Source organism: Collimonas rhizosphaerae (assembly GCF_038896935.1).
In the GTDB taxonomy this organism is placed as follows: domain Bacteria; phylum Pseudomonadota; class Gammaproteobacteria; order Burkholderiales; family Burkholderiaceae_D; genus Collimonas; species Collimonas rhizosphaerae.
Genome location: NZ_JBANDC010000019.1, coordinates 1 through 57,671, shown reverse-complemented (window position 1 = coordinate 57,671; position 57,671 = coordinate 1). Strand labels below are relative to the sequence as shown.

The window sequence follows — 57,671 nt, the reverse complement described above, 5'->3', positions numbered from 1 at the left end:
CAGTGCTCGATGAAGAAGAAACAAGCTTAATCAGCTCATCGTGCTTGCTAGCCAAACGTTTCTCAACCGCTTTCTGTTGCTGAACCAGTAGAAGCCCTGTGTGCATAGCGCTTCCTTCCGGCCAGCACTCAGGACGATCCGTGCATTCGACTTCGGCGGACGCAATAGGCGACATGAATACCGGCACAAGAACCCATACGCCGAAAAAAATGCGCAAAAAACGCGTGAGCACAGGTAGCTTTTCAAGAATTTTTTTCATCCGTTGGCTTCTCTTGATTTGATGTGGAACAAATGTCCGTTTCTGGCCATTTGCAACCTGAACCGGCACGGCCATCTGCCAGGTAGCGCCAAATCGGTATAACAGGAACGATTGAATCAGTCTTCAATATCGTTGTACCAAATCCCTGGGGCGCCAACAAAAGCGACACCCCCATAAAAAGATATCGTCCCGCTTGACGGAAAAACAGACGAAGAAACCCGCAAGTCTTTGATCGAAATCAACACCAGGCCTTTCTATATCGCCTAAGATCAGGCGAAATTTTATCTCTTTGTCAAAGGCTTGCCAAATGATCCCCGTCCGCTTACCAGATCCGGTATCGCCGTCGGCTCCCATGCCACATCGTAAAGTAATCCGTTCATGGCTGCTGCCGGTCGCACAGCGCAGCACCGGCCGTGCGCTGGCGTTAGTCTTGCTCGACTTGATCCTGTTCTCGCTGGCGATTGCCGCCACCGTCTGGCTGCACAATGCCGTAGCCAAATTATTGCTGGGCATGGCCGCCGGCTTTATCATTGGCCGCCTGTTCATTCTCGGCCACGATGCCTGCCATCAAAGCTTCACGCCGCACCGGCGCCTCAATCGCTGGCTCGGCCGCCTGGTTTTCCTGCCGTCGCTGACGCCATATAGCCTGTGGGATGCCGGCCATAACGTGGTGCATCACGGCTACACCAACCTGAAAGGTTTCGACTTTGTCTGGCATCCGCTATCGCTGGAGGAATTCCGCGCCCTGCCGCGTTGGCGCCAATGGCTGGAACGCATCTATCGCAGCGGGTGGGGACCTTGGTTGTACTACCTGGTTGAAATGTGGTGGCAACGCATGTATTTTCCCAGCCGGAAGAAAATGCCCACCCGGCGCTCGGTCTTCGTCTGGGATGGCGTGCTGGTTACGGTCGCAGCACTGTCCTGGATTGCTGCGCTTGCCGCTGCCGCGCTCGCTACCGGACAATCGGTGTGGTTGATCTTGCTGGCTGGCTTTGTGACGCCGTTCCTGTTCTGGAACGCGATGATCGGTTTTGTGGTGTATGTCCACCATACCCATACCGGCGTCGCCTGGTACGAGCAGAAAACCGTGTGGGCGGCAGCACAGCCATTTGTCTCCACCACGGTCCACCTCACCTTTCGCTACCGCATCGGTGCTTTATTGCATCACATCATGGAGCACACTGCCCATCATGTCGACATGAGCATCCCGCTCTATCGCCTGCAAAAAGCACAGCAGATTCTGGAAACCATGCTGCCGTCGCGCATAGTGATTCAGAAATTTTCCTGGCGCTGGTACTTTGATACGGCACGCCGTTGCAAACTCTACGATTTTCAGCGCCGCTGCTGGACCGATTTTTCCGGCATACCCACCAGCGCGCCGGCGCAGGTCATCTGACCTTAGGCCGTCAGCCGATGTCTGGCGGTCAAATAGCGTGCTGCGGCGAGCCGCAATGCCCTATCTTCTACCAGACATGCTGCGTCTCGACAGCATCATCGGCCGCCGGCTTCATGACGGGCGGATGTAATTCCATGCAAGCGCCTAAATGGTTTTCGAATAACGCAATGGGCTTTGCGCCAAGGCCAGATAGCGATCAAACACCATGCAGATATTACGGATCAGCAAACGCCCTCTCATGGTCACAGTGATCCATTCGTCATCCAGCTTGAGCAAGCCGTCTGCCGCCAGCAATTCCAATTGCGTCAATTCAGTGGAAAAGTATTCAGAGAACTTGATCGGATAGGCGATCTCGATCGATGCAAGCGATAACTCGAAATTGCACATCAGGCGTTGAATGATCAGCCGTCGCAGCAAGTCATCCATGCTCAGCTTGGCGCCGCGCACAATCGGCAATGCGTGCTGGTCGAGGCGTTGATAATAGGCATCCAAGGTTTTTTCGTTCTGGCTATAGCTGGCTCCGACGGCACTGATGGCAGACACGCCGCATGAGACCAGGTCAGCCTCAGCGTGCGTCGAATAACCTTGAAAATTGCGATGCAGGCGCCCTTGTCGCTGGGCGATCGCTAAATCGTCGTCAGGCTTGGCGAAATGGTCCATGCCGATGTACACGTAACCAGCGTCGGTCAGCCGCTTTATGCAGAGGAACAACATGTCTATCTTGGCTTCCGGCGTCGGCAAGTCGACGTCGGCGATGCGGCGTTGCGGCTTGAATATATGCGGCATGTGCGCATAGCTGAAAACGGCGATCCGGTCCGGCGCCGCTGCGATCACCTTGCTCAGCGTTTGCGCCATCGATATCACATTCTGTTTCGGCAAACCGTAAATCAGATCTATGCTGACTGAGCGAAAGCCGGCATAACGGGCAGCATCAATGATCCTGAGCGTATCTTCCTCAGGCTGGACCCGGTTAACGGCTTTCTGCACCACAGGATCGAAATCTTGCACACCGAGGCTAAGGCGATTAAAGCCCTGGCGCCGCAATGTGACGATGCGTTTCGGCGTAACCGTGCGCGGATCGACCTCTATCGAATATTCCCCCTGCCCGTCCGGTGCAAACTGAAAATTCCGGTGTAGATGCGCAAGCAGATCCGTCATCTGCAAGTCCGTCAGGAAGGTCGGCGTGCCGCCGCCGAAATGCAATTGCTCGACCTGGTTCATGCCTTGAAACAATTCCGCCTGCATCGAGATCTCGCGCTTCAGGTAGGTCAGGTAGAGCGCCGCCTTGCCAAGACTCTTGCTGGCGACCTTATTGCAGGCGCAGTAGTAGCAAATCGTTTCGCAAAACGGAATATGCATATACAACGACAAGGCATGGCGCGCACCCATGTCACGCCTGTTGGCAACTGCTTGCAGATAGTCGTCGGAACCGAAATCTTCTGAAAACCTGTCTGCCGTGGGGTAGGAGGTATAACGAGGTCCAAGCTGGTTCAGCTTGCGCAGCAAGGAGGCATCGAAACTGACTGCATCCATTGAGGGCAAGGATTTTCTGGAAGAAAACATGTACAGCCTCCGGTTATCGGATGTGTCAATACGCGGGACTGACCACATTCATTCAACACAGGGTATCGTGCGGGTCCGGTTCACGCTTTGATATAGATCAATCCTGATTCACCGTGATCTTTCTATCCCCGTATCTATTGCCGCTTTCAATCGATGTGGAATGATATGGTCCACAATCGCGGCCTCTTTAACGATGCCGTCACGATCACAATGAACACAAAGCGGATGTGCATTCAAATAATGAAGCCGCGCCTTCGTCCAAGCGCTGGTATAGCCGCGCTCGTGAACGGTACCATGTCTTTCTGAATCGGCCTTCTGCCTGGCTGTGGAGTGCTTCGTGCAATAGCCAGGCGAATCAATTAGTGCGCCGCAGCCTGGCTGCCGGCATATTAACTTTGGTCTACATGGCATCGGTTCGACTCGATCGCACTACCACCAACGAACGGTCCAAACTAACGTGGCGACTCCCGCAGACGCGACTCCAATGGCCACAATAATGTAGGAGATGCCAATTATCGATGCTAATTTCCCGGCATCTTGCGAATCCAGTTGACCAGTCACATTCATTTTCGAAAACCTCATTTATTTATGCCGCTGAAACGAAAAAGCCCCGAACCAGTGACGGTTCGAGGCTTTGAAATTTGGTGCCAGCAGCGAGGAGCGGTCGCTTTTACGAAAGATCGTGCGGGCTTATCTCCTTACTGATTATCGAAACTATGCTCGCTAATCAACTAAGGACGATTGAATCATAAACAAAAAAGCTCGCCGAGGCGAGCTTAGATCCAACCAATACAGGAGATGATTCCCAAAACCCAATGCTATCTGCAAAGTGGCCTCGACATGTAACGAATCAACTCTTGTATTGGCTGTCACGTTTTGTATGGACGCGACTGGTGACAGAAGAATCATATACTGAGTTTACATACAGTGCAAGCATTTCCTGAATACCTGCAACCAACCCGATGCGGCCGGTTTAAGTCGCCGAGATCCAACATTGAAACGTTGGCCATAGTGCAAGCGAGTAGCCGAAACGGACGATCCACTAAAGCGTTGGATTGAGAAAATAATCTGGCGGCGTGTCACCAGGTTTAAGGCCCATAGCATACATAACTGCCCCGATCGCATCAATGTATGGCCCAGGATTGAATGGCCTGATTGAACACTCCTCAGAACTAAGTGTGTTCATTAAGCCTGTGATGAAAGAAGCATACTCTGTGAATGGCGGCATGCTCGGAACACACCTCATCCCGTGCCATTGCCCGCTCACATACCACCAATATCCCTTGCCCAAAACACAAAGAATAGTACATGGTGGGGAGCTATCGTCGGTATGCTTGAGATACCGCTCCAACTCGTCGCCAACAATATCTGAAGAGAAAGCAAGGAGTATGGCGGAGGGCATGAGCCCGCCGATCACCGTTCCATCCGCGTCAGTTTTTGGATAAGACTTCAACTTGGCGAGCGCACGAAATTTAGTGTTCGCATCTTTGATCTCGGTCGCTGAAAGCGTCGATTTCACCTCAAACACGTATTCTACGCACTCAACAGGGAAAAGCCCAAGTTGACTGCTGAGAAAAACGGGCGCCACAGTCCTTTTATGATAAACGACAATATCCGCCTGATCCGATTTGTTTCCGAGTGAGTCTATGACCTTCCCTGTACCACATCGGAAGCTTTGAGTTAGGAACGGCTCTACGCATTTCTGCGCTGCCAGTTCACGTATCTCTCCCGCCAAACCGTGATGGTCCGCATGACTTGCCAGTTTGTCGGCTTGTGCCTTTGCCGCCGCGATTAGGCCGGTGACGAAATCGAAATATGGTGTTGTCATCGTGTTGTGTGAATGTATTTGCGATACTCAAGCATATTCGAGCTAAGAATCATTTCCAACACCCTCATTTACTATTCGGATTAATCGGGAACGGACGGTTATCGCAGTCCGCGTCGCTTTGCATCAAGGTACGACATATAAGTGAACGGCTCGAATAGCACACGGAACTCAGTAGTGCTTCGCTTTCCGCGCCAGAGTTGAACACTCTCATTCTGCCCAGCAAGGATTAGACAGAGGATTTCAAGTGATTGCTCGTCGATATCGGGACCAAAGTAAACACCGGTAAGCGTTTCAGGTGAATAGCGGAACTGTGTTCCAGCCACTCCGTGAATCGCGCGCCATTCTTTTTCATACTCCCAAGCTTTAGACTTGGTACAGAAGAGTTCTTGGACTGGATGAAAGTCGCTATCCAGTAACGCATTTGAGATGCTGATGCCGGGAAGCATTGAAACATATTTCACTTGATTGATCTTCTTAAACGGCTCAGTTGAGGTGTTAAATTCTAAGCAGAAACCCTTGTAGTGACCACCATAATGGGACCACATTAGGAGGTCGTCATTGGTTTCCGAGAAACACGCGACACCTCTCTGCGCCAGGAATTTGTCAACCATCTCGCTGAACCCTGTACGAGCCGCTCGCATCAAGCTCTCCCGCATGCGAGGTGGATCGAATACCTCTAAATCTTGGCGACTGCGTGCAGGTATGTTAGGCATCTTTAAATATGCCTGGCGAATCGTTTCAATTTCGAAGTCGGTTGGGATCAGAATGTTCGGGGTGAGAGCGCAGTCGTATGGATCGTTGAACTTAAGCGGCGAGCCGAAGTAGATAATCTGCCCTTTGAGATTAAGCAGAGATTGTGTCGAAAACGCCTCGTACTTGTAGAGCGAAGCTGGAGGATTCATCTGCGAGACCTAGCGTTTGTAATTTCTACGTGTGTGACCATAGATAAACTAATCGGAAATGCTAATTGATGAGATCGCCGAACGTCAGCCATGAAAAAAAGATAAAGAATTCCAATAACACCCTATCTTTACAGTCCAAGCTGATATTTCGCCGCTCCCATATTCGGTGCGTACTCTATTCTCAGAGCGTTAAATTCCATCGCAAGATCTGCCTTTAATTGAGATCTATTTTCCACCGCATAGTCTTTTGTATTGGATGAAACAAACACTATTTTTGCATTCAGCCCAGCCGCGCGCAGTGATCGAACAGCATCCAGGTAAGTTTCGATAAAACTACTAGCTTACCCTGCCGAATTAATGGCCGCTCGACCGGCTTCGGCAACACCACGAAAAAAGAAAGCCAACCAGAACGGCACACTTTTTTGATAGGAAGAGTCGTTATGCGTCCACTTGGTGGCTATGCGGCACTCTCGTAATCATCCAGCATCCTGTAGAGTTCAAGCAACTCCACTTCATGCGCAACGTCCCCTTCAATCTCATCTACGCGATTTCGGAGTAGATACCACTCACGTTCCCCTTTGATCTTCCCACGACGGATTATCTGCTCTCGCTTCTGCCGCTCTTTTTCGAAAAAAGCTGGCATATGAGTCTCCACTACTCTATAAAAAATTTTAAGCGCCGTACTTTGGATATCTTCTGGCAGCTTAAAATTAGTAAGGAATTGCGGCGTTTCTCTTAAGCCTTGTTCGCATCCTGCAGCAATCGCTGAACGCTTCACTTGAGGGTCAGCTTTCGCTGTTTGAATGAACGGTATAAAGGAATCAAATAGGTCTATCAATTTTTGATCGCCAAGTACTCTGTACTCCGCTGCGAGCTCTTCGTAGGTATCAACAATTGCATCCAGCTTTGTTTTTGACTTGTTTTTCATATATAGAATACGAACATGGCTTCCAATCTCTGGTGAATAGAGACGATTTAATCTGTTGGATTGCAACGCTTCCACACCAACCAAAATACAAACCCTGTCAAAGCTCCCAAGCCTCCCACAATCGCAACATTTTGAAAGTAGCTATTCCACCATGCCTGTGTAGGAACACCATCTTTGATCATCACTATCCCGTTGCTAATGTAGCCAGCGTTCATTGTGTATCGCGGCATAAGAAAAATACCAGCTGGAATACTCCCGAGGAACAGTCCCAACAGAATAACCGTCCAGCTACGAAATATTTTCAATGTTCGCAACAGCCACACACCCGGCAATCCGAAAAGAAAAATATGTCCCGCTGAGACCAAAAAAGAACCAATAAATACAAGCGAAATTATTGAACCAACCGACTCGTTGCGACCGGCAGTTAACAGTAGAGAGAAAAAAGTATATCCGACCGCAATGATGGGCGGAGTACAAATGGCAACTCCAATTGGCAAACCTATGTTAAGAGACTTTTTCATATTATTGATTTTTTTTTGCGTAAACAAAGCTACCTAATTGGTCAAGGGCGATTTCCCCTCTTGATGCATCATGAGTGAATAAAGTTCTGCAACACGCTCAACGGTAATTCCCGTGCGCTGTTCAATCGCAAGTGGATGATCGGTCGGTTCGAGTTCAACATATGGACGAATACCATCATCGCGCAGGTGAACCATCGTTTTTAGACCTATGGTGTCTGGATAAGGCTTCAGCCATGCATTAAGCCATCCGAAGAACGGCCCGACTTGTGAACGCTTTTCTTCTCCAAAATATTTAAGCCATAGAAGAAAATTGGCTTCACTTAGTGAAACCCACACTCCCCAACTGAAAGACTCGGTTTCACCTTGGACAGGAATTTCAATACATCCACGAACGAAGTACTGCTGTTTGTCGATTACGCAGTCATCGCTTCCCAAATCACAGCGCCTAGCACGCTCCTCTTCTGGGACACCGTAGTAACTAAGCGGAGCATGGGCGCCAAAACTCGGCATACCTTCATGGGTTTCGCCACATGAGTTACATCTAAAAGTAAACGGCATTCTAGTCAAAGCTTTCGAGCGAACAAACGGTGAGTTCCTTCGGTATCACTGGCAGTGATCATGGGTAATGCCTCTCTAGAAACTTACATAATTCACTTGCGAATTATACAATTAAGAAACGATAATGTACGGCAACATTATTAATCTATGGGCGAATCTAGATTTTCGCGAAAACACAATAAGATTCCAGGGAAGAATGTGATCACTGATTCGATGAGTGCCTACAAGCCAAATGATATTTCCAATGGCCCGCAGTTATACAAAACTATTGAAATTGACCCACCATTTTTTGCTGTGTCTCTTTTCAAACTCGCTATCATGTCTATCTTCACGGCGGGTATTTATGAGATCTATTGGTTTTATCGAAACTGGCGGATTATCAAAGTCCGAGAGAAGTCCAATATAGCCCCAGGCGTTAGGTCCGTATTCTCGGTCTTTTTCTGCTATCAATGCTTTTCCCGTATCCACAAATATGGTGCTCAGATCGGAGTGCAGTCAGTTGTGCCTCCCATTGCATGGGCTGCAGGGTGGCTGCTAATTACAATCTCGCCCCAACTTCGAGGGCCGTGGCTGTTGTACTACTTGCTTTCATTTATTTACTTACTCCCAGTGCAGGCACATGTAAATCGGATAAATGCAGCAATGCATCCTCCTCACGCTGAAAATTCCAAATTCAGCCGATCGAATTGGATAGTTATTGCCATCGGTGCGATCATGTGGACACTCATAAGTGTCGGAGTCAATCAACAGAAGTTCTAACTGCTGTATACGTCATAGCTTATTAACGGTGAGTGTGTGTTCAAAATCAATGCGTGGCAGTCCACAACGATAGGACTAAGTGTTAGCTTACTAGCGATGGGCCTCGGCTGCACAAATCAGTATACAGCAACATTGCGCGGATAAACATTATGCGTACAGGTTCACGAGCAGGCTATTGGATTGTAGAGTGGACGGAGGATTGGGACCCATCTCTTAAGGACCTCATTGATCGACTTCCCGAAATAGTTGTAGGACGGTATGTAGCCATCGCATCATGCGATAGCGGACCATATAGGCCGACGGACGCCGATATAAAAACCGGATGGGAAGACCAACACGGAATAACGATTAGCCAGCGGATTTCAAAGGTTTCGCAATTGCCCATGCCAGGCTTTGACGAATGGTACGTGTACGATAATTCTGGAGCCCTTGGCCACTGTCGCTCATTTGTAAATCACTTTGGATTTGCGCCACTCGACGCAAGCAGCGGCTTAGCAAATGCGTTCTGGGCACAAGTAGAAGCATGTCGACCACTGCATGTGCTTGGTGCCGGGACACCGACAATGTTTTTTGTAACGCTCGACGAAACACTATTTAAGAGGGTAACAAATGCTTAGCTTGCCGCTCAACTCTGATGCTTCACACCGTTTACGTTTGCCATTAGAAAGCTTTGGCACATGAATCATCTAGAGTTTAAATCGCCAGACGATGGCTCGCTCCTAATTTTTGACGTGATTTCGCGTTATAAAGAAGAAACAGTTTTTAATGTTGCAGTGAAAACGCCTTGGTTTACGGGTGTGGCGCCGTCGTCAACTTATATGGTCTCGTCTCCCGCAGATTTATTTCGAGAGATGGTCAATGACTGGATGGGGTGGAAACAGAAAAAAACGTGGAGTGACCTGGAAGAGCGCGTTTCATTCGAGGCCACGTCCGATGCCACGGGACATATTAGCCTCAGGATAATTCTCAATGGGGATAACTACGATTCCTGCTTAAAAGTATGCGTGATGTATGAGGCTGGCCAGCTTGCTGCGATGGCGAACGAACTTACTATTTTTTTCGGATAACTACTTCTTCAGTCTAATCATTACTTCAGCTTCCGATTGACCAACTTCACCAATTCATTGCATTGTTCTTTTGGACTGAATGCGCCATGGGCATAAGCGGTCTTGATAGAGAAAGCAAACAGTAAACAGCTTCGTAAAATTATTAGGGGCTTGGTCCTAAAGTTACGATTTCACTTGTCGGATCCTTAGGCGAAAATACATTAACGCAGCCATTGCCAGTTACAACCAACCATTCCCTACATGAGCGATCCCAACCTTGAGTAGCTGTTTCTTCACTCGACCAACCGCCACCAACAACTTCGATTATATGGAAGCCTCTCGGAAAACCGCTTGAGGCCCAGTATCGAGCCAAATCGAGTTCATCGAGATATCTAAATCCCGTGACATTTTCAAAGCAAATTTGAAGACCTGAAACATCGCCAGAAGGCGTCACAGATGTTGCAATTAGTACGGATAAATTCGGCGGATCAAAAATAATTTTGCTGACGTCCGACGGAAAATCGACTCCAGTTTCCGTACCGAAGGGAATCGCCCGAAACGTATTAGATCGATTGTTGATTTGATCCATCTATCGAAGCTCGAACGACGTTTTCAAAGGTAGTGTCACTTTCCGAATATTGTCTTTTAGCGAAATCCGCACCGTCCACTTTCCCAGAGGGTCGTCAGGATCACCAACAAAATCAATAACAGGTAACGCCAGATACATACTGTAGGCACTCCCCTTTATAGGTCCTTTATAACAAACAGTGTTCGTCTGGTTCATGGCTGCAGAACCATCAGGCTTAGCTATGTTGATATCACAAGTTATGTCTGCGCTACTTTCATTACTCAACTGTGGATTTGCAAAGAACGTAAGGACGAAAATGTGTTTTCCGCGTGGGAGGGATTTTGCCTCCTTGAACTCAGGAACCGTCTCCGCTGGCGTATTCCATTTCTCCCGCCAATCCGCATCCGACGTCACAAGCACCGAACCTCCGAATCCACGTTCCGACTGACGCGACTCAGTATTCGGAATAGGATGTCCCTGCCGATCCCTCCAATAGCTGTCTTGTCCCCAGGCTGGGAAAGCAATCAAAGTAAAAAGAATTACGGCGAGAAAATTCTTCATAGACAAATGTTCCGAGGTTAACTGCTTCTGCAGTCTGGTCATTACTTCAGCTTCTGATTGACCAACTTCACCAATTCATTGCATTGTTCTTTTGAACTGAACGCGCGCATTGGAATGACGCATGCCGAATGCGCCGTCACGTATATCGCTACGTGACCAGGCCGACGTACTGCCTTTAGTATCCCATCCCAATAGAAGAACGATTTACTGTACTTCGTTTGATCAACAAGGGATTCATCCTGTATTTCGACTGAATGCTTCGTGCATGTAGATTTATCTTTTTTTGAAAACAAATAGATGCCATTGAAGACTATCTGAATCAGCCACAACGCGACGTAAGACAGGAATGCACCGATGCCTGCAGCCAGAACAGAACTATCCTCCAATCCCGTTCTAAAGACCCAAAAGGACATGAGCAAATAAAGCACCTGTAAGACTATGGAGTGGAATTGATGAAAGACACAGAAGATAAAAATATCTGAGAATTTGTTTTCATACTCTATTTTCATGACGTTTATTTTTTTGATCTAACAAATTCGGGGATAGGTGATTTACGCATGCTGCCACGGATATGTTCTTATAGCAACATTAAAGAACTATCAACGCGGGCGCCTCCGAAATATTGCCATTTAAATCACGCCACGCTTCCTCAGCTCCGTCGCAATTTCTCTTTTTGCCGCTTCGTATAGCTCATCAAGATCAGCGTATCGCCATGTTTTATACCCAACGCCCAAGCGGATATAAATGGCCCTCCGACTGACTTCCCGAAGGCTGTCGATCGCAGCGTTGGTTGGCTTGGGCGAGTTCCGTTGCTGTTCGTTGCGGCACCAGTTGCGCCAGGTGGCCAGCCAATTGGTTTTGCAACCCTTCTGTCCTGGGACGGAAATCCAGTGATCCCCGAATTTGTCGGCTATCCAACGCTCATTTCAGCGCGCCAGAGCAGTTGGTGGGCTTGGCCATATTCACTTTCATGACCTGCGCCACAGCGCGGCAAGTGAACTAATTAATGCAGGAGTTGACCTGTTTACGGTCGGGAGAGTGCTTGGACACAAAGACCCGCGAAGCACGCAGCGCTATAGCCATCTTGCCATCGATACATTGACTGCTGCAGTGGGGAAAATTGGGAAAAAAAATGGGTAATGGTCAATATGTCTCCCACCACCAAAGAAAAAAGCCACCGGTTAGGGTGGCTTTGATTTCTTGCTCATGCTCTGAAACCCGCATGGATATTACGTGTACTGGCGGAGAGGGTGGGATTCGAACCCACGGTACGATTTAACGTACGCTTGATTTCGAGTCAAGTACATTCGACCACTCTGCCACCTCTCCGGTTTCGGTCGACTTGCTGTGTTTAATGCAGCAAAGCGCAAGATTATAGCAGACTCTTTTTGACTATGGAATGACTTTTTATTCAAGCCATTCCACTGCCGGATCCTGCGTTCAAACAACGCAAAATAGCCCTGTCAAATCAATTACTTAGCGCTCAATCTGGTGATGCCGCCCATGTAAGGATGCAGCACCGCCGGGATTTCCACGCTGCCGTCCGCCTGCTGGAAATTCTCCAGTATCGCCACCAGCGTCCGTCCAACCGCCAGGCCGGAACCGTTCAGGGTGTGCACCAGTTCGGTCTTGCCCTGCGCATTGCGGAAACGCGCTTGCATGCGGCGCGCCTGGAATGCCTCGAAGTTGGAGACCGAGGAAATTTCGCGGTAGGTGTTTTGCGCCGGCAGCCATACTTCCAGGTCATAGGTCTTGGCTGAGCCGAAACCGATATCGCCGGTGCACAGGGACACCACGCGATACGGCAGGCCGAGCTTCTTCAGGATGTTTTCTGCATGGCCGACCATTTCCTCCAGCACTTCATAGGATTTTTCCGGATGCACGATCTGCACCATTTCAACCTTGTCGAACTGGTGCTGGCGGATCATGCCGCGCGTGTCGCGGCCATAGCTGCCGGCTTCCGAGCGGAAGCACGGCGAATGCGCAACCATCTTGAGCGGCAACGTGTCGCCGGCGAGGATTTCGTCGCGCACGATATTGGTCAGCGGCACTTCCGCCGTCGGGATCAGGTACAGCGCCGCGGCGTCGGCGGCCTGCTCGCCTTCCTGGCCGCCCTTCTTGACCGCAAACAGGTCTTCTTCAAACTTGGGCAGCTGGCCGGTGCCGCGCAGCGAATCGGCGTTTACGATGTAAGGCGTATAGCACTCGGTGTAGCCGTGCTCGGCGGTTTGCGTATCGAGCATGAACTGGCCCAGCGCGCGGTGCAGGCGGGCGATGCCGCCCTTCATGACGGAAAAGCGCGAGCCGGTGATCTTGGCGGCGACGTCGAAATCCAGGCCGAGCGCGGCGCCGACATCGACGTGGTCGCGTGCTTCGAAATCGAAGCTGCGCGGCGTGCCCACTTTGCGCACCTCGACATTGCCGGCTTCATCGGCGCCGACCGGCACCGATTCGTGCGGCAGGTTCGGGACCGCCAGCAAGAATCCGCTGACCTGTTCCTGCACCTGGTCGAGCCGGGTTGCCGACGCCTTCAACTCATCGCCGATGCCGGCGACTTCAGCCATCACGGCGGAGGCGTCTTCGCCCTTGCCTTTCAGCATGCCGATCTGCTTGGACAGCGAATTGCGCTGGCCCTGCAGCTCTTCGGTACGGGTCTGGATTTGCTTGCGTTCGGCTTCCAAGGCGTTGAAGCTACTGACGTCGAGCTTGAATTTGCGCGTGGCCAGGCGGTCGGCGGCGCTAGCGATGTCTTTGCGAAGAAGTTGGATGTCGATCATGGACTTGGAATAGATAGGGGAAGGAATAAGCTGCCATTGTACCAAGCCCGGCCAGTCCCCGGCCAGCCAATCTAAGCGGCCGGGATTGCAATATGCACAATAAACCCGCAGCCGATACGGGACAATACATTGCACCCTGCCCCTGTACAGCGGCAATACGGCAACTTTACTTGCCGAGGTCGACCTTGCTGAAATCATGCAGCGCGAACGCCGACATCTTGAAGCCGATCACCTGCTTGCGGATCGGCGTATGCGTCAGCGAGTGCGCCAGCGGTATCCATGGCGCTTCCTCATGCACCATCGCCTGTGCCTGCTGATACAGCTTGGCGCGCTCATCCTGCTTCGGCGTCAGCTTGGCTTTCTGGATCAATGCCTCGAAATTCTTATCGCACCAGCGCGCGGTATTGCCGCCGCTGCGCACCGATTCGCAGCCCAGCAAGGTTGCAAGGAAATTGTCGGGATCGCCGTTGTCGCCCGACCAGCCGAACATCATTGCCTGCTGGACGCCTTGCTTGCTGCGCTTCAGGTACTCGGTCCATTCGTAGGTGGCGAGCGTGGCCTTGACGCCGATCTTGGCCCAGTCGGCCTGGATCAGCTCCGCCATGCGCTTGCCGTCCGGATTGTAGGGACGGGTCACCGGCAGGTACCACAGTTCGACCGCGACGCCGTTGGGATAACCGGCCTTGGCCAGCAAAGCCTTGGCCTTGGCCGGATCGTAGGCATAATCCTGGATCTTGTTGTCGTAAGACCAGAGCGTGGGCGGGATCGGATTCTTGGCGACCTGGCCGGCGCCCTGGTACACCGTCTTCAGGATCGTCTGCTTGTCGGTGGCCAGGTTCAGGGCTTGCCGCACCAGCTTGTTGTCGAACGGCTTTTTCTCGACATTGAACGAGATATAACCGACGTTCAAGCCTTCCTTGCTCAGCAGGGTGATGGCCGGATCGGCTTTCATCAGTTCGATGTCGGCCGGCTTGGGAAACGCCATTACCTGGCATTCATTCGCCTTCAACTTGGCGTAACGCACCGAGGCGTCCGGCGTGATCGCAAAAACCAGGTTGTCCAGCTTCGGCCGGCCGTCCCAATAGGCGTCGAACGCCTTGTAGCGGATCACCGCATCCTTTTGATAGGACACGAACTGGAACGGGCCGGTGCCGACCGGCTCGCGGTCGATCACCTCGGGCGTGCCTGCCGCCTTCATCTTGTCGGCATATTCGGCCGACAGGATAGAGGCGAAATCCATGCCGAGGTTGGCGATGAACGGCGCTTCCGGATGCTTCAGCTTGAACACCACGGTGTAGGCGTCGAGCTTGCTGACCTTGTCGACGATCTTGTCCATACCCATGTCGAGGAAATAGCTGAAGCTGGCGCCGGTAGCAAGCTGATGGAATGGATGATTGACATCCGCCATGCGGTTGAACGAAAACAGCACGTCGTCGGCATTGAAATCGCGGCTCGGCTTGAACCTGGCGCTGCTGTGGAACTTGACGCCCTTGCGCAGTTTGAAGGTGTAGGTCAGGCCGTCCTCCGACACCGTCCAGGATTCCGCCAGCGCCGGGACGATCTTGGTGGTGCCCAGTTCAAACGCCACCAGGCGGTTGTACAAAGGCACCGAGGAAGCATCGAAAGTGGTGCCGGTAGTAAACAGCTGCGGATTGAATCCCTCCGGGCTGCCTTCCGAGCAAAACACCAGCGTCTTGGCCGCGAACGCGATATTGGCCGTGCCGCACAGCAGCGCGGCCGCGCCGATTGCCGCCGCCAGTTTCAGCTTCTTGCCCCACTGCGCGCCCTGCTTCCTTGCCTTTAGCATGCCATTCCCTGTCAATGAATTTCTTCCACCCGGTGGCATGCCACCATGCTGCCGCCAAACTCGCGCAAGGCCGGCACTTCCTGCCGGCAGCGTTCGACCGCATACGGGCAGCGGTTGTTGAAACTGCAGCCCGGCGGCGGCGCCAGCGGCGACGGCAGTTCGCCCGGCAGCATCATCTTTTGCTGGCGCTGGGCCGGATCGATGCGCGGGGTGCTGGCCAGCAGCGCCCGGGTATAGGGATGCAGCGGCCGGCTGAACACCTGCTGCTTGCTGCCGTGCTCCACGGTTTTACCGAGGTACATCACCAGCACATCGTCGGCGATATGCTCGACCACCGACAGGTTATGCGAGATGAACAGGTAGGCAACGCCGCTGGCCTGCTGCAGGTCCATCAGCAGGTTCAGCACCTGCGCCTGGATCGAGACGTCGAGCGCGGATACCGGCTCGTCGGCGACGATCACCTTCGGATCCAGCATCAGCGCGCGCGCAATCGCCACCCGTTGCCGCTGGCCGCCGGAAAACATGTGCGGATAGCGGCTGTAGTGTTCCGGCCGCAGGCCGACCTTGGCCATCATGGCGCGCGCCTTGTCGGCGCGCTCGGCGGCGTTCAGGCCGGTATTGATGATCAGCGGCTCTTCCAGCATCTGCCCGACTTTCTTGCGCGGGTTCAGGCTGGCGTAGGGATTCTGGAACACCATCTGCACCAGCGGCCGCACCCGTTTCAGGGTAGCGCGGTCGGCATCGGCGATGTTGGCGCCGTCCATCCACAGCTCGCCGCCGGTAGGCGGTTCGATCATGGTGATCTGGCGCGCCAGGGTCGACTTGCCGCAGCCGGACTCGCCCACCACCGCCAGCGTCTTGCCCGGCTGCAGGCTGAACGACACGCCGTCCAGCGCGCGCGCCGTCGCTTTCGGTTTAAACAAGCCTTGCGATACGCTGTAGTGCTTGACCAGGTTTTTTGCTTCCAGCAGGGTGACCGGGTTGGCGATCACATTCATATTGGCGTTCATCATCATGCGGCCCCACTGCTCAGCGTCAAATCGGGTGTCTTGCGGGATATTTCCGACCAGCCGTTAGTCAGCCGGCCACCTGCATCCAGCGGAAAATGGCAGCGCACCTGTTCATGCGGCGCGCCCGCCAGCTCGGGCCGGACCTGGCTGCAGCGGTCTTGCGCATAGGCGCAGCGCGGGCTCAACAGGCAGCCGGCAGGCCGGTCGTACTGGCCGGGCACCACGCCGGGAATGGTTTGCAAGCGTGCGCGGCCGATATTGTGTTCCGGCAGCGCCGCCAGCAGCGCCTGGGTGTAGGGATGCTTCGGCGCATTGAAGATATCCGGCACGCGGCCGGTTTCCACTACCTGCCCGGCGTACATCACCACCACCCGCTGCGCGGTCTGGGCCACCACGCTCAGGTCATGGGTGATCAGCATCAGGGCCATGCCGCGGTCGCGCTGCAGCTGCAGCAGCAATTCCAGCATCTGCGCCTGCACCGTGACGTCCAGCGCCGTGGTCGGTTCGTCGGCGATCAGCAAACGCGGATTGCAGGCGATCGCAATCGCCACCATCACGCGCTGGCTCATGCCGCCGGAAAGCTGGTGCGGGTAGGCGTCCAGGCGCCGTTCCGGGTCGGGAATGTCGACCTGCTTGAGCAGGGCCAGCGCCTTGGCGCGCAATTCCTTGCTGGAGCCGCCCTGGTGCACGCGCAAGGTTTCGATCAACTGGTACGCCACCGTAAAAGACGGGTTGAGGCTGGTCATCGGATCCTGGAAGATCATGGCGATGTCCTTGCCCAGCATGCCGCGCCTTTCCTTTTCAGGCATCTTCAGCAGGTCGCGGCCGTCGAACGCCATGCGCTCGCCCTTGACCCGGCCCGGGTAGTCGATCAGCCCCATCAGCGCCAGCGAGGTGACGCTCTTGCCGGAACCGGATTCGCCGACGATGCCGACCACTTCGCCGGCTTCGATGCTCAGGTCGAGGCCGTCGACCGCGGTGAACGGCGATGCTGTCGAGCCGAATTCGACTCGCAGCTGCTTAATTTCCAACAGTGCCATAGTCCTGCCTTATCGTTTCAGTTTGGGGTCGAGCGCATCGCGCAAGCCGTCCCCCATCAGGTTGAACGCCAGTACCGAGATCAGGATCGCCAGGCCGGGGAAAGCCACCACCCACCAGGCGCTCTGGATGAATTCCATGGCGCTGGCCAGCATCGAGCCCCATTCCGGCGTCGGCGGCTGCGCGCCCATGCCGAGGAAACCCAGCGCCGCCGCATCCAGGATGGCGGACGAGAAGCCGAGCGTGGCTTGCACGATCAAGGGCGCCAGGCAGTTGGGCAGGACGCAGTTGAACATGATGCGCAAGGTGCCGGCGCCGGCGATGCGCGAGGCGCTGACATAATCGCGCGACATCTCGCCGATCACCGCGGCGCGCGTCTGCCGCGCATAATGCGGCAGCATCACGACGGCAATCGCGTACATCGCATTCATCAGCCCTGGTCCGAGGATAGCGACCACGGCAATCGCCAGCAGCAGGCTCGGCAAGGCCAGCATGATGTCCATCAGGCGCATGATGGCGACTTCCACCAGGCCGCGGAAATAACCGGCCAGCAGGCCCAGCAGCACGCCGGTGGTGAGCGACAGCGAAATCGACACCAGGCCGATCAGCAGCGACAGCCGCACGCCGTGGATCAGGCGCGACAGCATGTCGCGCCCGACCGGATCGGTGCCAAGCAGGAACTGGCTGCTGCCGCCCGCTTGCCAGACCGGCGGCACCAGGGTCGATTGGCGGAACTGCTCGATCGGCGAATGCGGCGCGATGACGTCGGCGAACAAGGCTGCCAGCACCATCGCGATGATGATGGCAAGGCCGATCACGGCGCCGCGGTTCTGGCTGAAATAACCCCAGAATTCGCGCAGCGGATGCGGCGGCGCGGTGGCGCCTGCCTTCGGTGGAGAATCAGTTTGCGGCGCACTGACGGGCGTTGCGTTAACGTTGTTCATGAGCGATGGCGAATACGTGGGTTAATCACGCCGTACAGCAGGTCGACGGCAAGATTGACGAGGATGATGGTGATCGCCGACAGCAGGATGCCGCCCTGCACCACCGGATAATCGCGGCGCTGGATCGCAGCCACCAGCCATTTGCCGATGCCAGGCCAGGAAAAGATGGTTTCCGTCAGGATCGCGCCGGCCAGCAAGGTGCCGACCTGCAGGCCGACCACCGTCACCACCGGGATCAGGGCGTTGCGCAGCGCATGCACCGCCACCACCCGCGCCCGCGACAGCCCTTTGGCGCGCGCGGTGCGTACATAATCCTCGCGCAGGACTTCCAGCATGGCGGAGCGCGTCATGCGCGCAATCACGGCCAGCGGGATGGTGCCGAGGGCGATGGTGGGAAGGATCAGGTGCGACAGCGCGGATTTGAAGGCGCCGCTATCGTCCGACAGCAGGCTGTCGATCAGCATGAAGCCGGTGACCGGCGGCACGTCGAACAGGATATCGATGCGGCCCGAGACCGGGGTCCAGCCCAGGGTCACGGAAAACAGCAGGATCAGCAGCAGCGCCCACCAGAACACCGGCATCGAATAGCCGGTCAGGGAAGCGCCCATCACCGAGTAGTCCAGCACGGTATTGCGTTTCAGGGCGGCCAGTATGCCGGCCGGCAAACCGACGATCAGCGCAAACAGTATGGCGCAGAAAGACAGTTCCAGCGTCGCCGGAAACAGTGTCTTGAATTCGCTCAGCACTGACGTATGCGTCATGATGGACATGCCCAGGTCGCCCTTGAACAGGTTGCCGAGGTAATTCAGGTATTGCATGTAGATCGGCTGGTCGAGGCCCAGGTCGTGCGCCATTTGCGCGTAGCGGGCCGGGTCCATGCCGCGTTCGCCGGTCATGGCTTCGACGGCGTTGCCTGGTATGAGGTGTATCAGTAAAAACACCAGCAGCGTGATGCCGAGGAAGGTCGGGATGACCAAACCGACACGGCGCAGGAGAAATCCAAACATTGGCGTTACCTGTTCGATGAAAGATGACAGCAACAGTGCTGTCTGATGCTAGCGGTAAATTTAAGCCGCTCGCTACTTCGTATAGCGAGCGGCTTAATCAGAACAAAACCACGGCCATGGCTTACTTGGCCAGGTCGACCTTCTCGAAGTGGTGATGGGCGAACACTGCCATCTTGAAGCCGATCACTTCCTTGCGCACCGGCGTGAAGCGCACCGAGTGAGCCAGGTCGATCCATGGCGCCTCGTCATGCAGGATCACCTGGGCCTGTTCGTACAGCTTGGCGCGTTCATCCTGCTTCGGCGTCAGCTTGGCTTTCTGGATCAGCGCTTCGTAGTCCTTGTTGCACCAGCGCGCGGTATTGCCGCCGCCCTTGACGCCTTCGCAGCCCAGCAGCGGTGCGAAGAAATTGTCAGGATCGCCGTTGTCGCCGGACCAGCCGAACATCATCGAATGCTGGTCGCCCTGCTTGCTGCGCTTCAGGTACTCGGTCCATTCGTAGGTAGTGAGCTTGGTCTTGACGCCGATCTTGGCCCAGTCAGCTTGGATCAGCTCGGCCATGCGCTTGCCGTCGGGGTTGTATGGGCGGGTGACCGGCAGGTACCACATCTCGACTTCGACGCCGTTCGGGTAACCGGCCTTGGCCAGCAATTCCTTGGCCTTGACCGGATCGTAGGTGTAATCCTTGATCTTGTCGTTATAGCCCCACAGCGTCGGCGGGATCGGGTTCTTGGCTGGGACGCCGGCGCCTTGGTAGACGGTCTTGAGGATGGTCTGCTTGTCGACCGCCATGTTCAGCGCCTGGCGCACCAGCTTGTTGTCGAACGGCTTTTTCTCCACATTGAACGAGATGTAGCCGATGTTCAAGCCCGGCTTGGTCATCATGGTGACGGCCGGATCGGCTTTCATCAATTCGATGTCGGCCGGTTTCGGGTACGCCATGACCTGGCACTCGTTGGCCTTGAGCTTGGCGTAACGCACCGAAGCATCGGGGGTGATGGCGTAGATCAGGTTGTCCAGCTTCGGCCGGCCGCCCCAGAAAGCGTCGTTGGCCTTGTAACGGATCACCGCGTCTTTTTGATAGGACACGAACTGGAACGGTCCGGTGCCGATAGGCTCGCGGTCGATCACCTCAGGCGTGCCGGCTTTCTTCATGTTGTCGGCATATTCGGCCGACAGGATCGAGGCGAAATCCATGCCGAGGTCGGCGATGAACGGCGCTTCCGGGTGTTTCAGCTTGAATACCACGGTGTTGTCGTCGACCTTTTCCACCTTGTCGATGATCTTGTCCATGCCCATGTCCAGGTAGTAGCCGAAGCTCTGGCCGGCAGCCAGCTTGTGGTACGGGTGGCTGGGGTCGCCCATGCGGTTGAACGAGAACAGCACGTCGTCGGCGTTGAAATCGCGGGTCGGCTTGAACTTGGCGCTGCTGTGGAACTTGACGCCCTTGCGCAGCTTGAAGGTGTAGGTCAGGCCGTCTTCCGACACGCTCCACGATTCAGCCAGGCCAGGGATCGGCTTGGTGGTGCCCAGCTCGAATTCGACCAGGCGGTTGTACATCGGCACCGACGACGCATCGAAGGTGGTGCCGGTGGTGAACAGCTGCGGATTGAAGCCTTCCGGGCTGCCTTCCGAGCAGAACACCAGGGTCTTGGCCGCTGCAGCATAACCGGCAGTGGCGCACAGGACAGCTAGCAACGCCGCCTTGGCGATCAGTTTTCTTTTCATCATAGGTCTCTTTCCTTAGGTTATGGTGAAACTGGTGTATTTAACAATAATTCACGAGAGGAACACAAGCGCAATGTACAACGCATACCTGCAAGTTCCTAGCACCTTCATGCCGCCATCAGCGCTTCGATCTCGGCACAGGTTTTAGGAATGGCCGGGCCCAGCACCCGCGCCCCGGATTCGGTGACCAGCACATCGTCTTCGATGCGGATGCCGCCAAAATCGATGTGCTCGACGAATTTGCCATAGTTGATCAGGGTGCCGTGGCGCGCCTCCGCCTGCCAGCGCTGGATCAGGGCCGGGATGAAATACATGCCCGGCTCCACCGTCACCACCATGCCTGCCTGCAGCGGCTTGGCCAGGCGCAGGTTGCGCAGGCCGAACAGTTCGCTGCGGCTGACGCTGGCGTCGTAGCCGACCCGGGTCTCGCCCAGGCCTTCCATATCGTGCACATCCAGTCCCAGCTGGTGGCCCAGGCCGTGCGGGAAACAGATGGCATAGGCGCCCGATTCCACCACCTGCTCCGGCGTGCCGTTGAAAAACCCGAGCGCCGCCATCGCCGCCGCCATGTGGCGGGCAGCCAGCTTGTGCACTTCCAGGTAAGAGACCCCCGGCCGCATGGCGTCGATGGCACATTGCTGCGCGGCCAGCACGATGTCGTACAGGCTGCGCTGGCGTTCGCTGAAGCGGCCGCCGACCGGGAAGGTGCGCGTGATGTCGCTGGCGTAACCCAAGGTGCTGGAGGCGCCGGAATCGTTGACCACCAGGTCGCCCGCCTGCAAAAGATTCTGGTGGTCGCGGTTATGCAGGATCTCGCCGCTGCGGGAAAAAATCATCGGGTAGGCGTTCTGCAGGTCGTGGCTGCGCATGATGCCTTCCATCGCCGCCGCCACCTGGTATTCATAAGCGCCGGCCTTGGCTTGCCGCATGGCGGCGAGGTGCATGTCGCGCGTGACAGCCAGGGCGCTTTCTATTTCCGCGATTTCCTCGTCGCCCTTGATTTCGCGCAAGGCGATCACGGCGGCCATCAGGCTTTCGGAAGCGCCGGCCTTGCATTGTTCGGGAGTGCAATCCAGCAGGCGCGCCAGTTCGAGTATGGTTTCGCCGCGGTAAGGCGGCAGGTAATGGATCGTGCGGCCCTGGCGGCGTGCCTGCGCCAGCACGTCGGCCAGCTGCTGGTACGGCTGCGCCGTAGCCACGCCGACCGTCTCGGCGCGCTGCGCAAAAGAAGAGCTTTGCGGCCCGACCCAGATCACGTCGTCCAGGCTCGGATCGTCGCCGAACAGTACTTCGCTGCCGGCGTCGATATCGATCAGCGCCGCCAGGTCCGGCTGGCCGAGGCCGAAGAAATAGGAAAACGATGAATCCTGGCGGAACCAGTAATGGTTATGCAGGTAATTCATGGAGACGTCGGTATTGCCCGGCAACAGCAGCAGGCCGGAGGAAAACCGCTGTTTCAGCTGCTGCCGGCGCCGGCTGTAGACGGCCGGCTTAAACACGGCGGCCTCGCGCCTGCACGGCATCGGATATCTGCTTGCTTGGTTCTGGGTACATCGTCACTCCATTCCGCTGTCATTGCCGGCATCGCTGCCGGCCTCGTGCCAGGCGCCTGCGGCCGTGGCAATAGATCAATTTGCAAGTGCAAAAACCATGCCACAGGCCTGCCCTGCGCTTCAAAAAAATTCTGTGCCGCGCAATAACCGCTCCTGCTCCTGGCACGCCGGCGACTGCGGACCGTCGAACAGCGCCACGGTGCCGACCCAGATCACTTCCGCCACCTGGTTCTCGTGCGGCAGCGATTCGATGCTGTGCGGGATATTGGCGTCGAAATGCAGGCTATCGCCGACATTCAGCACATAACTGTCTTTACCTACCGTGTAGCCGACCTGGCCGCTCAGCACGAAGATCATTTCATCGCCTTCGTGCGACACCATTTCCGATTTGTAGCCGGCCGGCATGGTGAACTTCACCGAATGCACCTGGCTGCCGGGGAAGACCGTCGACAGCCGTTCGTACTTGACGCGGCCGCTGGCCACCGAATACGGCTGCCGCTGGCTGCGGTAGGTGTCCGGCCGCAATTGCACGGGTTGTTTGATCAGGTCGCCGATCGCCACGCCGAGCGCCTTGGCGATCACCACCAGCGAAGTGATGGAAGGACTGGTCTGGCCGCGTTCAAGCTGCGAAATGAAGCCCGCGGTCAATCCGGTTTCGGCCGCGACTTGCACCAGCGTCTTCTTGATAGCATGACGCCGCGCGCGGATCGAGCTCCCCAGCTGTGGCATTTCCATTGTTTCTGTCTCCGGCCTGTACCTGGTCGTATCTTCTGTATCTGCTATTTGTTACTTCCATATCGGACAACGCAAGGCGTTGGCCCAAGAGTAACTTTTTAATATTCAGCGTCAGCGCTGCGGCTGGCATCGCAGCCGCGCTGTCGCCGGTAAGGCGTCGGAAATTATAGTCACACTACAATTTGAGTCAAGGATCTTTTTCAGATTATCTTAGTACATGGATAAAACAAGGATAAGAAGGCCGGCCATGCCGGCGGCGACGGGCCTTGATCTTGCTTATGGATGCGGAGCGGCAAGCGCATTTTCGGATGACTTTCAGCTGCAAACGGGGTATTTTCAGATACACCCTTTTTCAGATACACCCTTTTCAGCCAATCCTCCTTCAGAAGGCAGACATGCAAATCAATCGACGCAATTTCATCGCCCAGACCATTGCCATCGGCTCGCTGGCCGCAGTCGGCCCGGCATTTTCGCAGGAACCGGAATCGACCGCCGCCAGGATCAAGCGCACCGGCAAGCTGCGCATGGGCGCCATCAACGGTGCCTCGCCGTATTTCACCAAGGACCTGGCAAGCGGCGAATGGCGGGGTTTCATGGTGGACCTGGGGCGCGACCTTGCCAAATATCTCAAGGTCGAGTCCGAGTGGGTGGAAACAACCTGGGGCAATGCCGTGCTCGACGTCCAGACCAACAAGATCGATTGCCAGCTCGGCATGGCGCCCTCGCCGGCGCGGCGCGAAGTGGTCGACTTTTCCGCCCCCATTTTCCAGAACTACAACACGGTGGTCGCCAGGAAGGGCTTTAACTTTGAACGCTGGGAGCAGCTCAATTCGCCTGCCGTCAAGGTCGCAGTGGATGTCGGCTCCAGCCACGACCAGCTGGTCACCAGGATATTGCCGAAGGCTACCGTGCTGCGGTTTGAAACCTCGGCTGCCGCCACCATGGCGCTGCAATCCGGCCGCGTCGATTGCCAGGTGCTGGTGATCCTCCTGTCAACCGCCTTGCTGACCAAGCTGCCGAACATCGGCCATATCGTATTCCCGTCTCCCGATGAAACCAACCCGACCAATGTCGGCATCCGCAAGCAGACCGACCAGGCCTTCACCAAATCCGTGAATGCCTGGCTGGAAGAAGCCAGGGCCTCAGGCAAGGTGAAAAGCACCATCATTTCCAATATGCAAACCCTGGTCGGCGTACCTCCGACCGCTTTCCCACCCCAGGTTCACTTTTAAGCTGTGAGGCAGGCATGTACCAGTGGGATTTCCATACGCTTTGGCAGTACAGGAACATCATTTTCATAGGCTTTGGCTACACGTTAGGCTACACCGTCATCGTCGTCGCGCTGGGATTGCTGGTCGGCCTGGTTACAGGCTTGTGCCGGCTGTCGCCGAAGGCATGGATATCGGGACCGTTCCGGGCATACGTGGAACTGTTCAGGTGCACGCCGGTGCTGGTGCAGCTGATCTGGTTCTATTACGCGCTGCCGATCCTGACCGGCATCGAACTGACGCCCGGCATGGCGGCGGTGCTGTCGTTGACCTTGTACGGCGGCGCCTTCTATTCCGAAATCATCCGCGGCGGCGTGATTTCCATCGATACCGGGCAGTCGGAGGCCGGCATGGCATTGGGCATGACCCAGCTCCAGCTGATGCGGCGCGTGGTGCTGCCGCAAGCATTCAAGCGCATGACGCCGCCACTGGTCAGCCAGTCCATCATGCAGCTGAAGAACACTTCGCTGCTGTCGGTGCTGGCGGTGCCCGACCTGCTCTACCAGGGCCAGATCATCGCCCACGACACCTACCGCCCGCTGGAAATCTATTCGCTGATCGCCGTCCTGTATTTCATCATCTTGCTGCCGGCAACGATCCTCGCCAAGCGGCTTGAAGTAAAAATGTCCGACGGACGGGAGGCATGACAATGAACGGCGCGATGATTTCCATCAGTAACCTGAAGAAATGTTTCGGCGACAACGTTGTCCTGAAAGATATCTCCCTGCAGATCAGCAAGGGTTCCGTGGTCGCGATGATCGGCCCCTCCGGCTCCGGCAAGTCGACCCTGCTACGCTGCATCAACCTGCTCACGGTCCCCGACTCCGGCGTGGTCGATGTCGGCGGCCAGTCGATCGTCTTCGACGGCAAGAAGACGGCGCTGCCGAAAGCGCGCGACCTGGCGAAATTCCGCTCCAAGACCGGCATGGTGTTCCAGCACTTCAACCTGTTTCCGCACATGACTGTGCAGCAGAATGTGATGGAAGGCATGGTGACGGTGCTGAAGATACCGAAACAGGAAGCGCGCGCCGCAGCCGACGCCCTGCTGCAGCGGGTTGGCCTGGGCGATCGCGCGGATGCCTATCCCGGCATGCTGTCGGGCGGACAAAAGCAGCGCGTCGCGATCGCCAGGGCGCTGGCCATGAAGCCCGATGTGATGCTGTTCGACGAAGCCACTTCCGCGCTCGATCCAGAACTGGTGGGCGAAGTGCTGAACGTCATCCGGTCGCTGGCGGCGGACGGCATGACCATGATCCTGGTGACGCATGAAATCGCGTTTGCCAAGGAAGTCGCCGACCAGGTGATTTTCATGCGCGACGGCGTCGTGGTCGAATCCGGGCCGCCAGCTATCGTCATCGACAATCCGGCGCAGGAAGCGACACGCAGCTTCCTGTCGCGCTTCAAGAATAGCGGCGGCTGAGTGCAGCGCCCGACCCCGAGGAAACAGCTTGAATCCCATTGAGAACCGGCCCGCGAAGCTGCCCACCCCCTTGCGCGTGGTGGTCATCGGCGCCGGCATTGTCGGCGCTGCCTGCGCCATCGAGTTGCTGCGCGACGGCCACCATGTCACCCTGCTTGATCCAGGCCAGCCGGGCGGGACCCAGGCCGCCAGCTACGGCAATGCCGCATGGCTGAGCCCGGCTTCGGTGGTGCCGATGTCGATGCCCGGCCTGTGGAAAAAACTGCCCAAGTATCTTTTCGATAAAAACAGCCCCTTGACCATCCGCTGGAGCGCCCTGCCGTCGCTGCTGCCCTGGCTGACCAGGTTCGTCTGGGCCGGCGCCAGCGTGGCCCGGGTCGAAGCCACCGCGCGCGCATTGTCAGCCCTGCTCCACGACGCGCCGTCACGGCACCGCGCGCTGGCCCAGGAAGCCGGCGTGCCGCAGCTGATTGTGAGCCGCGGCCTGCTGTATGCCTATCCCGACCGCGCCGCCTTCGAGGCGGAAGCGCTGGCCTGGCGCTTGCGGCGCGACAATGCGGTGCGCTGGAAGGAGCTGGAGGCGCCGGCGATACGCGAACTGGTTCCCGCGCTCGACCATCGCTATCAATTCGCCATCCTGGTCGAGCAAGGCGCCAACTGCGTCGATCCGGGCGCCTATGTGGCAGCGCTGGTGCGCCACGCGCAAAGCCAGGGAGCCATCCTGCAGCGCGCCGCGGCGACCGGGTTCGACCTGCAAGGCGGCCGCCTGCGCGCCGTCCTTACCGACCGCGGCGAACTCACCTGCGAACGTGCCGTCATCGCCGCCGGCATTCACTCCAAGGCCCTGGCCAGGTCGGTCGGCGACAAGGTCTGCATGGAAAGCGAGCGCGGTTATCACATCGTCCTGGAAAATCCGCCGGTCGAACTGGCATTGCCGGTCATGCCGGCGGACGCCAAGACCGGCAACACATCGACCCTGACCGGCCTGCGCATCGCCGGCCAGGTGGAACTGACCAGGCTGCATGCGGAGCCGGACTGGCGCCGCGCCGACACCTTGCTGCGCCACGCCGCGGCAACCTATCCGGCGCTCGCCGCGGCAATCGGGACGGCCGCCGTCCAGCGCTGGATGGGGCACCGGCCGTCCACCACCGACGGCCGCCCGGTGCTTGGTCCGGCGTCCGGCTGCCAGGACGTGATCCATGCTTTCGGACATGGCCATGTCGGCCTGGCGTCGGGACCGGTTTCCGGCCGGCTGGTGGCCGACCTCATATCCGGCCGGCCAACTGTCGTCGATCCGGCGCCTTATTCGGTGACGCGCTTCTAGCTTAAACTTGCATTCAATTCGGGAGATATCATGATCGTTCGCGGCGGACGCGCCATCTATGGGGAAAGTGTCGGCATCCTGGTGCTGGATACGAAATTTCCGCGCATTCCAGGCGATATCGGCAACGCCACTACCTTCGACTTCCCGGTGCGCTACCAGGTCGTGCCTGGCGCCACGCCGGAACAGATCGTCGCCGCCCCCGACCGCGCACGCGCGCTGCTGCCGTCGTTTATCGAAGCGGCCACAGGGCTGGAGCGCGACGGCGTGCGCGCCATCACCACCACCTGCGGTTTCCTGACGGTAGTCCAGGATGAAATTGCCGAAGCTGTCAGCGTGCCGGTCATCACCTCAAGCCTGTTCCTGGTTCCGCTGCTGCGGCGCATGCTCGGCCCCAAACGCACCATCGGCGTGGTTACCGCGGATGCGCACAGCCTGTCGGACGCTCACCTGCGCGCCGCCGGCATCGAGCCGGGCTGGCGGCTGCTGGTCAGGGGCATGCAGTCAAGCCCGTCTTTCGGGACCATCCTGGGCACCGACAACGATACCGATCATGCGCTTGACGTCGACCAGGCCAGGCGCGATGTCGTGGCGGCGTGCCAGGCGATGCAAGCCGACGCGCCAGACCTGGGAGCCGTCCTGTTCGAATGCACCAACCTGCAGCCATACGCGACGGCTGTACAGGCCGCCACAGGGCTGCCCGTCTTCGGCATCTACCATGTCGTCAACCTGCTTCATTCCGCGGTGGTGTCGCCCGGTTTCACGCACGGCTATCTGTAGCCTCGATCCTGGCTGCCGGCGGATGTCACTCGTTCACCAGACGCAGCCAGTGCAAGGTCGAATCGTCCTCTGTCGACAGCACCGGCTTGGGGCCGCCAACATGCTGCATGGCTGCTGCAAAGCTGTCCCGGCTATCGGCCCTTTGGGACCGGTGCGCGATTCTCATGCTCCAGGCATCGCCATAGGCAGCGATGTGTTCAAGCATCGCGCACAACTCCCGGTCATCGCGCGTTTGCGCCGCCAGGCGGCGCCAAACGGCGTTTTTATTCCAGCGCACGAAACGCATATAGGTGGTGTTCCACCGGCCGAACCGGGTCGGCAAATCGTGCCAGAGCCGGTGCCCGGCCGAAACCCACAAGACAGCCTCGATAAACAGGCGATTATTGCGCGCCCTGGCGCCGCTGTCGCCGACCTTCCCTGTCATCAGCGGCTCCAGCTTTTCCCATTGTGCATTTCGCAGTTTCATGACAAAGACAGCCTCGCGCCGTTCCTATTTAGTGCGCTTTTCCAGCGCCAGGCGCTGGCGCCGGCGGTTTTCCTGGCAGCGGTAGCAAATCCAGCGCCGGGTCTTGCTGCACTCGACGAAACCTCCTTCGCTAGCGGCCACCTCGCCTTGGTGATGCGCACAAAACCGCTTGCCGGTGGCGTTCGCGGCTGCTTCGGTGACCAATGCCGGCCTGTCTGTGCGCTGTGAATAGGCACTCATTGCGCATTCCTTTCAAAAACGTCAAGCAAATCCCGCTCTGCCGTCCGGCTTTGCTGCATTGCGCCGGCTCTTGCAGTCGCTCCACTAGACTTGCCCGTCCAAAATGAAAAAAGGGCCAAATTGTGGCCCAATGACTGGCAAACCGTTGGCGCAGTACCGGCCACGCAAAAAAGGGAGACGCCATAAGGCTGGATTGCTGCCGGTTGTCGGGGTTTTGCATGTGCAGGCACTCGCCGACTAATCCTGCGGGCACTGACCGCTTGCGCGGAGCCGTGCCCGGGCCAAGGCTAAAACTTTTTTGCAGCCGGCGTTGAACATGAAGTCCGTGGCGCCAGCTGCATCGCGCTCATATTCACCAGGTGTACCGCGCTCCCACGCTCAATCCATGGTCCTGGCCGTGCGCGGCAATGTCGCCGGTGTAGTCGGCCAGGAAAGCCCAGGCGCCGACCTGGTGCGCCACCACTCCCAGGTTGAGCTGGAGATGGTTGGGTCCGACCTGCGGGCCGCGCACCTCGAATGTCCCGGCCTGGGGGGCGTTAGCGAAATGATTGGTGAAATAGCCCTCGCGGTTGCCGAATGCGCGCTGTACCAGGACCCGCGCATGCGGCGTCCAATTGACGGGCTGCGCGGAATCTTTGGAGGCCAGGGTGAAAGTCTTGGCTACCTGCAGTCCGGCGCCCACCCGGGTATCGAACACCTGGTCGGCGTGCGCCGACAGTGCGATGCCCGGATCGCTGGCCTGGTCGCGGAAATCGACGCTCGGCAAACGCACCACGTCGACAGCCGGCAGGATCGGCTGCCATGTCCATCCGCGCTGGTCCTGCAACGTCCAGCCGTGCTCCACATGCAGCGACAGCGCGTTGCCGGCATAACGCGCCTGGGCTTGCGCGCTAAAGGGCAGCTGCGACATGCCGAGGTCGACCGAGCGCGTGGCGCTGCTGGTCAGGTGCGTCGCTCCGGCAAATGCATCCAGGTAATGGCGCTCGCTTGCGTAGCGCAGGTAAAGGCGGCCGTCGATGGCATTGGTTTGCCCGCGATAGCCGTTGCCGACGCCGTTCACCGCAAGCGTGCCGTAACCGAGGGAGCCGCCCCAGGTCAGCTGCTCGCCGGCGCGCCGGTCCAGGCCCAGGACCAGTCCGGCGCTGTCTTGGCGCCAGGCCGACATCCGGTCTTGTCCGCCCAGGTGGCCGTAGTGGCCGAACACGCGGCCCCAAAGGCTGGTGTCGCTCGCCGGCTGCTCCGGCTTCGTCGTGGAATCGTCGCTGCCAACCAGGTAATTCAGCATGCCGGCGGTGTCGACCGTGTGGCCGGGTCCGCCTGAATTGAGCAGCATCGCTGCGGCGACGGCAGCCGTGCCCTGTCGTTCGGCGGTGCGGTCGGTGGAACGAAGGTGCTGCGTCAGCGCCGTGCTGAAGCCATTGATCAGGTACAGCGATGCAGTCCGCTGGGCGGCATAACCGGCGCCTTCGATCTGTTGCCGGGCTTGCGCCGCTTGCGCGTTGCTGGAAAACTGCAGTGCGCCCAGCAACGATGCCTGCGCGGAATCGCTTTGCCGGGAAGCATTGCTGAGGGCCGTACCTAAACCGCAGCCGGCGCGGTTGCAGAATGCCGGATTATCGAGGAATGCCTCGTTGGTGCTGAGTGAAATGCCGTCGCTCCTTTGCGATACGCGAAAGCTGACCAGCGAATCGTCGAAAGGATGGAAGGCGTCCTTGGCGGGATCGACATCGTAGCCGGCGATGGGCTGGCCTTGGGCATCGGCGCGGACCAGGTGGGCGAAGCGGTTGATCACGATGCTGACATCGGCCGGGGCCTTGCCGTTCTTTACCGCTTGCTGCAGCTGGGCGGAAAAGTCGGGAGAATAACCAACCAGCGCGTACGATTCGGCAGCGCGGTAAAAACCGGGCGTGACATGCAAGGCAAGCTGGGCGGTTTTGGAACGGATGCTCAATCCGCTGGTGGACGTATAGCTGCCGCCATCGTACAGGCCGAACCGCAAGAAGGCAGGCTGTCCGGCCTGGCTGGGCGCTATATCGAAGGCCAGCGCCGAATGATCGTTCAAGCGAGGATTGCCGGTCCAGTCGATCCCCTTTCCGGTCGGGTGCAAGACTGCGTAGTCCATGAAATTCATGCGCGCCCACAGCTGGGATTCGCCGAGCCGGCCTTCTCCCTCGACCATGCTGCGGCCGGCAAGCGTATTGATCGGGATGTCAACCACGCCGCCGCGCAGGCGCAGGCTGCTGTCCTGCATCACCAGCGCATCCATCGCGGTATGTATGCCCGCCGGCAGGGTCCATTGGGAATTCACCAAAGTCATGAAACCGAAAGAGTCGCCGGTCGATATGCCCGAGGTATTGATCAGCGGCGCGTTGCTGTATTTTACGAAGGCGCGGATCGCCTTGTTGAAGTCTGAATTCGGGTCGGCGCGCTGGCTCTTGGCTTCGGCGGGGTCATATTGGCTGGGATCGTCGTAGACGGCGTTCAAGCCCTGCGTGAGCGCCTTTACCCGGTCGGCGGGGCTCATCGCGTTATATGCGCTGCGCTCCTGGTCAACCAGGTCGATCAGGTACGGCACATTTGACAGGACAGGAGCGGCCCCCTTGGGCAGATAGGCTCCCAGCAGATTCCAGTTCGCCAGCCATCCGACCAGTGTCGTGTCCATCTTTTTGGCGGCGGGGTCATACTTGTTGGCGTAGTTCGGATTGATATTGCCGCTCAGCGCCTGGCCGGTCAGCGTTACCGCGTCCGTGGTCGTTTCGGGCGTGCGCTGGGTGATGAATCCGGTATTGTAGACATCGTCCTTTGGATAGGCCTTGTATTGCTTCGGGTTGGCGCAGTCCGGATGGCACCAGAACACGGACGGATTGTTGCCGGCGGCCGGATCGAACAGCCGGGCATAGGCGCTGCCATGGTCGCTGAACGCGTCGTCCAGCAGCTGGGCGTCGGTGGCGGCGAGGTTGCCGTTGGCAATCGCTTTCAGGAAGTACTGGTAGAACGGCGTGGGCCGGCTGGAATCCGCATAGCTCTTGCCATCGCCGGCGGTCATGCCATGGATGCCGAGGAAGTGGCCGGTACTGATGTCGCCGGGATTAGGCTGGTCGAGGTTAGAAAAGGCGCGCACGGCGCCGCCGGCAAACATCATGGTGCAGGCCGAGATGCAGTAACCGGACACGACCGTCTTCAAGCCCTGGCGCCGCGCCAGGTCGCCAATGTCGTAACCGCCGGTGACGGCGCCGCCGTTCGAATTGCGCATCACCAGCGTATCGATGGTGCGCCCCTGGGCGCGCAAGCGAGCTAGGTAGTCGGCCAGCACATAACCATCCGAAAACACCACGTCGCCCGACAAGAACACCTGGTTCCCATGCACATGCATATCCATCGCACGGGCATGCGGCGCCAGCCCTTCCATGCTCAATATCCCCAAGACGGCCAGCAACAGCTTGTACTTCATACGCTCCCCCTCCTCACGTGAATTCCGGCGCTGTAGCGCTCCCACTAGAGATGCCCGCCGAAAATCAAAAAGGGGCCACGCTGCCGCCCGCCGGTTGCGAGATGGCTTCAAATTGTGCAGGCCTGGCCCTTTTTTCTATCTCGCGGGGCAGGTTAACAAGGCCTGCCGGGGAAATCCTCCACAAGACAAATTCCGCGGCGACTGACTGCTCACTTCTCAACTACCAATAAGGAGTCATGCGCATGTGCGGAAACAGGGAATTGCCGGATCCGGCGAGACACGTCTTTGAACCCGGCGGCAAAGCGCCGGGAGCTGGAATGAATGATTCTTTTCACTATCAAGGATAACCATGACAGAACATATTCAACCGAGAGGCAAGCTGGCAGCGGCCACGCTTGCCGCGCTATTCCTGGCAGCCGGCTGCGGCGACGGCAGCAATGCCGGAACGGCCGATGTCCTGGCAAAACAAAACCAGGGCTCGGCAACCACAGCCGCCGTCTCCGGCAAAATCACCTACGACTTTGTACCCGCGGTCGCAAGCAAGGACCTGCAGGGGCGCTGGCAAGCCAAGCTCGATTACGCAAAAACCGTGAAAAAACCGGCCCGCAACATCGTGGTCGAACTGATTGACGACAAGACCGGCAAGACATTGCTGTCGGCCGAAACCGACGCCCAGGGCAGCTATGCCTTCCAGGCTCCTCTCAATACCGCCGTGCGCTTGCGCGCAAAAGCGCAAATGCTGCGCACCGGCGCCGCCTCCGCAGGGCCAAGCTGGAATTTCGCGATCCGCGACCACTCGTCGGCCGGCTACGGCGTTTCGACCAACGGCGCCTCCCTGTTTGCCATGGAAAGCGCCGCCTTCAACAGCGGCAAACAAGCCAGCGTCCATGACTTGAACGCCGCTTCGGGATGGGACTCCACCAAATCGGCCTATGCAAGCTCGCGCACAGCCGGGCCGTTCGCAATCCTTGACACGGTCTACAACGCCAGCCGCAAAGTATTGGAAGCCGATAAAAACCTGGCTTTCCCGCCTCTTAACGTTTTCTGGAGTCCGGGCGACACGGACGGCACTTACTTCGGCAGCGAGAATGGCAAATCCTATTCCAAGGGCTTGCACATCCTTGGCCAGGCAGACGTCGATACCGACGAGTACGACGCCGGCGTGATTGCACATGAGTGGGGACACTATTTCCAGGCCAGCTTCTCGCGCGACGACAGCACCGGCGGCCAGCACGGACAGGGCGACCTGCTCGACATGCGCCTGGCGTTCAGCGAAGGCTGGGGCAATTCGTTTTCCAGCATGGCGCGCAATGATCCCATGTACGTCGATACCAACGGCAAGGGCCAGGGCAAGCGCGCGGTGGTTTTCAAGGTCGACGACATTCCGGCGGACGATCCAAAAGCCTGGTTCAGCGAAACGGCGGTACAGTCCGTGCTGTATCGCCTGCACCAGTCGCCAGACATCGGCTTCGGCCCCATCTACCAGGCCATGGCAGCCCAGAAGACATCGCCTGCTTTCACCAGCCTGTTTTCATTCGCAGCCTCGCTGCGCGGGAAAATCAATGCCGCCGGCCAAGCCACGCTGGACAGTTTGCTGACCGAGGTCAATACGGTCGACAAGGACAACCTGGACATGTTCGGCGCCAAACAAACGGACCTGCCGCCGTCCGTTGCCGCGGCCAACAAGGATTTTGTGCTGCCGGTCTACAGCCTGCTTGACGTCGGCGTGCAAACCACGGCCCAGACAACCGGCAAGGAAAGCACGGCGTGCAACACCACGGCATACGACGCGGGCAACAATTACAATAAGCTCGGCATATATCGCTATTTGCGCTTCAGCGTCGCGGAAAAAGGCAAATACCGGCTGCGCATCGTTCCCGACCAAGGCTTGGCGCCTTACTTCCAGCTATACAGCAAGGGAGCGGAGCTGGCCGGCGATACCGTCAAGCATCAGCTCACCGAAGATCCGGACCATCCCGGCACTTATTATGCAAACTACGATTTGCCGGCGCAAAATGATTACACCGCCTCGCTGACCACCGTGGGCGATGCTCCAGGATGCTTCAAGCTCCTACTGACCCAAGTCAAATGAAAGGGAGAACAATCATGAAAATCAAACATATCCTGGGCAACGGCATGCTGGTTTTTGCAGCCATTGCCGGCCATGCGCAATACAGTGCGGCCAAACCGCTGCAGCCCGCCGATCCTGGCAAGGCAGCGGTAAAAAACCAGCAGCCTGAAGGCAAAATCGGGGCGCCGGTCACCGTTGAATTGATATCCGGCGCCGCCACCGGCAAGAACGTCACGTTGCCGGTGCAGCTGCAATTCAAGACCGGCCAGCCGAATACCACCCTGCAGGTGGAATACCGCGGCAACGACGGCTTGTCGCTTGTCACTCTCGGCACCGCTACGCTGGTCAGCAACCAGCAAGGGATCGTCATCGATACGCCGAACGTGCGGGCGGCGGCTGACGGCGTGTACGACCTGAATGTCTTCGTCACGATTGGCGAACGCACCCGGGCTGTCTCGATTCCCGTCACCGTGGGCAACGCCAAGCCGGTGAAGAAAGCTGCAGGCAAGGCCATGCGCACGCCGCAAGGCGAAAACCTGACGATCATGCCGGCGCAGGAATCGCACTAAGCGGCGACGGGCCATGCCGGGGGCGATGCAGCGATGATCGATCCCCGGCAAGACCTGCCGCGGCCTATTCAGGCGGCCGAATCTCGGCCGGCGCAATAGCGGGCGTTTCATGGCGGTATGGCGCAGCGCGCGCAGGCGCCTGCGCTATCCCTCGCAACAGGTATCCCTGTTCCGCTTTCGCCACGCTTTCCAGGCCGGTGCCCCGCAACAACCTGGCAAATGCTTCGACCAGCGGAAAATTTCCCTCCAGGCCCGGGCTGCATTTGTTGCGCACCGACTCCGGTTCATAGATGATCGAAATGCCTGCCGTCGCGGCAAACAGGGCAAGCTTCTGGCTCAACGGCCCGGCGGTGATGGCATAGCTGCGCCCTGCTTCAGCGCCGGCTACGCGCAGGGACAGCGCTGCCGCGAGCAGCAAACCCCATACCGTGTATCGTGCGCGTTGAAAGGCCATACCGTGTAATCTCTTGTTCGCTCATCGCTAAAACACCCTTACTTGATTGCCCCGCGAAACGGGAAAAAAGGCCAAGGCCTTCCGGGTTCAGAAATTGTAGCGGCCGGTCAGTACGATGGTGCGTCCCTGCTCAAAGCCGCTGCCTTCCGGAATGCTGGCGAAGCTGCCATACAGCTTGCGGTCGAAGATGTTCCTCACCCCAAGCGTAAGCGACCACAGCCGGGATTTGTAGCGCAGGTTGGCGTCGCTGCTGAACTGGCCGCCCATATAGGCGTCGTTGATGTTGCGGTAGCCGCCGCGGCTGCTCATGCCCAGGCCGTAGCCCCAGCCTCGCCAGCCGGGGCTCTGCAGATCGTAGGTGCTCCAGAAACTGGCCTGGTGGCGCGCCACGCGATTCACCGCAAAAGAAAAATCGGTCGGCTGCCCGGCCTTGAATCCGGTGTAGCTATAGGATGCAATCAGGTTCCATCCCGGCGCCGGGCTCCCGGCCACGTCCAGCTCCACGCCGTGGCTGACAGTGGGCGGCAGCGCCCCCAGCAGCCGGGTGACGCCGGCAACGTCCGTTTCGCCGTACAGGATGTTGGAATGGGTCGCCCGGAACACCGATGCCGTCAGCAGCAAACGTTCGTCGAGCAGGTTGAGCTTCAATCCCGCTTCGATCGATTTGCCTTCGGTCGACGGAAAATTATAGATTCCCGCAGGACCGCCGTTGGGACCGGGCCCTGAAGCCTGCGCCTGCAGCACAAAACTCTTTTGCTGGTTAACGTACGCCATCATGCTGTCGGTCAATTGATATGCCAGGCCGATGTTGTAGACCGGCTTGCTGCGCGGATGCAGCGCGGTGTCCTCGCCGGCCTGCGCATCGATGCTGTGGGACCAGGCCTTGGTATAACCGAAATTGGCCAGCAAATGCCAGCGCCGCCAGCTCAGCTGGTCTTGCAAGAACCAGTTGGTGGTGTGGTAGTTCTGCGAAGATGACCCCTGCATCGGGGCCAGCCCGGACTGGGAAACTTCCGGCAGGCTGTCCGCCGACAAGGAGGCCAGGACAGGATTGCCGATTTCGATCAGCGGCGCCGGCCGCCAGCTATGGTGCAGGGCGACGCCGGCCAGCACGACATGTTTTACCGGACCGGTAAAAAAACTGCCGTGTACGCTATTCTCGACATTCCAGCCGTAAGACTTCGCCTCCCCCGTCTGCGGCTGGCAGTTTCTCATTGCCGAACCGGTGCTGTCAGCCACGAAGCTTTGTACGCAATCGTAGGCCTGGTAGGACACCTGGGTCTTCATGTAATTGCCCTTGCTCTGCCAGCTCCAGCCGCCGCCCAGCTTCTGCTGCCAGTCGTAGCTGGCGCCGACGCTGGTGTTGCGGGTGCCGTCGTCAACTCCGCCGAACGGCCCGAAACCGCTGCTTGCATGCAGGTTGCGCTGGTAGCTCAGGCCGACCACCGCCGTGGTGTCGCCGTGGCGGTAACCGATCGACGGCGCGGCATACACCTCGCGCGCGCTGTCATAACGTCCGGTTGCGTTCGGGTCGCGGTTGCCGGACAGGATCAGCCTGTGCGTCCATGCCTGGTCGTCCGACAGCGCGCCGGCGAGGTCGAGCGTCAGCCGCTGGTGGCCATAGCTGCCGGCTTCTACCGTCAACTCGCGCACCGGTTCGGCTTGCGGACGCTTGGTGACGATGTTCACCAGGCCGCCCGGCTCCATCTGTCCGTTGGCGATGATCGAATCGGCGCCCTTGAGCACGTCGATCCGCTCGATGGCAGCCAGCGGCGTATGCAGCGGCGAACTGGCGTTGTCGATGGGGGAAGGCCCCTGTTCCAGGCCATTGATGCGGGACGGCGCGGCAAACCCGCGGATGTAGATTTCGGAGTTCACGCCACGGTTATAGATATTCACGCCGCTGACGTCATGCAAGACATCCAGCAGCGACTGCGCCTGCTGGCTTGCCATGACATCCTTGGTCACCACCTGCACCGATTGCGCAATCTCGGACAGCGGCGCATCGTTGCGCGTCGCGCTGCTGCTGGCGGCGGCGGCAAATCCTTGCGCCGGCTCCGGCGTCTCCGCGGCGCCGGTGATCGTCATTGCCATCAGCAGCGCATCCTCTCTGGCGCCGGCTCTCTCGGCCACGGCAGCGACGGCCGCGGCGGGAGCCGCAGGCGGCGCCGCCCGCAGCAGGTACCCGCCCTCCGCCTTGGCCGCGGCTTCCAGCCCGGTGCCGTTCAGCAGGCGGGCCAGCGCTTCGGCGACCGGATAACGGCCTGCCAGCCCCGGACTGTATTTGTCTTGCACCAGGGCCGCATCGTAGGCAAGCGAAATGCCGGCCTTGACGGCGAACATCGCTAGCGCCTGGTTCAGCTTGCCGCCGGCGATCGAATAGTCTTTTGCCGGCTGCAGCACCTGCGCCAAGGCTGACTGCGGGACAAGCAGGCCGGCCGAGACCAGGCAACAGCACGCAACATGCATGCGGATTGCCGCCGACAGCGGCAGTGTGGTTGCGGAAATCCGTCGCCGAGAGTTGTGCAGCACCATGCGAATTGCTTTCTCGGTCGACCGCGCCGGCGCCGGGCCGGCAGCCGTCCCTGCCAGAAACCCTTGCACCCTAGGCAGCCCTTACCGTGACCCAGTACTGGGTGATTCTCTCTATCCGCACCGGCAGCACCTTGCTGAGCAGGAGCAGCGCCTGGTCGGTATCCTTCAGCTGGAAAGCGCCCGAGACGCGCTGGTCCGCGACCGCCGGATCGCAGCTGAGCCGGCCATGGCGGTAACGCGAGAGTTCGTCGACAAAATCGGCCAGGCGCATCTTGTCGGCAAACAGCACGCCTTGCGACCATAGCGCCTGGCTGTCGTCGGCCGCCAGCACCGGCCCGGCCCGGTTCGCGGTAAAGCTGCACTGCTGGCCGGCTTGCACCACCACGCCCGGCGCTTTCAAAGGCGTCAGCTCGACGGCTCCTTCAAACACCGCCACATGGCTGCGCATGCCTTCTTGCCTGACATCGAAACGGGTGCCGAGCGCGCGCAGCATGCCCTGCCGCGTCTGCACCCTGAACGGGCGCGCCGGCAGCATCTTGTCGGCAGCGGTGGTCACCAGCACTTCGCCGGTGTAAAGCTGGACCAGCCGCTGGCGGCTGTCGAACCTGACGTCGACCGAACTGGCGGTATTGAGCACCAGCTGCGTGCCGTCCGCCAGCGCAATCGTGCTGCGCTCGCCGGTTGCGGTCTGGTAGTCCGCGCTCCAGTCCTCCCACGGCAGCTTGGCGGCCAGCCACGCCACCGGCGCTGTAGTCAGCAGCAGGGCCAAGGCCTTGAGCGCCGCACGGCGCCGCTGCGGGCATGCCACGGGGCGGTCGAGCACCGGCATGCCCAGCTCGGGCGGAATGTCGCTGAATGCATCGGTAAGCCGTTGCGCGCACTGCCACGCGCGCTGGTGTTCGGGGCTGCGCGAACGCCAGTGCTGCCAGGCTTGCTGGTCGGCTTCGGTGGCGTCGTCGCTGTGCAGCTTCATCAGCCAGGTGGCGGCTTCACGGATGATCGCCGGATTGATCGAGGTCTCTGTCATGGCAAGGAAAACATCAGGCACTGTTCAAAACCCAGCACCATGTGGCGCTTCACGGTCCTGACGGAAATATTCAGCTGCTCGGCGATCTCGGCGTAAGTCAGGCCTTCCAGCTGCGACAGCAGGAAAGTGCTGCGCGCCTTGGGCGGCAGGCGGTCCAGCATGGCGTCGATTTCAAATAAGGTCTCAAGCAGGATGGCGCGGTATTCTTGCGACGGCGCCAGCGCTTCGGGCAACAGGGCCAGCGTTTCCAGGTAGGCGCGCTCAAGCGCTTCGCGCCGGTAGGCATTGGCCACCAGGCCTTTGGCGATGACCGTCAGGTAGGCGCGCGGCTCTTCGATCACCTCGATCGCAGGCTTCAGCAAGACCCGTACAAAAGTGTCTTGCGCGATATCCGCAGCGTGGTCGATATTGCCGAGGCGCCTGCGCAACCATCCCACCAGCCAGTTGTGGTGATCGATGTACAGCGACTGCAACGGCGTGGCCTCCACCTTGGGCATGAGCGGCTCTCCTAACAATGTGCTTCTTTCAAAGCCAAGAAAAAATCAGCGATGCCGACAGTTGCATGCAAGCGGCCAGCCTTTGCCGGCCGTCGCTTTTCCACGCAAAAGAAAAACATCGCAAGGGTGCATTGCGCTTTTCCTCTACTCAATCCAAGACCAAAATGTATGACCAATGTGCGTTGATCGTCAACAAGACGACAGGAACAAAACAACACAATCACCACTAAACATTTAATTATTTGAACATTCCTCTATTTGCGTTCAGCGATTCTGACCGGCGATGCCCGATTGTTACCTTGGATTTATTGGACATTCGCATGGCGCCTGGCTGAAGCATCTGTACAGGAATGCGTCACATGGCTTGCGCGCGGCGCAGCCCTGCTGCAGATGAAGCAATATCGAGGCCAAGATACAGCCGATTGCTCCTGTTTGCGGGTCGAAAAATAAATATGGAAATTTAAAAAAATAATGGCACTTTTTTTTGCCTCAAGTGGCAATGCATATGAGCAGGCCGTAATGTGCGAGCAGGAATTTTCGGCGGATGTTTACAGAATCCGCTAAACAATCATTGCGATTGGCTCACGGCAAGCGCACCTTTGGTGCATGGCGCACGGCGGAAATGCAGAACCGCAAGGACGGGCAAATGCTGGCCGTACAGCCCGACCTCCGGGCGGCCCCTTATCGCGGCTCCCAGGCGAACTTTTCCAGCGAACCGGTATAAGGCTTCGCCAGGGGAAACGCCAGGTCGCCGCGCTTGCCGGTCTTCAGGCCCAGCTGCACCAGGCTTTCGGCCAGTTTCAGCGCCACCGCCACGCCGTCGATCACGGCGATGCCCAGCTCCTCTGCAAGCACCTTGCAGAGGTCGCTCATGCCGGCACAGCCGAGCACGATGCTGTCGACCCTGTCCTGCGCCATCGCCTGCCGGCATTCGGCGAGGATGGTGCGGTAGGCGTCCGAGCCGGGCCGCTCCAGGTCCAGCACATTCAGTTCGCAGGCACGCACCTTGCGGCAAAAGCGCTGCATGCCGTACCTCTCTGCCAGGTGCCAGGCGATGCCGCAGGTCCGTTCGAGCGTAGTGACCACGCTGAAACTGTCGCCGACCAGGCTGGCTGCATGCATCGCCGCTTCGGCGATGCCGATCACCGGTCCGCGTGCGGCTTCGCGTGCGGCGTACAGGCCGGGGTCGCCGAAACAGGCGATCACATAGGCATCGACGCCGGCAGCCTCGCCCTTCCTGATTTCATCGAGGATGCCCGGCACGCTCAGCGCTTCGTCGTAGTGGCTCTCGATCGACGCCGGCCCCATGTCCGGACTGACCGCAATCACCTCGGTGCCGGCAGCCGCCACCCGGCGCGCGCAAAGACCGATCTTCTCGGTCATGCTCCAGGTCGTATTGGGATTGATGACTTTGATTTTCAAGGTCAGGCGCTCGCTGCTCCTGCCGTTTTCGGCGCCGGCTGCTTATCGCTGATGGTCCAGTAGATCGCCAGGCCGCACGCCATGCCGATGAACCAGCTGAAGTTGGCCAGGCTGCCGAGGGACGGCAGCAATACGCACAGAACCGGAATCGCGGCCGCCGGGACCAGCGCGATGATGGCCTTGGGGTTATAGCCGTTGCTGTACCAGTAAGCGCCTTTGCGGTCCATGGTGTACAGGTCGTCGACGATCACCTGCTGTTTCTTCACCAGGTAGAAGTCGGCAATCAGGATGCCGAACAAGGGGCCGATGAAAGAACCCAGGATATCGAGCGTGTAGTGGATCACATGCGGATTGTTGAACAGGTTCCAGGGCGTGATGAAAATCGAAGCGACCGCGGCGATCATGCCGCCCATGCGCCAGCTGACCAGCTTCGGCGCCACGTTGGAAAAATCGAAAGCCGGCGACACGAAGTTGGCGACGATGTTGATGCCGACCGTGGCGATCATGAAAGTCAGGCCGCCCAGCACCACCGCAAAGGTGTTGTCGATATGGCTCACCATCTCCACCGGATCGGTGATCAGCTTGCCGTACAGCGGCAAGGTGGCGGCGATGCAGACTACGGTCAACAACGAGAAACCGAGGAAGTTGACCGGCAAGCCCCAGAAATTCCCGCGCTTCACCGATGTGAAATCCTTGCCGTAGCGCGAAAAATCACCGAAGTTGAGCATCGGCCCGGAGAAATAGGACACCACCAGCGCCGTGGCGTTGACCATGACCGGGATCGCCGCCGCGCCGCTGTATTTGATGCCGCCCAGGTTCAGGTCGATATTGCTCCAGCCGGCTTTGCTGATCAGCCAGGCCGCCAGCAGGAACATCACCACATACACCGCCGGCCCGGCCCAGTCGATGAATCGGCGGATGGCGTCCATGCCGGTCCAGAACACGATCGCCTGCAGCACCCACATCACCATGAAACCCAGCCAGCCCAGGTAAGACAAGCCGGCAAAACCGTATTGCCTGAGGTCGGCGTAGATCGCCAGCTGCGGAAAAAATTTCAATACGATCAGGAGGAAGGCGCCGGACGCCAGGTAAGTCTGGATGCCGTACCAGGCCACGGCAATCAGTCCGCGGATGATCGCCGGAATGTTCGCCCCCAGCACGCCGAAGGTGGTGCGGCAGATGACCGGATAAGGCGCGCTTGTGAGCTGGCTGGGCTTGGCCACCAGGTTGGCGAAGAATTGCACGATCATGATGCCGGCCAGCAGCGCCACCAGCACTTGCCAGCTGCTCAGTCCGAGCGCAAACAGGCTGCCGGCGGTGACATAACCGCCCACGCTGTGCACATCCGACATCCAGAACGCAAAAATGTTGTAGCTGCCCCAGGTCTGTTTTTTCAGCGGCGCCAGGTCGTCGTTGGTCAGCCGGTCGTCATACGAGGGCTTGATAATGGCATTGTGCTGTTCCATCGTGACTCCTACTCCAGGATGTTGAAAATCAAACCGGGCGGAACATCGCCGGGGTCTGGCTTTGATTGGCAAAACCGGCCGATATTGAAATCGCAATAATCATCTACAATCATGTATAAGATTGCGCACAATCGTGATCTACACATAAGCCAGAATCGTGCCAAGCGACGCCAAGGCCAAGTCGAACAGGGGCGCGACAGTCGAAAACAGAGGGGATTTTTGGCCGAAAAACAAGCTGCGGCTACATGGTTACGGGTGTTTCAAGCGCGCACAAATTGGTGCAAAAATCCGCCATTTATGTGCACCCGCCTCGCAATGATGCAATTTCCTGACGGCTGACGACGACAAATCAAGCCAGGCGTGCAAGCGGCAGGGTTCGGACTTATACTGTCGCCATATCATTGGCAGGATGCGGCGATCCATGAGAAAATTGTGCACAATATCAAAACAAAACATCCTTGAGGTAGCGCCAGGACAGACAGCGGAGGCCGTGGCATGAGCGCAGTTCCCAAAGGCAGCCAGGCGGAATTGAGCAACGATGAAATCGATGCCCGCATCCACCTCGCCATCATCGACGCCATCCTCGACCACCAGCTGCCGCCCGGGACACGCCTGGTCGAAGCGCCGCTGTGCGAAGCGTTCGGCGTTACGCGCGGCACCTTGAGGCGGGTCTTTGTGAAACTGGCGCATGAGCGCGTGATCGACCTGCAGCCGAACCGCGGCGCCGTGATCGCCATGCATGACGTGAAGGAAGCGCGCGAGGTGTTCGAGGCCCGCGCCATCCTCGAGGGCGGCTCGGTCAAGAGCCTGGCCGCCAAACGCAAGGTTTTGCCGGAATTGCGCGCGCTGGTGACAAGAGAGCATGCGTTGCGCGAACAAGGCAACTGGGGAGAATGGATACGCCTCTCGGGCGAATTCCATATCAAGCTCAGCGAAGCCAACCAGAACAATATCGTCAGCGCCTACCTGCGCACCCTGATCGCGCGCACGTCCCTGCTGATAGGCTTGTATGAAACGCCGAAACGCAACAGCTGTTCGGCCGACGAACACAGCGGCATACTGGATGCGATCGAACAGGGCGATGCCGAACGGGCGGCCAGGCTGATGGAGCATCACCTGGGTGAATATGCCTCGGAGCTGCTGACCGAAACCGGCCAGCCCAAGGAAGTCGATTTCGCCAGGCTGTTTGCGCCGGTGCGGGCGGCCTGACTTCCCTGCCTGGTTTTTACTCCGCGCCTAGCCTTTATCGGCGTTGGCCTGGTCATCCAGGCTTTTCAGGAACTGCATTTTCTCGCCTATCTTGGACTCGACGCCGCGCGGCACCGGCCGATACCAGCCGGGATCGCCTATGCCGTCGGGCAGGTAGGTTTCGCCGGCAGCATAGGCATGCGGCTCGTCGTGCGCATAACGGTATTCGTGGCCGTAGCCGAGTTCCTTCATCAGCTTGGTCGGCGCATTTCTGAGATGCACCGGCACTTCCCGCGATTTGTCTTTCCTGACAAACGCCATGGCCTGGTTGAAGGCGTTGTAGCCGGCATTGCTCTTGGCCGCCACCGCCAGGTAGATGACGGCCTGGCCCAGCGCCAGCTCACCCTCCGGCGAACCCAGCCGCTCATAGGTGGCCGCGGCGTCGTTGGCGATCTGCATCGCACGCGGATCGGCCAGGCCGATGTCTTCCCAGGCCATGCGCACGATCCGGCGCGACAGGTACCTGGGATCGGCGCCGCCGTCCAGCATGCGGCACAGCCAGTACAGCGCGCCGTCCGGACTGGAGCCGCGCACCGATTTGTGCAGGGCTGAAATCTGGTCGTAGAAATTGTCGCCGCCCTTGTCGAAGCGGCGCGCATTCAGGGTCAGCGCATTTTGCAGGAACTCGCTGGTGACCTGGGTCACGCCGGAAGCCTTGATGGCGCTGCCGCTCTGCTCCAGCAGGTTGAGCAGCCGGCGCGCATCGCCGTCGGCATAACCGATCAGGGTATCGACCGCGGCGGCGTCGAACTGCAGGTGCGACAATACCCGCTCCTGCGCGCGCGCCAGCAGCAGCTTCAGCTCATCCTCGGTCAAGGCTTGCAGCACATACACCTGCGCCCGCGACAGCAAAGCGGAATTGACTTCAAACGAGGGATTTTCAGTAGTCGCGCCGATAAAGGTCACCAGGCCCGATTCGGCATACGGCAGCAAGGCGTCTTGCTGCGACTTGTTGAAGCGGTGGATTTCATCGACGAACAAGATCGTATGCTTGCCTTGCGCCAGGTTCTGCTGCGCCTGCTCCATCGCCCCCCGGATATCCTTGACGCCGGAGAACACCGCCGACAGCGGGATGAATTCACAGTCGAAGGCATTGGCTGTCAAGCGCGCCAGCGTGGTCTTGCCGACCCCGGGCGGCCCCCACAGGATCATCGAATGCGGCTTGCCCGATTCAAACGCCAGCCGCAGCGGCTTGCCCGGCCCCAGCAGGTGGCTCTGCCCGATCACCTCGTCCAGGGTCGCCGGACGCAGGGCTTCGGCTAAAGGCGGTGTAGGTTCTACTTTGAAGAGATCGGACATGGTTCAGTGGAAAATGGTCTTTGTCTGGAAAATCAAATGTCATGCAGCATCTTAATGGCGGCGACGGAAACCTGCCGGCGGCGGCGCCCTGCGCGAAGACGGCGATTGTGAGAGAATCCCAGTCGATTTTGACCAGCACACATCCAGCCCGCCATGCCCTTTGTCGTCACCGATTCCTGCATCCGTTGCAAATACACCGACTGCGTCGACGTCTGTCCTATGGATTGCTTCCGGCAAGGGCCGAATTTCCTGGTGATCGCGCCGGAGGATTGCATAGACTGCTCGATGTGCGTGCCGGAATGCCCGGTCGGTGCGATCTACAACGAAACCGACCTGCCCGGCGAACAACGCCACTTTGCCGAAATCAACGCCCGCCTGGCCGCCCATCCGGACTGGAAGCCGATCACCCGCTCGCAAGCGCCCTTGCCCGACCATGAAGCCTGGCGCGACGTCGCCAACAAGCTGGAATTCCTGGAACAGGCTTAGCCGCCCGGCATTGCGCCTGTCCCGCGCCCGGTCTCGACTACTGGTTGAGCACATCCGCACCCTTGGGCACGACAAACTGGAACTGCCCGGCCGACAGCGGCGGATTCTTGACGAAGTTCTTGAAGGTCAGCAGCGATACCTGGCCGAACGAATCGCGCAATTCCATCGCATGCGGCAAGCCATCCTTCAAGCCGATGCCGATATGGTCAAAGGTGGTGTCCTTGGCTTTCGGCGTCGCTTCCAGCCATTCCATGCCATCCTTGGCCTGGCCTTCCTTCAGGATGAAATTCTTTTCCAGGTCGTTGCTGCCGAACAGGATCGCCGCCGGTGAAGAACCCAGCGCATTGCCGAGGCTCTTGGTGGTCACCTGGTTCAAATCCTTGTCGTAGATGTACAGCCTGTCGCCGTCGGCTTGCAGCACCTGTTCGTACGGTTTCTGGTAAGTCCAGATGAACTTGCCCGGCCGGGCAAAGATAAAGATCCCGCTGGAAGTGCTGGTTACCTTGGGCGCCTTGCCGGCGTCGATTTTCACCAGCTGCTGCGAGAACTCGCCCCTGGCCGACTGCGTGCTGCTGACGAAGGACTTGAACTGCTCCAGCGCGCTGGCATGGGCCAGCGACGGCAACAGCGCCATGCTCAGGGACAGGCCGACAATCAGGCGGCCCGACTTGAACTTGGCGAACATGTTGTTACCGGTCAAGCTGGCGATGATTTTCTTTTGCATATCTTATTGCTCCGTATTGCTATTTCCCGCCGGCACCAGGATTTCCCGGTTGCCGTTGGATTGCATGGTTGAGACCAGCCCGCTTGTTTCCATCTGTTCCAGCAAGCGTGCCGCGCGGTTGTAGCCGATGCGCAGATGGCGCTGCACCAGCGAAATCGAGGCGCGCCGGTTTTTCAGCACCACCGCCACCGCCTGGTCGTACAGTTCGTCGCCTTCGGTGCCGCCGGCCGCCGCGCCGCCGCCCGCTGCGCCGTCGGCGCCGTCTTCCAGCACGCCGCCTTCCAGTATTCCTTCGATGTAGTTCGGCTCGCCTTGTTCCTTCAGGTAGTCGACCACCCGGTGCACTTCTTCATCCGAGACGAAAGCGCCATGGACCCGGATCGGCAAGCCGGTGCCGGGCGGCATGTACAGCATGTCGCCCATGCCGAGCAGCGCTTCCGCTCCCATCTGGTCGAGGATGGTGCGCGAGTCGATCTTGCTGCTGACCTGGAATGCGATGCGGGTCGGCACGTTGGCCTTGATCAGGCCGGTGATCACGTCTACAGATGGGCGCTGCGTCGCCAGGATCAAGTGGATGCCGGCCGCGCGCGCCTTTTGCGCGATACGCGCGATCAGTTCTTCCACCTTCTTGCCGACCACCATCATCAGGTCGGCCAGCTCGTCGATGATGACGACGATGGTCGGCAGTTTTTCCAGCGGCTCCGGCGCATCCGGCGTCAGGCTGAACGGATTCGGGATCTTTTCTTCGCGCTTGTCGGCTTCAGTGATCTTCTGGTTGTAGCCGGTCAGGTTGCGCACGCCCATCTTCGACATCAGCTTGTAGCGGCGCTCCATTTCATTGACCGCCCAGTTCAGCGCATGGCCGGCCTGGCGCATGTCGGTGACCACCGGCGCCAGCAGGTGCGGGATGCCTTCGTAGATCGACAGCTCCAGCATTTTCGGATCGATCAGGATCAGGCGCACCTGGTTCGGATCGGATTTATACAGCAGGGACAGGATGGTGGCGTTGATGCCCACCGACTTGCCCGAGCCGGTCGTGCCGGCCACCAGCAAGTGCGGCATCTTCGCCAGGTCGGCCACCACCGGATGGCCGGCAATGTCCTTGCCGAGCGCGATGGTGAGGCTGGAGACGCCGTCGTTGTAGACCTTGGAGCCGAGGATCTCGGTCAGGCGCACAATCTGTCGTTTCGGATTCGGCAATTCCAGGCCCATGAACATTTTGCCGGGAATCACTTCCACCACGCGGATCGAAGTCAGCGACAGCGAACGCGCCAGGTCGCGCGCCAGGCCGACGATCTGGCTGCCCTTGACGCCGGTCGCCGGTTCGATTTCGTAACGGGTGATCACCGGGCCGGGATAAGCTGCCACCACCTTGACCTGCACGCCGAAATCGGAAAGTTTTTTCTCGATCAGGCGGCTGGTGAATTCCAGCGTCTCGACGCTCACGGTCTGCTGCTGCGGCGGCGCTTCGTCCAGCAGCGACAGCGGCGGCAGGTTGGTGTCGGGCAAATCGGTGAACAAGGTGCTTTGCCGTTCTTTCTCGACCCGTTCCGATTTCGGCACCGCCACCACTTGCGGCTCGATCCGGATCGGCGACGCCACCACGATCTTGGCGCGCTCCTGCACGACCACTTCTTCGCGCTTGACCGCAGCCACCTGCCCTGCCTTGCGGTCTTCGCGGGCGACATAGAAATTCTTCAGCCACAGCAGCCCGTTCTCGATGCCAGCGCCGATGCGCTCAGCCACCGTCAGCCACGATACGTGGAAAAACAGGCTGATGCCCAGCGCAAACAGCAGCAGCAGGAACAAGGTCGAGCCGGTGAAGCCGAGCGCGGTTTGCGCACTGCTGCCGATCAGCTGGCCCAGCACGCCGCCGGGCGCGCGCGGCAGCTGCATGTGCAGCGACGACATGCGGGTGTATTCGATGCCCATGCTGCCGACCAGGATCAAGGCAAAACCGGCGCCGCGGATCAGGCCTTCCTGGTGATGTTCGGGCTCGGCCGTTTTTTCCACCAGGAAACGCTGGGAAATGCGCCGGTAGCCCTGCCACAAGGTGCGCAGCAGCAACGCGCACCACCACCAGGCCGAGGCGCCGAATACGAACAGCATCAGGTCGGACAGCCAGGCGCCGATGCGGCCGCCCCAGTTATGCAGGTGCGGCACCACGTTGGCGTGCGACCAGCCCGGATCGGATTTCGAGTAGCTGGCGAAAATGATGATCAGGTAGGCTGTGACGACCGCATAGATGATCCAGCGCGCTTCATACAGCAGCCGGACCAGACGGCTCGGCAGCGGCGGCGCCTCTTGCGGCTTGGTGTTGCGGGTATAGGCTTGGCTTGTTCTAGTCATAAATCCGGTTGGTGTTGCTTCGCTGTTGCTTTACAGGGTGGCCAGAGTGTTCTCACAGTTGAAATTATGCACCCAATACCTATATATATAACCAGTGTTTGATGTTTCCATTTGAAACATTGCTAAAAAACCCGGCGCGGCGGGCATGGAGTTCTGATGCGCCGCACATGGGTAGACTATAATCTTACCGAGTTTTTACGCGCAATTTGATGATCCTGACAATATTTATCCGCTTGTCCGCCGGCCGCCCGCGGCCATGGATACGCACTCACGATCGTTGCTTGATATCTGTTACCTGAGGCTTACATGACCACTACCAAACCCGCCAAGCACGCCCACGTCCTGATCCTGGGCTCGGGGCCTGCCGGCTACAGCGCCGCTGTCTACGCCGCCCGCGCCAACCTGAAGCCGGTCCTGATCACCGGCGTCGAGCAAGGCGGCCAGCTGATGACCACCACCGACGTCGAGAACTGGCCCGGCGACCCGCACGGCGTGCAAGGTCCGGAACTGATGCAGCGCCTGCTCAAACACGCAGAAGAATTCAACACAGAAATCATTTTCGACCATATCCACACCACAAAGTTGTCTGAAAAACCATTTCGCCTGATCGGCGATTCCGGCGAATACACTTGCGACGCCCTGATCATCGCCACCGGCGCCTCGGCCCAGTACCTCGGCCTGCCGTCGGAAGAAGCGTTCATGGGCAAAGGCGTCTCGGCCTGCGCCACTTGCGACGGTTTCTTCTACCGCGGCCAGGAAGTCGCGGTGGTCGGCGGCGGCAATACGGCGGTTGAAGAAGCGCTGTACCTGTCCAACATCGCCAGCAAGGTGACCCTGATCCACCGCCGCGACAAGTTCCGCGCCGAGCCGATCCTGGTGGACCGCCTCAACGCCAAGGTGGCGGAAGGCAAGATCGTCATCAAGTACAACCACACGCTGGATGAAGTCACGGGCGACGGCAGCGGCGTCACCGGCATCAACATCAAGTCGGTGGCCGACGGCAGCATCACGCCGATCACGCTGCACGGCGTCTTCATCGCCATCGGTCACAAGCCCAACACCGGCATTTTCGACGGCCAGCTGGACATGCGCAACGGCTACATCAAGACCCGGACCGGACTGGAAGGCATGGCTACCGCCACCAGCGTGCCGGGCGTGTTCGCCGCCGGCGACGTCCAGGACCATATCTACCGCCAGGCCATCACCAGCGCCGGCACCGGCTGCATGGCGGCGCTCGACGCCCAGCGCTTCCTGGAAGACTAAGGCCCTGCCCGGCAGCCGCGGCGGCAGCGTTGTCGCCGCGGCCGCCGGCTCGCCGCACATCGCCGCCCTTCATCCCTAGCAGACACGCATATCATGGCCGGCCCGATCAAAGACTTCAGCGCCCTCAAATCGCTGCGCAAGGAAATCAAGGCGCAGGACGAAGCACGCCAGGCCGCGGCGGCGGAAACCAAACGCCGCGAGCAGGAAGCACGGCGCGACGCCGACATCTTCCGCAGCAGCATCGGCAACGTCAAGCCGCTGGCGGTGCCGCCCAAATTCACGCCGGCCATCCCGCGCCCGCTGCCGATCGCGCGCCAGCACCTGGCCGACGAACAGGCTGCGCTGGAAGAATCGCTGTCGGACGATTTCAACATCGAAACCTTGCTCGACACCGATGAAACGCTCAGCTTTGCCCGCAACGGCATCGGCCCCGACGTCATGCGCAAGCTGCGGCGCGGCCACTGGACCATCCAGCAGCAGCTCGACCTGCATGGCCTGCGGCGCGAAGAAGCGCGCGAAGCCCTGGCCGAATTCCTGCGCCTGGCAGCCAAGCGCGGCTGGCGCTGCGTGCGCATCATCCACGGCAAGGGGCTGGGCTCCATCAACAAGGAACCGGTGCTGAAATCCAAAGTCCGCAACTGGCTGGTGCAGAAGGAAGAAGTGCTTGCCTTCTGCCAGGCCACCGCCGCCGAAGGCGGTTCCGGCGCCTTGCTGGTGCTGCTCAAGGGCCAGGTCGCCACATGACGATCCATCCGCGGCGCCTGCTAAAACAAACCCAGCTGGCCTGACAGCCGGTCCTTTTCCGGCTGCACGTACGGCCGCCGGAAACGGCTCGCATCCAGGGTCCCGAACGAGCCGCCATGCCACAGGCCGAACCGGAGCACGGCCTTTTCAAAACGCTGCCGCAACAGATCCGCCCACACACCCTCGCCGCGCATGCGGGTAGCGAAATCGGCGTCATAGTCGGCGCCGCCGCGCATTTCGCGGATACGGTTCATCACGCGGTTGGCGCGCTCCGGAAAATGCGCCTGCAGCCAGTTCTGGAACAGCGGATTCACCTCCCACGGCAGGCGCAATACGGTATAACCGGCGCGCACCGCGCCCGCCTCGGCTGCCGCTTCCATCACGCGCTCCAGGTCCGGTTCGGTGATAAACGGGATCATCGGCGCGATGCTGACGCTGACCGGGATGCCCGCCTGCGCCAGCGTGCGGATGGTGCGCAGGCGCCGCGACGGCGTCGCCGCGCGCGGCTCCAGCGTGCGGGCGATGGTCGCGTCCAGCGTCGCGATGGTGACCGCCGCTACCACCTGCCGCTTAGCGGCCATGGCGGCCAGCAGGTCGATATCGCGCTCGATCAGCGACGACTTGGTGATCAGGGCCAGCGGATGTTCGCAATCGTGCAGCACCTGCAGGATGCGCCGCGTCAGCTGCAGGTCGCGCTCGCAGGGCTGGTAGGCGTCGGTATTGATCCCGAGCGCGATCGGCTCGGCGGCATAAGAAGGTTTGGCCAGCTCCCTGAGCAGCAATTCCGGCGCGTTGACCTTGGCAAAGATCCGGCTCTCGAAATCCAGCCCGGGCGACAGGCCCAGGTAGCTGTGCGACGGCCGGGCGAAGCAATAGATGCAGCCATGCTCGCAACCGCGGTAAGGATTCAATGAGACATTGAACGGCAGGTCGGGCGAGGCGTTGCGGCTGAGGATGCTCTTCGCCTGCTCTTCGGTGACGATAGTGCGCACCGCAGCCGGCTCCAGCTGCTCGTCTTCCGCCGCCCAGCCGTCGTCGAATTCCTCGCGCTGCGCAACTTCGTAGCGGCCTTGCATGTTGCTGGTCGCGCCGCGGCCCTTGCGCGCAAAGCCTGGCGCCTGGAACTGGATTACCTGGGGTGGAGGTTTCTTTTGACGATCTGACATCGTGGCACCGATTACTGTATGTATATACAGTATATTAGCGCATATCCTGTCTTTTGCAACGCGGCGGCAAATCGGCCTAAAAATTCAGCGTCGCATCGGCACGCATGCGACGTAGCCGCAACACCAGCCTGTCCATATACAGGTAAACGACCGGCGTCGTGTACAAGGTCAGCACCTGAGACAACAAAAGTCCCCCAACCATGGCGATGCCCAGCGGCCGCCGCAGCTCCGATCCCGCGCCCGCACCCAGGGCCAGCGGCAGTGCGCCCAGCAGCGCCACCATGGTGGTCATCATGATCGGCCTGAAACGCAGCAGGCATGCCTTGTAAATCGCTTCTTCGGGCGACAGGCCGCCGGTTTCCTCGACGATGGCGACGTCGACCATCATGATCCCGTTCTTCTTCACGATGCCGATCAGCAGCATGACCCCGATCAGCGCCACCAGCGAAAAATCATAGTGCAGCAGGATCAGCGCCAGCAAACCGCCGATCCCGGCGGAAGGCAGGGTCGACATGATCGTGACCGGGTGGATAAAGCTCTCATACAAGATGCCGAGCACGATGAAGATCGCCAGCAATGCCGCCAGGATCAGGAACGGCTGGTTCGCCAGCGATTCCTGGAACGCCTGGGCGCTGCCGGCAAACACCGAAGTCAGGCCGGCCGGCTTGGCCATCGAATGCTCCTTGGCATTGATGGCGTCGATGGCGTCGCCCAGCGCCTGCCCTGGCGCCAGGTTGAACGACAGGGTCGACGCCGGAAACTGGCCGTCATGGTTGACCGTCAGCGGCGCTGACGAATGTTCGAAGCGGCTGATGGCGCTCAGCAACACCGGCACGCCGCTCTTGGACGGCACATAGATGCGGGCCAGTGCGCTTTCATCGAGCTGGAAGCGCGGATCGACTTCCAGGATCACGCGGTAGACGCTGACCTGGGTGTAAAAGCTCGCTACCTGGCGCTGGCCGAAGGCGTCATACAAAGTGTCGTCCACCGCCTGGGTGTTGACGCCCAGGCGCGCCATCGCTTCCCGGTCCAGCACGATCTGCAGGCGCGGCGCCGTCGGCTCGCTATCTCCTTCGACATCGCGGATCTGCGGAATCGCGCGCAGCGCCGCCAGCATGCGCGGCGTCCACAGCTGCAGCTCCGCCAGGTTGGCGTCGCGCAGCGTGTACTGGAACTGGGTCTTGCTGACGCGTGCGCCAATCTGCAAATCCTGGCGCGCTTGCATATGCAGCGTGATTTCCGGGATATCCTTGACGCGCTTGCCGATGCGGTCGATGACTTCGTATACCGACGCCTGGCGCAGCTCAAAAGGCTTGAGGTCGATCAGCAGCCGTCCGACATTGAGCGACGGATCGCCCTCGATCCAGAAATAGACATTCTGGATATCCGGATCCTGCCTGACCAGGTTCGCCAGCCCCTGCATCTGGCGCAGCATCGCCGGATAAGAGATATCCGGCGATGCTTCGGTAACACCGGCGATCAGGCCGTTGTCCTGCTGCGGGAAAAATCCCTTGGGAATGTAGACATAGATGCCCAGGGTCACCACCAGCGTCGCCAGCATCACCCCCAAGGTCAGGCGCTGGCGCCGCAGCACCGCGCGCAAGCCGCTGGCGTACGCCTGGCGCATGCGCTCAAGGAAATGTTCACAGCGCCGGTGAAACCAGCCGCTGCGGTGCGCCGCCTGGACGGTCAGGAAACGCGCGCACAGCACCGGAGTCAGGGTCAGGGAAACCACGCCGGAAATCAGGATGGCGATTGCCGCGGTGTCCGCAAATTCGCGGAACAGCCGCCCTACCACGCCGCCCATGAACAGCAGCGGTATGAAGACCGCCACCAGTGAAATCGTCATCGAAAAAATGGTAAAGCCGATCTCATGCGATCCCTTGAATGCTGCCTCCTGCGGCTCCATGCCCTCCTCCACATGGCGCAGGATGTTTTCCAGCATCACGATCGCGTCGTCCACCACAAAGCCGATGGAAATCGTGAGGGCCATCAGGGACACGTTGTCCAGCGTGTAGCCAAGCCCGTACATGGCGGCCATGGTGCCGAACAGCGACAGCGGGATGACAATCGCCGGGATCAGGGTGGCGCGGATGCTGCCCAGGAAAATGTATACGACGAACACCACCAGCAAACAGGTCAGGAACAGCGTGAACTGCACATCGCTGACCGATGAACGTATGGTCTGGGTGCGGTCGCCCAGCAGCACCAGGTGCAGCGAAGGCGGCAGGTTGCGTTCAAGCGTGGGTAAAACCTCTTTTACCTTTGCCACGGTGGCGTTGACGTTGAATCCTATCTGCTTGTGCACATCGATCATGACCGCTTGATGCCGGCCCAGCCAGGCGCTCTGCTTGACGTCCTCGACGCTGCTGACGATGACGCCGGCATCGCGCAGCTTGACTGTCGCGCCGTTGCGCGAGGTCAGCGCAATGGCGCCGTATTGCGCCGACTCGCTGAGCTGGTCGGTGGTGTCCAGGGTGATCGTCTGGCGGCTGCCGTTCAAGGTTCCTTTCGGTCCGTTGGCCGTGGCTTCAGCGATGCGCTGACGCACATCTTCCAGCGTCAGTCCCATCGTTGCAACCCGGTTCGGATCCATCTGGATACGTACCGCAGGCTTCTGCCGGCCGTGGTAATCGATCGCCCCTACCCCGCGCACGCGCGCGATCTCGGGCGTCAGGAAATTTTCGACATAGTCGTCGACCTGGCCGATCGGCATGTTGTCGGCATAGACGGCGATCGTCATCAGCAGGGCGTCCGACGGATTCTTTTTCTCGAAAGTCGGCGGATGCGGCAGATTCTTGGGCAGGTCGCCAAGCGCCGCGTTGATCGCACTTTGCACGTCCAGCGCGGCGGCGTCCACGCTGCGCGCGAGGTCGAACTGCACGCTGATCGAACTGGCGCCGAGCGAACTGCTCGAAGTCAGGGAGGTGACGCCGGGCAGGATCGCCAGCGCCCGTTCCAGCGGCGAAGTAATCGAGGAAGCGACTGTTTCAGCGCTGGCGCCGGGCAAATCGGTATTGACTGAAATCGTCGGGATATCGACCTGGGGCACGCCGGCTATCGGCAATTGAGTGTAACTGGCGATGCCGATGAACAGCAGCCCTATCATCAGCAGGAAGGTGGCTACCGGGCGTCGGATAAACCATGCGGAAAGGTTCAAGGTCGCGGCCCTGGTTAGCGTAAAACAACGCTGCTTGCGTCCGGCTTGGCCTGAGCCGCCGCATCCTTGACATCGACCCGCGCTCCCTCCTGCAGCTGGAACTGCCCCTCCACCACCACACGGTCGCCGGCAGCCAGCCCGGCCAGGATGACGGTGCGGTCGTCGGATATCGGCCCAACCGTGACTTCCCTGGATTCGGCAATGTTTTTCGGCGTGACGACATACACGTAAGGATGCTGCGCCCCGGCCTGGATGGCGGTGGACGGAACCGATATCGCACCGGGCAGTTCGTTCAGCATCACCCGCACCGATGCAAACGCGCCAGGCCACAGCTTTTCCTGGGCGTTCTTGAAGATCGCCTTGCAGCGGATGGTGCCGGTAGCGGCATCGACCTGGCTGTCGATCAGCGTCAGCTCGCCCTCGTCCTGCACCTGCCTGCCGTCGTCCGCCAGCGCCTGCACGCGCAAAGCCTGGCTAGCCTGGCTAGCCTGCTGCCGGCGCAATACCGGCAGCAAAACCTGGGGCAAGGAGAAAACCATGGCGATCGGCTGGATCTGGCTGACAACCACCAGTCCGTTCGCATCGCTGGCGTGGACCAGGTTGCCGGCATCCACCAGCCGCGCGCCCAGGCGGCCGTCGATCGGAGTGCGGATCGTGGTGTAGCCCAGCTGCAGCCGGGCCTGGTCGATCTGGGCCTGGTCGCCGTTCAAGGTAGCGCGCAGCTGTTCCAGCTGGGAGCGCGTCGTGTCGCGGATCTGGGTCGTGCCGGAATCGTGCTGCACCAGGAACTCGTAACGCTCCAGGTCGCGGCGGGTATTGGCGAACTGAGCGCTGTCTTTCTGCAGCTGGGCCTGGGCTGCGCGCAGCTGCACTTCAAAAGGCTGGCGGTCAAGCTCGACCAGGACGTCTCCGCGCTTGACGTTGCTGCCTTCCCGGAACAGGACTTTATCGATTTGCGCATCGACCCGCGCATGCACCACAACGGTATTGAGCGCCTGGACGGTTGCAGCGCTGTCCAGGTAGCTGCGCACGTTCTTCCGTTCAACCAGCGCGACCTTGACCGCAACCGCCTTTCCCGCATCGTCGTTTTTCCTGCCGGCCTGGCCCCACCATCCAAAATGGGCGCCTGCGAAGTACAAACCTGCCGCAGCGATTACCGCGCCGACCAGCCATCGGGATTTTGCCAGTTCCATGCTTTATCTTTTTGATATGGGAGATGTACGCATGACTCTGCGCGAATGCGAAATTATCAGGCAATACTTAGCCGGAACTTAGTTTTGACTTTATCATTGCGACAACCTTTCCGCCTGTCGCCGGCGCTGGAAGACTGCCGGCGACAGGATTTCCAGGCAACGGCGACAGGCGGATTTTATAAACGGATTGGCAGGAAACGCAATAAATAAATCAGCGGGACACAAAGCAGGATAGCCAAAGCGCTGCTCACCACGCTCCAGCCGAGTGCGTATTGATAGTCGCTCGCAATAACGTGCAAGGACAGCGCCGCACCGCGCACCAGCCCGAGGAAAACGAAATGCGCCGGGAAAATCACCAGGGTGTTTTCTGAAAGCCAGCCGGTAATTCCTGACGCCGGCAAGAACTTCGAAATACATAAAACGGCAACGATCCCGAACATGGAAACCGGCAGGTAAAGCAAGGGCTGCGCACCGAAATACATGGTAGCCAGGTCTACCCTGTCGTTCCATTGCCCGGCGCCGACAAGCGCCGCCGCCGACACCAAGCCAAGCAGGAACAGCGGTCCGGTGCGCATGGCGTCAAACCAGGCACGTGCGCGGACATATTGCCCGATCGCGTAAAACGACAGCGCGACCCACATCGCATCCAAGCCAAGCAGCAGCCTGTAAGGCGGACGGCTGACGGCCAGCGTGACGGCAAATCCGAGAATCGCAAAGCAACAGGTAGCGGCCGTCAGGTTCAACAGCTTGCGCGCAGCCTGGTACACGATCACCGTCGCGACCAGGCAAGGAAAGAACCAGAGCGGCGGATTGATATACAGGTCCGGCTCCAGGCCTGTCAGCAAACCGGCGATGGGGTCGTACCACGGGCGCCCGGCGGACAAGGCTGCTTTCACCCCGACGTTGCGGGTGGCAAACCAATACAGGTAAGCGAAACAGAAAAACAGAAAATACGGCCAAGCCAAAGTGCGCAATATTTTCTTTGCGCTGACAGGCACGGAATCCGCCAATTTATCCGGCTTGAGCAGGAATCCGGAAATGAAGAAAAACAGCGGCACATGGAAGCTGAATATCAGGCGCACTATATTGTCCGGCAAACCTTTGCTGTGGCCGATGACGATCAGGACGATGCCGATAGCCTTGGCATTGTCGATGAATACGTAGCGGCCGGCTGCGGCCGGGCTGAGCGATGAGCGTTGAAGCGACGGAAACAATCTCATCCGGATCGCTATGCGAAAGGCAGCGCCGCATCAGGCTTGGCTGCCAGGATAACACGCTTGAATTCCGACTGGATCCGCGCCAGCGCCTGTTCCGACTCAGCCTCGAAACGCATCACGACCACCGGCGTGGTATTGGATGAACGCGCCAGGCCGAAACCATCCGGATACTCAACGCGCAAGCCATCGATCTTGATGATGTCGTCGGCTCCCGGAAATTTCGCCTCATTCTGCAATTTCTCGATCAGGGTGAAATTCTCGCCCTCCTCCAGCTGCAATTGCAGCTCAGGCGTACTGGACGATTGCGGCAACGCATTCAGCACCGCCGACGGATCGCTTTCGCGGCTCA

The 57,671-nt window shown here is 59.1% G+C and carries 49 protein-coding genes, 1 tRNA gene and 1 pseudogene (1 of these 51 running past the window's edge); 14 read left to right on the top strand and 37 right to left on the bottom strand.

The genetic code is table 11. From position 1 onward, the window contains the following. Positions 1-259 carry the start of a lysozyme inhibitor LprI family protein gene (locus V8G57_RS21680; protein WP_342831157.1) on the bottom strand. 278 nt of this gene lie to the left of the window's left edge, so only the first 259 of its 537 coding nucleotides appear in the window; its start codon is at positions 257-259; its stop codon lies beyond the left edge, outside the window. Positions 260-566: 307 nt separating this feature from the next. On the opposite strand from V8G57_RS21680, the gene V8G57_RS21675 reads away from it, so the two are divergent. Beyond that, positions 567-1,655, top strand: coding sequence for a fatty acid desaturase (locus tag V8G57_RS21675; RefSeq protein WP_342831156.1), 1,089 nt, complete (start codon positions 567-569; stop codon positions 1,653-1,655). A gap of 144 nt (positions 1,656-1,799) precedes the next feature. Here the strand turns inward: V8G57_RS21675 and hemN are convergent, their stop codons facing one another. The 6 genes from hemN to V8G57_RS21645 form a co-directional block, all read right to left on the bottom strand. Further along, positions 1,800-3,218 (bottom strand): oxygen-independent coproporphyrinogen III oxidase, encoded by a 1,419-nt coding sequence (gene hemN, locus V8G57_RS21670; RefSeq protein ID WP_342831155.1) that lies wholly within the window; start codon positions 3,216-3,218, stop codon positions 1,800-1,802. A 1,042-nt stretch (positions 3,219-4,260) separates the two neighbouring features. Continuing rightward, complete coding sequence (locus V8G57_RS21665; RefSeq protein WP_342831154.1) at positions 4,261-5,046, bottom strand: DUF6602 domain-containing protein; 786 nt, start codon at positions 5,044-5,046, stop codon at positions 4,261-4,263. Positions 5,047-5,144: 98 nt separating this feature from the next. Next, positions 5,145-5,948 carry a DUF2971 domain-containing protein gene (locus V8G57_RS21660; protein ID WP_342831153.1) on the bottom strand — a complete coding sequence of 268 codons (804 nt, stop codon included), beginning with the start codon at positions 5,946-5,948 and terminating at the stop codon, positions 5,145-5,147. A gap of 457 nt (positions 5,949-6,405) precedes the next feature. Further along, the gene (locus V8G57_RS21655) at positions 6,406-6,876 is read right to left on the bottom strand and encodes a hypothetical protein (RefSeq protein WP_342831151.1); all 471 of its coding nucleotides are present in this window, start codon (positions 6,874-6,876) and stop codon (positions 6,406-6,408) included. Between the two features lie 47 nt (positions 6,877-6,923). Further along, entirely contained in the window at positions 6,924-7,397 is a 474-nt protein-coding gene (locus V8G57_RS21650; RefSeq protein ID WP_342831150.1) for a hypothetical protein, read from the bottom strand. A gap of 33 nt (positions 7,398-7,430) precedes the next feature. Beyond that, a complete protein-coding gene (locus tag V8G57_RS21645) occupies positions 7,431-7,955 on the bottom strand; it encodes a DUF2199 domain-containing protein (protein ID WP_342831149.1) in 525 nt (174 codons plus the stop codon). Positions 7,956-9,391: 1,436 nt separating this feature from the next. Between V8G57_RS21645 and V8G57_RS21640 the strand changes: the two genes are divergently transcribed. Beyond that, positions 9,392-9,781, top strand: coding sequence for a DUF6228 family protein (locus V8G57_RS21640; protein WP_342831148.1), 390 nt, complete (start codon positions 9,392-9,394; stop codon positions 9,779-9,781). A 142-nt stretch (positions 9,782-9,923) separates the two neighbouring features. Here V8G57_RS21640 and V8G57_RS21635 read toward each other — a convergent pair whose 3' ends face one another. The 3 genes from V8G57_RS21635 to V8G57_RS26305 are packed head-to-tail and all read right to left on the bottom strand — an operon-like array spanning position 9,924 to position 11,302. Beyond that, entirely contained in the window at positions 9,924-10,349 is a 426-nt protein-coding gene (locus V8G57_RS21635) for a hypothetical protein (RefSeq protein WP_342831147.1), read from the bottom strand. Beyond that, entirely contained in the window at positions 10,350-10,889 is a 540-nt protein-coding gene (locus V8G57_RS21630; RefSeq protein ID WP_342831146.1) for a hypothetical protein, read from the bottom strand. It abuts the gene before it with no gap. Between the two features lie 41 nt (positions 10,890-10,930). Beyond that, entirely contained in the window at positions 10,931-11,302 is a 372-nt protein-coding gene (locus tag V8G57_RS26305) for a YcxB family protein (protein WP_425458319.1), read from the bottom strand. Between the two features lie 490 nt (positions 11,303-11,792). Between V8G57_RS26305 and V8G57_RS21625 the strand changes: the two genes are divergently transcribed. Continuing rightward, entirely contained in the window at positions 11,793-12,029 is a 237-nt protein-coding gene (locus tag V8G57_RS21625) for a tyrosine-type recombinase/integrase (RefSeq protein ID WP_342831145.1), read from the top strand. A gap of 99 nt (positions 12,030-12,128) precedes the next feature. Here V8G57_RS21625 and V8G57_RS21620 read toward each other — a convergent pair. The 10 genes from V8G57_RS21620 to V8G57_RS21575 form a co-directional block, all read right to left on the bottom strand. Then, positions 12,129-12,218, bottom strand: a tRNA-Ser gene (locus V8G57_RS21620). Positions 12,219-12,361: 143 nt separating this feature from the next. Next, the gene (gene serS / locus V8G57_RS21615) at positions 12,362-13,666 is read right to left on the bottom strand and encodes a serine--tRNA ligase (RefSeq protein WP_342831144.1); all 1,305 of its coding nucleotides are present in this window, start codon (positions 13,664-13,666) and stop codon (positions 12,362-12,364) included. Positions 13,667-13,832: 166 nt separating this feature from the next. Beyond that, positions 13,833-15,473 (bottom strand): ABC transporter substrate-binding protein, encoded by a 1,641-nt coding sequence (locus V8G57_RS21610; protein WP_342831143.1) that lies wholly within the window; start codon positions 15,471-15,473, stop codon positions 13,833-13,835. 11 nt (positions 15,474-15,484) lie between these two features. Next, positions 15,485-16,489 carry a peptide ABC transporter ATP-binding protein gene (locus V8G57_RS21605; RefSeq protein WP_254784895.1) on the bottom strand — a complete coding sequence of 335 codons (1,005 nt, stop codon included), beginning with the start codon at positions 16,487-16,489 and terminating at the stop codon, positions 15,485-15,487. After that, a complete protein-coding gene (locus V8G57_RS21600; protein WP_342831141.1) occupies positions 16,486-17,523 on the bottom strand; it encodes an oligopeptide/dipeptide ABC transporter ATP-binding protein in 1,038 nt (345 codons plus the stop codon). Before V8G57_RS21600 ends, V8G57_RS21605 begins: the two co-directional genes overlap by 4 nt. 9 nt (positions 17,524-17,532) lie before the next feature. Further along, complete coding sequence (locus tag V8G57_RS21595; protein ID WP_342831140.1) at positions 17,533-18,465, bottom strand: ABC transporter permease subunit; 933 nt, start codon at positions 18,463-18,465, stop codon at positions 17,533-17,535. Next, positions 18,462-19,472: an ABC transporter permease subunit gene (locus tag V8G57_RS21590; protein ID WP_092393601.1), complete on the bottom strand. Its 1,011-nt coding sequence runs from the start codon at positions 19,470-19,472 to the stop codon at positions 18,462-18,464. The genes V8G57_RS21595 and V8G57_RS21590 overlap by 4 nt, the downstream gene beginning before the upstream one ends. Positions 19,473-19,593: 121 nt before the next feature. Then, the gene (locus V8G57_RS21585; protein ID WP_371326541.1) at positions 19,594-21,201 is read right to left on the bottom strand and encodes an ABC transporter substrate-binding protein; all 1,608 of its coding nucleotides are present in this window, start codon (positions 21,199-21,201) and stop codon (positions 19,594-19,596) included. A gap of 104 nt (positions 21,202-21,305) precedes the next feature. Next, a complete protein-coding gene (locus V8G57_RS21580) occupies positions 21,306-22,697 on the bottom strand; it encodes an aminopeptidase P family protein (protein WP_342831137.1) in 1,392 nt (463 codons plus the stop codon). Positions 22,698-22,871: 174 nt separating this feature from the next. Next, positions 22,872-23,486 (bottom strand): helix-turn-helix domain-containing protein, encoded by a 615-nt coding sequence (locus tag V8G57_RS21575; protein ID WP_092393491.1) that lies wholly within the window; start codon positions 23,484-23,486, stop codon positions 22,872-22,874. 395 nt (positions 23,487-23,881) lie between these two features. Between V8G57_RS21575 and V8G57_RS21570 the strand changes: the two genes are divergently transcribed. From V8G57_RS21570 to V8G57_RS21550, 5 genes are read left to right on the top strand one after another with little or no spacing between them, the layout of a single operon-like run. Beyond that, complete coding sequence (locus tag V8G57_RS21570; RefSeq protein ID WP_342831136.1) at positions 23,882-24,718, top strand: transporter substrate-binding domain-containing protein; 837 nt, start codon at positions 23,882-23,884, stop codon at positions 24,716-24,718. Between the two features lie 14 nt (positions 24,719-24,732). Further along, complete coding sequence (locus V8G57_RS21565) at positions 24,733-25,401, top strand: amino acid ABC transporter permease (RefSeq protein WP_342831135.1); 669 nt, start codon at positions 24,733-24,735, stop codon at positions 25,399-25,401. Between the two features lie 14 nt (positions 25,402-25,415). Then, on the top strand, positions 25,416-26,174 hold the full coding sequence (locus V8G57_RS21560; RefSeq protein WP_175500872.1) for an amino acid ABC transporter ATP-binding protein: 759 nt from the start codon (positions 25,416-25,418) through the stop codon (positions 26,172-26,174). A 28-nt stretch (positions 26,175-26,202) separates the two neighbouring features. Next, positions 26,203-27,498 carry an NAD(P)/FAD-dependent oxidoreductase gene (locus tag V8G57_RS21555; protein WP_342831134.1) on the top strand — a complete coding sequence of 432 codons (1,296 nt, stop codon included), beginning with the start codon at positions 26,203-26,205 and terminating at the stop codon, positions 27,496-27,498. Between the two features lie 30 nt (positions 27,499-27,528). Then, positions 27,529-28,275: an aspartate/glutamate racemase family protein gene (locus tag V8G57_RS21550; protein WP_342831133.1), complete on the top strand. Its 747-nt coding sequence runs from the start codon at positions 27,529-27,531 to the stop codon at positions 28,273-28,275. A gap of 25 nt (positions 28,276-28,300) precedes the next feature. Here the strand turns inward: V8G57_RS21550 and V8G57_RS21545 are convergent, their stop codons facing one another. From V8G57_RS21545 to V8G57_RS21535, 3 genes are all read right to left on the bottom strand, one after another. After that, positions 28,301-28,741 carry a transposase gene (locus V8G57_RS21545; RefSeq protein ID WP_342831132.1) on the bottom strand — a complete coding sequence of 147 codons (441 nt, stop codon included), beginning with the start codon at positions 28,739-28,741 and terminating at the stop codon, positions 28,301-28,303. Positions 28,742-28,765: 24 nt separating this feature from the next. Then, positions 28,766-28,981 (bottom strand): hypothetical protein, encoded by a 216-nt coding sequence (locus V8G57_RS21540; protein ID WP_092393467.1) that lies wholly within the window; start codon positions 28,979-28,981, stop codon positions 28,766-28,768. Between the two features lie 352 nt (positions 28,982-29,333). Further along, positions 29,334-32,432 (bottom strand): autotransporter domain-containing protein, encoded by a 3,099-nt coding sequence (locus tag V8G57_RS21535; RefSeq protein WP_342831131.1) that lies wholly within the window; start codon positions 32,430-32,432, stop codon positions 29,334-29,336. Between the two features lie 349 nt (positions 32,433-32,781). Between V8G57_RS21535 and V8G57_RS21530 the strand changes: the two genes are divergently transcribed. Further along, positions 32,782-34,524 (top strand): hypothetical protein, encoded by a 1,743-nt coding sequence (locus tag V8G57_RS21530; RefSeq protein WP_342831130.1) that lies wholly within the window; start codon positions 32,782-32,784, stop codon positions 34,522-34,524. Between the two features lie 14 nt (positions 34,525-34,538). Beyond that, positions 34,539-35,072, top strand: a complete 534-nt coding sequence (locus V8G57_RS21525) for a hypothetical protein (protein ID WP_342831129.1) — start codon at positions 34,539-34,541, stop codon at positions 35,070-35,072. Positions 35,073-35,136: 64 nt separating this feature from the next. On the opposite strand, the gene V8G57_RS21520 is transcribed toward V8G57_RS21525, so the two are convergent. From V8G57_RS21520 to V8G57_RS21495, 6 genes are all read right to left on the bottom strand, one after another. Beyond that, a complete protein-coding gene (locus tag V8G57_RS21520) occupies positions 35,137-35,526 on the bottom strand; it encodes an STN domain-containing protein (RefSeq protein WP_342831128.1) in 390 nt (129 codons plus the stop codon). 87 nt (positions 35,527-35,613) lie between these two features. After that, on the bottom strand, positions 35,614-38,061 hold the full coding sequence (locus tag V8G57_RS21515) for a TonB-dependent siderophore receptor (protein WP_342831127.1): 2,448 nt from the start codon (positions 38,059-38,061) through the stop codon (positions 35,614-35,616). 70 nt (positions 38,062-38,131) lie between these two features. Continuing rightward, positions 38,132-39,088, bottom strand: coding sequence for a FecR domain-containing protein (locus V8G57_RS21510; RefSeq protein WP_342831126.1), 957 nt, complete (start codon positions 39,086-39,088; stop codon positions 38,132-38,134). After that, complete coding sequence (locus tag V8G57_RS21505) at positions 39,085-39,585, bottom strand: sigma-70 family RNA polymerase sigma factor (protein WP_092393448.1); 501 nt, start codon at positions 39,583-39,585, stop codon at positions 39,085-39,087. Before V8G57_RS21505 ends, V8G57_RS21510 begins: the two co-directional genes overlap by 4 nt. Positions 39,586-40,266: 681 nt before the next feature. Further along, entirely contained in the window at positions 40,267-41,007 is a 741-nt protein-coding gene (locus tag V8G57_RS21500) for an aspartate/glutamate racemase family protein (RefSeq protein WP_342831125.1), read from the bottom strand. 2 nt (positions 41,008-41,009) lie between these two features. Continuing rightward, positions 41,010-42,473 carry an NCS1 family nucleobase:cation symporter-1 gene (locus tag V8G57_RS21495; protein WP_342831124.1) on the bottom strand — a complete coding sequence of 488 codons (1,464 nt, stop codon included), beginning with the start codon at positions 42,471-42,473 and terminating at the stop codon, positions 41,010-41,012. A gap of 495 nt (positions 42,474-42,968) precedes the next feature. Here V8G57_RS21495 and V8G57_RS21490 point away from each other — a divergent pair, with 495 nt between their 5' ends. Beyond that, entirely contained in the window at positions 42,969-43,682 is a 714-nt protein-coding gene (locus V8G57_RS21490) for a GntR family transcriptional regulator (RefSeq protein ID WP_342831122.1), read from the top strand. A 27-nt stretch (positions 43,683-43,709) separates the two neighbouring features. On the opposite strand, the gene V8G57_RS21485 is transcribed toward V8G57_RS21490, so the two are convergent. Then, complete coding sequence (locus tag V8G57_RS21485) at positions 43,710-45,020, bottom strand: replication-associated recombination protein A (protein ID WP_092393434.1); 1,311 nt, start codon at positions 45,018-45,020, stop codon at positions 43,710-43,712. A gap of 153 nt (positions 45,021-45,173) precedes the next feature. Here V8G57_RS21485 and fdxA point away from each other — a divergent pair, with 153 nt between their 5' ends. After that, positions 45,174-45,506 (top strand): ferredoxin FdxA, encoded by a 333-nt coding sequence (gene fdxA, locus V8G57_RS21480; RefSeq protein ID WP_092393431.1) that lies wholly within the window; start codon positions 45,174-45,176, stop codon positions 45,504-45,506. A 37-nt stretch (positions 45,507-45,543) separates the two neighbouring features. On the opposite strand, the gene lolA is transcribed toward fdxA, so the two are convergent. Next, entirely contained in the window at positions 45,544-46,191 is a 648-nt protein-coding gene (gene lolA, locus V8G57_RS21475) for an outer membrane lipoprotein chaperone LolA (RefSeq protein WP_254784904.1), read from the bottom strand. 42 nt (positions 46,192-46,233) lie between these two features. Beyond that, the gene (locus V8G57_RS21470) at positions 46,234-48,579 is read right to left on the bottom strand and encodes a DNA translocase FtsK (protein ID WP_342831120.1); all 2,346 of its coding nucleotides are present in this window, start codon (positions 48,577-48,579) and stop codon (positions 46,234-46,236) included. A gap of 306 nt (positions 48,580-48,885) precedes the next feature. On the opposite strand from V8G57_RS21470, the gene trxB reads away from it, so the two are divergent. Both trxB and V8G57_RS21460 read left to right on the top strand, forming a co-directional pair. Next, positions 48,886-49,842, top strand: coding sequence for a thioredoxin-disulfide reductase (trxB, locus tag V8G57_RS21465; protein WP_092393422.1), 957 nt, complete (start codon positions 48,886-48,888; stop codon positions 49,840-49,842). A gap of 93 nt (positions 49,843-49,935) precedes the next feature. Continuing rightward, on the top strand, positions 49,936-50,586 hold the full coding sequence (locus tag V8G57_RS21460) for a Smr/MutS family protein (protein WP_092393419.1): 651 nt from the start codon (positions 49,936-49,938) through the stop codon (positions 50,584-50,586). Between the two features lie 20 nt (positions 50,587-50,606). On the opposite strand, the gene V8G57_RS21455 is transcribed toward V8G57_RS21460, so the two are convergent. The 5 genes and pseudogenes from V8G57_RS21455 to V8G57_RS21435 all read right to left on the bottom strand — a co-directional run. Beyond that, positions 50,607-51,752 (bottom strand): PA0069 family radical SAM protein, encoded by a 1,146-nt coding sequence (locus tag V8G57_RS21455; RefSeq protein WP_425458318.1) that lies wholly within the window; start codon positions 51,750-51,752, stop codon positions 50,607-50,609. Between the two features lie 76 nt (positions 51,753-51,828). Continuing rightward, a complete protein-coding gene (locus V8G57_RS21450) occupies positions 51,829-54,912 on the bottom strand; it encodes an efflux RND transporter permease subunit (protein WP_342831119.1) in 3,084 nt (1,027 codons plus the stop codon). Between the two features lie 14 nt (positions 54,913-54,926). Next, positions 54,927-56,105, bottom strand: coding sequence for an efflux RND transporter periplasmic adaptor subunit (locus V8G57_RS21445; RefSeq protein ID WP_342831118.1), 1,179 nt, complete (start codon positions 56,103-56,105; stop codon positions 54,927-54,929). A 176-nt stretch (positions 56,106-56,281) separates the two neighbouring features. Next, entirely contained in the window at positions 56,282-57,325 is a 1,044-nt protein-coding gene (locus tag V8G57_RS21440) for an acyltransferase family protein (protein ID WP_342831117.1), read from the bottom strand. An 8-nt stretch (positions 57,326-57,333) separates the two neighbouring features. Further along, positions 57,334-57,671: pseudogene (locus V8G57_RS21435) on the bottom strand (phosphomannomutase/phosphoglucomutase); the annotation flags it as partial.

Excerpts from the sequence above, each read along its gene's own strand:
- V8G57_RS21675 (WP_342831156.1), top strand. The coding sequence starts at position 567 with ATGATCCCCGTCCGCTTACCAGATCCGGTATCGCCGTCGGCTCCCATG.
- hemN (WP_342831155.1), bottom strand. The coding sequence starts at position 3,218 with ATGTTTTCTTCCAGAAAATCCTTGCCCTCAATGGATGCAGTCAGTTTC.
- V8G57_RS21665 (WP_342831154.1), bottom strand. The coding sequence starts at position 5,046 with ATGACAACACCATATTTCGATTTCGTCACCGGCCTAATCGCGGCGGCA.
- V8G57_RS21660 (WP_342831153.1), bottom strand. The coding sequence starts at position 5,948 with ATGAATCCTCCAGCTTCGCTCTACAAGTACGAGGCGTTTTCGACACAA.
- V8G57_RS21655 (WP_342831151.1), bottom strand. The coding sequence starts at position 6,876 with ATGAAAAACAAGTCAAAAACAAAGCTGGATGCAATTGTTGATACCTAC.
- V8G57_RS21650 (WP_342831150.1), bottom strand. The coding sequence starts at position 7,397 with ATGAAAAAGTCTCTTAACATAGGTTTGCCAATTGGAGTTGCCATTTGT.
- V8G57_RS21645 (WP_342831149.1), bottom strand. The coding sequence starts at position 7,955 with ATGCCGTTTACTTTTAGATGTAACTCATGTGGCGAAACCCATGAAGGT.
- V8G57_RS21640 (WP_342831148.1), top strand. The coding sequence starts at position 9,392 with ATGAATCATCTAGAGTTTAAATCGCCAGACGATGGCTCGCTCCTAATT.
- V8G57_RS21635 (WP_342831147.1), bottom strand. The coding sequence starts at position 10,349 with ATGGATCAAATCAACAATCGATCTAATACGTTTCGGGCGATTCCCTTC.
- V8G57_RS21630 (WP_342831146.1), bottom strand. The coding sequence starts at position 10,889 with ATGAAGAATTTTCTCGCCGTAATTCTTTTTACTTTGATTGCTTTCCCA.
- V8G57_RS26305 (WP_425458319.1), bottom strand. The coding sequence starts at position 11,302 with ATGTCCTTTTGGGTCTTTAGAACGGGATTGGAGGATAGTTCTGTTCTG.
- serS (WP_342831144.1), bottom strand. The coding sequence starts at position 13,666 with ATGATCGACATCCAACTTCTTCGCAAAGACATCGCTAGCGCCGCCGAC.
- V8G57_RS21610 (WP_342831143.1), bottom strand. The coding sequence starts at position 15,473 with ATGCTAAAGGCAAGGAAGCAGGGCGCGCAGTGGGGCAAGAAGCTGAAA.
- V8G57_RS21605 (WP_254784895.1), bottom strand. The coding sequence starts at position 16,489 with ATGATGATGAACGCCAATATGAATGTGATCGCCAACCCGGTCACCCTG.
- V8G57_RS21600 (WP_342831141.1), bottom strand. The coding sequence starts at position 17,523 with ATGGCACTGTTGGAAATTAAGCAGCTGCGAGTCGAATTCGGCTCGACA.
- V8G57_RS21595 (WP_342831140.1), bottom strand. The coding sequence starts at position 18,465 with ATGAACAACGTTAACGCAACGCCCGTCAGTGCGCCGCAAACTGATTCT.
- V8G57_RS21590 (WP_092393601.1), bottom strand. The coding sequence starts at position 19,472 with ATGTTTGGATTTCTCCTGCGCCGTGTCGGTTTGGTCATCCCGACCTTC.
- V8G57_RS21585 (WP_371326541.1), bottom strand. The coding sequence starts at position 21,201 with ATGATGAAAAGAAAACTGATCGCCAAGGCGGCGTTGCTAGCTGTCCTG.
- V8G57_RS21575 (WP_092393491.1), bottom strand. The coding sequence starts at position 23,486 with ATGGAAATGCCACAGCTGGGGAGCTCGATCCGCGCGCGGCGTCATGCT.
- V8G57_RS21570 (WP_342831136.1), top strand. The coding sequence starts at position 23,882 with ATGCAAATCAATCGACGCAATTTCATCGCCCAGACCATTGCCATCGGC.
- V8G57_RS21565 (WP_342831135.1), top strand. The coding sequence starts at position 24,733 with ATGTACCAGTGGGATTTCCATACGCTTTGGCAGTACAGGAACATCATT.
- V8G57_RS21560 (WP_175500872.1), top strand. The coding sequence starts at position 25,416 with ATGATTTCCATCAGTAACCTGAAGAAATGTTTCGGCGACAACGTTGTC.
- V8G57_RS21550 (WP_342831133.1), top strand. The coding sequence starts at position 27,529 with ATGATCGTTCGCGGCGGACGCGCCATCTATGGGGAAAGTGTCGGCATC.
- V8G57_RS21545 (WP_342831132.1), bottom strand. The coding sequence starts at position 28,741 with ATGAAACTGCGAAATGCACAATGGGAAAAGCTGGAGCCGCTGATGACA.
- V8G57_RS21540 (WP_092393467.1), bottom strand. The coding sequence starts at position 28,981 with ATGAGTGCCTATTCACAGCGCACAGACAGGCCGGCATTGGTCACCGAA.
- V8G57_RS21535 (WP_342831131.1), bottom strand. The coding sequence starts at position 32,432 with ATGAAGTACAAGCTGTTGCTGGCCGTCTTGGGGATATTGAGCATGGAA.
- V8G57_RS21530 (WP_342831130.1), top strand. The coding sequence starts at position 32,782 with ATGACAGAACATATTCAACCGAGAGGCAAGCTGGCAGCGGCCACGCTT.
- V8G57_RS21525 (WP_342831129.1), top strand. The coding sequence starts at position 34,539 with ATGAAAATCAAACATATCCTGGGCAACGGCATGCTGGTTTTTGCAGCC.
- V8G57_RS21520 (WP_342831128.1), bottom strand. The coding sequence starts at position 35,526 with ATGGCCTTTCAACGCGCACGATACACGGTATGGGGTTTGCTGCTCGCG.
- V8G57_RS21515 (WP_342831127.1), bottom strand. The coding sequence starts at position 38,061 with ATGGTGCTGCACAACTCTCGGCGACGGATTTCCGCAACCACACTGCCG.
- V8G57_RS21510 (WP_342831126.1), bottom strand. The coding sequence starts at position 39,088 with ATGACAGAGACCTCGATCAATCCGGCGATCATCCGTGAAGCCGCCACC.
- V8G57_RS21505 (WP_092393448.1), bottom strand. The coding sequence starts at position 39,585 with ATGCCCAAGGTGGAGGCCACGCCGTTGCAGTCGCTGTACATCGATCAC.
- V8G57_RS21495 (WP_342831124.1), bottom strand. The coding sequence starts at position 42,473 with ATGGAACAGCACAATGCCATTATCAAGCCCTCGTATGACGACCGGCTG.
- V8G57_RS21490 (WP_342831122.1), top strand. The coding sequence starts at position 42,969 with ATGAGCGCAGTTCCCAAAGGCAGCCAGGCGGAATTGAGCAACGATGAA.
- V8G57_RS21485 (WP_092393434.1), bottom strand. The coding sequence starts at position 45,020 with ATGTCCGATCTCTTCAAAGTAGAACCTACACCGCCTTTAGCCGAAGCC.
- fdxA (WP_092393431.1), top strand. The coding sequence starts at position 45,174 with ATGCCCTTTGTCGTCACCGATTCCTGCATCCGTTGCAAATACACCGAC.
- lolA (WP_254784904.1), bottom strand. The coding sequence starts at position 46,191 with ATGTTCGCCAAGTTCAAGTCGGGCCGCCTGATTGTCGGCCTGTCCCTG.
- V8G57_RS21470 (WP_342831120.1), bottom strand. The coding sequence starts at position 48,579 with ATGACTAGAACAAGCCAAGCCTATACCCGCAACACCAAGCCGCAAGAG.
- trxB (WP_092393422.1), top strand. The coding sequence starts at position 48,886 with ATGACCACTACCAAACCCGCCAAGCACGCCCACGTCCTGATCCTGGGC.
- V8G57_RS21460 (WP_092393419.1), top strand. The coding sequence starts at position 49,936 with ATGGCCGGCCCGATCAAAGACTTCAGCGCCCTCAAATCGCTGCGCAAG.
- V8G57_RS21455 (WP_425458318.1), bottom strand. The coding sequence starts at position 51,752 with ATGTCAGATCGTCAAAAGAAACCTCCACCCCAGGTAATCCAGTTCCAG.
- V8G57_RS21445 (WP_342831118.1), bottom strand. The coding sequence starts at position 56,105 with ATGGAACTGGCAAAATCCCGATGGCTGGTCGGCGCGGTAATCGCTGCG.
- V8G57_RS21440 (WP_342831117.1), bottom strand. The coding sequence starts at position 57,325 with ATGAGATTGTTTCCGTCGCTTCAACGCTCATCGCTCAGCCCGGCCGCA.